Here is a 54,397-nt window from a genome sequence, read left to right as displayed (position 1 = left end):
CCGGGCGAACCGCACCTGTACGAGCGCAATGTCAAATTGGCGACGACCTATGTCGAGCTTGCCGAGCGCATCAATGGCCCGATCCCGCGAAACGTCGACGATACGTATGTCTGGGGCGATGCGCTCGCCGAGCTGGACCGTGAAGCACCCGATGCGCGGATCATCAATCTCGAGACCAGCATCACCACCAGCCGTTCCCTGGCGCCCAAGGGCATCAATTACAAGATGAACCCGGCCAACATCGGCTGCCTGGCGGCGGCGCGGCCAAGCTGCTGCGTACTCGCCAACAACCATGTGCTCGACTGGGATGAGCCTGGCCTCGTCGAAACCCTCGATACGCTCCGGCATGCCGGCCTCGCCCATGCCGGGGCCGGGCTTGATGCGGATGAGGCGGCCGCGCCGGCCGCTGTCGAACTGGCCGGCGGAGGCCGCGTGTTCGTCTTCGGCTTCGCGCTCGAGACGAGCGGCGTTCCGGCTTCATGGGCAGCCGGGGCCTACAAGCCAGGGGTGAACCTGCTCGCGGATGTCTCGGCCCGGTCGCTCGAGCAGATCGCCCGATCCGTGGCGGCGATGAAACAGCCTGGCGACCTCGCGGTGGCCTCGATCCACTGGGGCGGCAACTGGGGCTACGACGTCCCGGCGAAAGAACGCGCGCTTGCCCATGCCCTCATCGATGGCGCGGGTTTCGACGTCGTGCACGGGCACTCCTCCCACCATCCCAAGCCGATCGAAATTCATAACGGTCGGCTGATCCTCTATGGATGCGGCGACTTCCTCTCCGACTATGAGGGAATCAGGGGGTACGAAGCCTATCGCGGTGAGCTTGCGCTGATGTACCTGCCGCGGCTCGCTATCCCGGAGGGCAGGCTTGTCTCGCTCGAGCTGGTGCCGTTCCGGCTCGCCAAGTTCCGGCTAAACCGCGCCTCGTCCGAGGATGCCGCCTGGCTGGCGGCCTTGCTTGAGCGCAAGAGCTCGCCTTTCGGCACCCATGTGGCGCACAGGAGGGACGACCGTCTCACCGTCCTTTGGTGAGGCTGGCAGCCCGCGGTTCTAAGGTTCAAGCCTCCCGGGCCGCCCTCGGCCAAGCGCGCCGTCGGCGCGGGCCTGCAGGTAGGCGTAGATGTCGCACCGGCAAGCCAGCCTCGCCCTGCGCTATCGATAGCCGTCCTCCTGCGGCGTGTAATAGACGACACCGAGCCATACTGGCTGGAGCAACAGGCCAAACATATCCCCGAGATCCACGCCCGGCTGATCGAGGATCTCTCGACATGGCCTTCGCTCGAAATGCCGCATGTGGTCTCGCGCCATGTCCCTCAAAGCTATCTGGAGGCCTCCCGATACTTTCAGGAGTGCCTGAAGCCGCAGGGCCTGATCGACGTCATGTCGTTTTTCCTGATCCACACCCCCACCCGCCTTGCCGGCTTCGCCGTTGCCCGCCATGAGCGGCAAGGCATCATCACCGAGCGCGAGATCAAGCTGGGCGGACTTTTGCTGCCGCATGTGCGCCGTTCGGTAATGATCAGCAACATGCTCGACATCAGCACGATCGAGCGCGCCCGGATGGCCGAGGCCCTCGATGCGCTCACCTGCGCCGTGGTCCTCACGAATGAACGCGGCGCCATCCTGCACGCCAACCGCTCGGCCACGCAGATGCTGCGCAGCGGCGCGCCGATCCACGATGCCCATGGCATTCTGCAGGCGAATATCCCGTCGGCTTCCAAGGAGCTTCACATCGCCATCATGATTGCGGCTCAGGATGAGGCAAGCATCGGCAAGACCGGACTTGCCGTCCGCCTCAGCGAATCCGACTGGCTCACCGAACCCGACCGCCCGCCCGTCTTCGCCCGCGTGCTGCCGATGGCCGGCGGCGACCTGCGCCGGCATGGAACCCGCGGCGGTCGCTGCGGTGTTCATCGGCAATGCACCGGACGAGCATGACGCCGCCGACATGCTGGCGACAGCCTTCGGGCTGACGCTGGCCGAAACCCGCGTGCTCGCCAGCCTTCTCGCCGGGCACACCCTGGCCGAGACCGCCGCCAGCCTTCACATCGCCAGCACGACCACGAAGACCCATCTCGACAATATCTTCCAGAAGACCGGCGTCTCCCGCCAGGCCGATCTGACGCGCCTTGTCATGCGGATCGTTCCGCCCGCGGGGCAGCCTGGTCCCTGAGCCGCTGCCGGGCGCTGGCGGCGCCGCCATTCTCCTCCGACAGCCACCAGGATTCCGTCAGGCGATGGCGGCAAACTTTTCCACCAGCTTTGTCGGACCGGATACGATCAGCAGGTCGCCGTGCTGTATGACGGTTTCCGGGGTGGCGTAGGTGAAGTCGGTCCGCGGCCGTTTCACGCCGACGACGGTGACGCCGTATTTGGTCCTTACGCCGGACTCCGCCAGCGTCTTGCCGACAGCCTCTCGCGGCGTCCTCGTCTTCACGATGGCGAAGCCATCGTCGAATTCGATGAAGTCGATCATCTTGCCCGTTACGAGATGCGCCACACGCTCGCCCATGGCGGCCTCCGGATAGACGACATGGTGTGCGCCCGTCCGCTCCAGGATACGACCGTGGTTCGTGTTCACGGCCTTCGCCCAGATGTCGGGCACACCGAGTTCGGCGAGCGCCAGAACGGTCAGCACGCTGGCTTCGATGTCCGTTCCGATCCCGACCACGACATGGTGGAAATCCTGCACGCCGAGACGCCGCAGGACGTCGGCATTGGAGCTGTCGGCTTCCACCACATGGGTGAGCTGGCTTGCCCAGCTCTGGACGAGTTCAGCGCTCTCGTCGATGGCCAGAACATCGTGACCGAGACTGACGAGGGACTGGGCAACGGCGCCGCCGAAGCGGCCGAGGCCGATGACGACGACGCCGTCACCGTGGGATGTGCTGCTTTTAGCCAACGATTGGGCGCTCCTCTGGATAGCGGAAGGGTTCATTGCGTTCTCGCAGCGCGAGCGCGCTGGCGATGGTGATCGTGCCGACACGTCCGAGGAACATCAGCACAATGATGACCAATTGCCCGGCGGGGGGCAGATCCGCGGTGATCCCGGTGGAAAGGCCGACAGTTCCAAACGCCGATATCACCTCGAACAGCACGTCCTGAAGCGCGAAGCTCGTCACGCTGAGCAGGATAAGTACTCCCCCGCCGACCGCCCCTACCGCCAGCAGGACGATCGTCAGCGCCTGGCGCTGGACAGGCGAGCCGATGCGGCGACGGAATGCAGTCGAATCCGTATGGCCGCGGATCTCGGCCCAGACGACAAAGCCCAGCAGGAAGAAGGTGGTGACCTTGATCCCGCCCGCCGTGCTGGCACTGCCGCCCCCGATCAGCATCAGGGCGTAGGTGACCGCCAGCGTCTCGATCCGCATGCCCGCGATATCGACGCTGTTGAAGCCCGCGGTTCGCGCCATCACCGAGTGCGCGCCGGCGTTCAGCAGCTTTCCGGGCCATTCGAAGAGGCCGAGCGTCGCCGGATTGGTCCATTCGTAGGCAGCCGTCCCGACGAGACCGGCAACCAGCAAGAAAGCGGTCCCGAAAAGCGTGATCTTGGTGTGAATCGACCAACGTGCGGGGTGCCGCATCCCATATCGGAGTTCAAAAATCACGGGAAATCCCAAACCGCCGATCACGACGGCGGCCATGATTGGAATGAGCACGATCGGGTCGAGCGCGAAGCCGGAGAGGCTGTCGGAATAGGTCGAGAAGCCGGCATTGTTGAAGGCGGAAACCGCCTGGAAAAAGCCATGCCAGAGGGCGTCGCTCCACCCGTGGTCGTAAGCGTAGCGCAAGCGCCAGGCAAGCACGGCGGTGGTCAGCATCTCGATGGTCACCGTGACCAGCAGGATGAGCCGCAGGACTGCCGCGACGTCGCCGAGCATAAGGCTCTTTGTCTCGGCTTGAGCGACCAGGCGGCGCCTGAGTTTCAGCTTCCGGGTCACCAGGAGCCCGAGCAGCGTCGCGCCGGTCATGATGCCGAAGCCGCCGATCTGGAAAAGCGCAAGAATGATACCCTGGCCGAATCCGGACCAGTAGGTGGGTGTGTCCTGAACGATCAGCCCGGTCACGCAGACGGCCGAGGCGGCCGTGAACAGGGCCGTCAGCAGCGGAGCGCCTCCCGGGCCCGCACGCGAGATCGGCAGCATCAGCAATGCCGTGCCCGCAAGGATGACAAACAGGAAAGCCAATGGCACCAGTCGAACGGGATGCTGTATCGATCGTCGCAAACGCCACCCTTGTTGCTTGCCCTCCCCTGAATGAGGCGGACCCATCGCTCTACAGCACACCGCTCGGCGCCGGTCCACCCTCGAAGCGGCTCAGCCGCCCGGCGGCCGCTAAAACACCGGAGCAATGCGGCGTCAAAACCGACCTGCTCGCAACACCAGGGATAGAGTCAACGCCTCGGATACGAGCCGGCGGCGCAGCCGGGTGATGCGGCCGTCGATGCTGCGGGTCCGGGCCGAGCATGGATATTGACGCGATCGATGCTTAGAGACCGTTTGGAAACGCCACTCTGGCGGCCATCTGATAGCGTTTTCTGCACCTCCGGTGCCTTGGGGGACGCACGACCTATAAGATTTTTGCCGGCTCCTGGCCCAGGGAAACCGGAGACTTCGCCGAGCGGTTCAAACGCGCTGCCGAAATATGTCGCGTCGACGAGCTTGAGGGTGCTCGACCGGAAACCGGCCGAGCTGCTGAAGGGCGCATTGCCGGAAGCGGTCAGGAAATTGAAGCAGGGCAGCGGCGGTAGCGACATCTATGTGCATGGCGGCCTGAGCGTCGCGCAGGAATTGTTGCGCCATGGGCTTGTCGACCGCGTCAGGCTGCTGAGCTACCCCGGCGCCGTCGACCTAGGACAAGCCGCTGCACCCGCCCGGCGAGCAGGTGCCGCTCGCGCTGATTTCGGCCACGCAATTCGGCAACCGCTTCGATGCTTGGATCGCTTCGCAGCGGTTCAACTGGAGCAATGCGGAGGGCGTCGAGCCGAAGGCCTTCGCGCTTCATCCGCCCCCCTTCCCCCGCCTCCGCTTGACGGCAGCGCCATCCGCGCCTTCATCACCCTCTCCACCTGCCACTTCAGCTCTTCCTTGATCTCCCCGTCTCGCGCGCCTCGATCTTCCTGAAATCGAGCACCCCGGTATTTCGACGCCACCAGCCGGATCACAGAAGGCGACGTGCAGTCCGTTGCGCCTTTGCTATGACGTGGCGCGCAGATTCCGACGCCCGCGCCGCCTGGTGGCGCGCGCCGCCTCCGCCACCACGCCGTTGATTTCGACCACGACGCCTTCGCGCGGCTTGGCGTTGGTGACCCTGTGAAGGCGCTCATAGGGCAACAGTTCCTTGATCCGGGCATTGAGCGACGCGACTTCGGCGCGCAGGTCCTCGCATTCCTGCCTCTGGACATCGAGCTGCATCTGTTCGGACGCCTGCTGCAGGGAAAGCTGCGAAAAATTCGCGTTCACCGTCGAAAGGTTCGTCTTGTCGTTTTCGCTCTCCTTCACGAGAGCAGTCAATCTTTCATCCGCAACCTGCTTTTCGGCCACGGCGTCGCTCCATTGAGCCCTGAGCCCGGTGATCTCGGCGGAGGCTTCGCTGTTCTGGTTCGAGGCAAGCTCCAGTCGCGATTGGAGGTTCTGAATTTCAGAACGCAAGCCGCTCATCTCTGCGTGACTGCGTGCAAGCTCGGCTTCCCGGTCGCCTTCCACGATACGAGCCGCCTCGGTCATTTCCGACAGCTTCGTCTGCGCAACCTCGAGCGATCTCTGGAGCCGCATTTCCTCCTTCTCGCTCTTGCCAAGCGCAGTCAGCAGTTCCGAAAGCCGCGCCGCTTCGCTGGCATGAATCGTCGAGAGCTCGTCGAGCCTGTGCCGCGCCTCGGTTTCCCGCCTAAGCGCCTTGTCGAGATCAATCGACAGGCCGACATGCTTTTCGCGCAGCATCTTGTTCTCGCGCGAGCGTGTCTTGGCCTCGACCATTTTGGCCGCGAGCGTCTTGACGACCTCGCCGAGTTCCGCTTCCCGTTTAGCGCTCGCATTGGCTGCCTCCGCGAGTTCCAGCCTTACCGCGGCCAGCGCGCTGCGAAGTGCCTCCCTGTCCTGGACCAGGCTAGTCTCGCGCTGCTGCAAGACTTCGACGGCGCCTTCGCGTTCGCGCTGCTTTCTGACCGCGTCGTGGAGCTGTTCCGACAGCACTCCTTGGTGTGCGGCAAGGCCGGCATTCGCCAATTCCAGTTCGTTGGCACGAAGAACATCGGCATAAAGGATGTTCAGGAAATCGCGTGTCAGATGGTGCGAGGTCGCAATCTCCGACAGTTTCGCGTTGATCTCCTCCAGATGGTCCCGCGCATCGTAAAAGAGCCCCTCAACGGCAGCTAACGCAGCCAGCCTGGTCTGCGTATGCGAAGTCAGCCGCCGTGCGGTCTCGGCAGAGTCTGCGCCGTCCCCAGGCTGCGAGCCATCATTATTTGCCGCGAAATTCTCATCCGGGTCACTGCCCTCCTCTGGAGGCGACTGGTCGTCGAGGCTGAGGCACTCTTCGAATGCATCCGCCAAATCGGTTTCGAGCTCCTTAAATTCTCTGTCCACAGTCTCGGCACGCCTGATCAGATCCTTGAAGTTCATGACCGAACCCCCCTTACATACTGGCTCCAATTCATACTTAAGAAATTGCTAACTTACCCTTTTACATCGGTTGCTTCCATAGGGAAAGCGCCGACCACGTCGACGACGTCGGTTTCGGTCAGGCGATCAGCCAGCAGTACTAAGGTTCCAACCTCCCCGGCCGCCCTCGGCCAAGCGCGCCGTCGGCGCGGGCCTGCAGGTAGGCGTAGATGTCGTCGATGTAAGGCGCGACATTGGGGTCGTCGGCGAAGCCCTGCATGACAGAAGCGCCGCTGCGCACGCCGTCGCGAACGTTGCTGCGGAAGACCTCGATGCCGGGCAGCCGGTCGACAACGGCCGAGGCGAACGTCGAGCCCATGCCGTCGGGGCCGTGGCAGTGGTTGCAGCTGCCATGGTAGCGACGGAAGCCGTTGTAGGTTCGCGCATCGACCTTGCCGCCGACAACTTCGTAGAACCTGCCGGTGGCCACGTCGTCCTGGGAAGACGCACTGAGCCCGGCGGCGACGGTCAAGACGACGACAGACGGGACGAGCCATGGAGACATCGTCTGTCTCCCATATTGCAGGCTCATCCAACGTCGCCGCAACGCGCATGCCCCTGAAACACTCGACCTTGGATCACTCGACCTTGGATCACTCGGCGGCGGTCATCACTCGATGGCGGCCGTTGGAGAAGCAACCACGATCCCGTCCAATGGCTGCGGGCTGACGACGAGCTTGCCGCCGACACGCGATATCTCGATGATCTGGTCCGACTCTCCCAGCTTGCCCGGCACGGAGACCGCGACCATCTGGTTCTCGGTCAGTGTCGCCACGAAACGCACGGGCAAGCCGGCCTCGCCCTGCGCGATTGTGGTGACCACCCGATAACCGTTCTCCTCGGGCATGTAATAGACGACGCCAAGGAAGCCGCCGAGATCGATACTTTCCGCCTTCATGGCGCCAAGCTCGCCGGCATGCGCGGGGATTGTGGCCATGCAAAGTGCGGCAAGAGCAATGTACCTGTACATGATGCTGCTCCCTCGAATTGTCCGGGTCGAGCCCGGTTTATGGTTTCACCAATAGACAGCCGCGCGCTGTGACAGCCGACGCGCACAAAGGAAAATTCATGATGGGCCCCCCGGCTGCATTACATCGGCGAAGGCCTACGAGCCGGGAATGGCGCGAACCCCACCGGTCGTCACGATTGGTGTGACCTTTTCTTCTGGGCGCGAGCATTTCACCGCCCGGCTGCTTGCACATCCCCTGTTTGGGGGAGATAATCGAATTTAAGCGATCGCTAAAATTTGGAAAAGCGAGAGCACTTGTGAGAGCGCGGTGTCCGCATCGGACGCGCTGTCGACATGCGGGAGGCCGTCGATGGCCAAGGCATTGTCGCATCATGAGCTGTCGAAGCTGATCGGCTCGATCTACGATTGCGCGCTCGATCCCGAGCGATGGGAGGACGCGCTTGCCGGGATCAGGGATGCGCTCAACGCCCAGACCGCGGTCCTGCACCTTGACGACCTCAGCCACGACCGGCTGCTGATCTACAGGACCGTTGGAATAGAGCCATACTGGCTGGAGCAACAGGCGAAATATATCCCCGAGATCCATGCCCGGCTGATCGAGGATCTCTCGACATGGCCTTCGCTCGAAATGCCGCATGTGGTCTCGCGCCATGTCCCTCAAAGCTATCTGGAGGCCTCCCGATACTTTCAGGAGTGCCTGAAGCCGCAGGGCCTGATCGACGTCATGTCGTTTTTCCTGATCCACACCCCCACCCGCCTTGCCGGCTTCGCCGTTGCCCGCCATGAGCGGCAAGGCATCATCACCGAGCGCGAGATCAAGCTGGGCGGACTTTTGCTGCCGCATGTGCGCCGTTCGGTAATGATCAGCAACATGCTCGACATCAGCACGATCGAGCGCGCCCGGATGGCCGAGGCGCTCGATGCGCTCACCTGCGCCGTGGTCCTCACGAATGAACGCGGCGCCATCCTGCACGCCAACCGCTCGGCCACGCAGATGCTGCGCAGCGGCGCGCCGATCCACGATGCCCATGGCATTCTGCAGGCGAATATCCCGTCGGCTTCCAAGGAGCTTCACATCGCCATCATGATTGCGGCTCAGGATGAGGCAAGCATCGGCAAGACCGGACTTGCCGTCCGCCTCAGCGAATCCGACTGGCTCACCGAACCCGACCGCCCGCCCGTCTTCGCCCGCGTGCTGCCGATGGCCGGCGGCGACCTGCGCGCCGGCATGGAACCCGCGGCGGTGGCCGCTGTGTTCATCGGCAATGCACCGGACGAGCATGACGCCGCCGACATGCTGGCGACGGCCTGTGGGCTGACGCTCGCCGAAACCCGCGTGCTCGCCAGCCTTCTCGCCGGGCACACAATGGCGGAGACCGCCGCCAGCCTTCACATCGCCAGCACGACCACGAAGACCCATCTCGACAATATCTTCCAGAAGACCGGCGTCTCCCGCCAGGCCGATCTGATGCGCCTTGTCATGCGGATCGTTCCGCCCACAGGGCAGCCTGGCCCCTGAGCCCTCATTCACCGCCTTGGATACAAGTATCCAAGGCCGCGGATGGTCTTGATCAGCTCCGGCTTGGCCGGGTCCTTTTCCAGCCGGCGGCGCAGCCGGGTGATGCGGCTGTCGATGCTGCGGTCGAAGGGCTCGTCGCCCCTGGGGGCGCCAGATCGAGCAATTCGTCGCGACCGATGACCTGGCCTGGCCGCGCGGCGAAGGCCGCCACCAGATCGAGTTCCATCGGCGTCAGCGGAATGGCCACGCCGTCGGCGTCGATGAGGCTTCTCGCGCGGGCGTCGAACACATAGGTTCCGAAGGCGAAATGCCCGGCCGGCAAAGCGTCGGGAACGGCCTGACGCAGAATTCGCTGACCAGCAATGGCCTCGGCGTCCTTGCCTCAACGGCGTGCATGCCGACGGCATCGTTCTGGCGAGAAGTCTCGCTCAGGTCGGCAAATCCGTCATCGACCCGAACATCCGCTCAATCATTGACCCGAACATCCGCAGTCCTCCAGGCCGAGGCGTTAAGATCCGGCGCTCGTCATCAATTGAACGGGTGGCTTTGTGCTGTCCGGGGCGCTGATCCTGAACCGTTCGATCGACCCGCGAACGGTTCAAGCCGTGACGGAATAGTCAGGCCACGGAAGGTTTGCCCGCGTCGACCTTGGTTCTCCCCTCCACCGCCTTCTCGATCTCCCGCTTCAGTTCGTCCTTGATCGCCACCGTCTCGGCCATCAGGGCGTCGATCTTCATGAAATCGAGGACGCGGTATTTCGATACCGCCGGCCTGACCAGTATGTCCGGCTGGCATTGCCTCAGCTTGGCGGCAATGATCGACTGCATCATCAATTGCGTGGCGCCGAACATCAGGTCGACGGAGGTCGGGTATTTGCGCCGGGCCTCGGTCGGCACGCCGACCACGTCGACGGCTATGATGATGTCGGCGTCGTGCTCGATCAGGTCGAACGGCACTGGATTGTAGATGCCGCCGTCGATCAGCAGCCTGCCGTCGCGCATCACCGGGCGGAACACCGCGGGAATGGCTGCGGAGGCGGCAAGTGCCGAATGCAGGTCGCCTTCGCTGAACACGGCGAGCTTGTGGCCGAAGTAATCCGTCGCCGTCACCTTCAGCGGTATTCTCAGCCCGGCGAAGGTTTCGGGAATGGTGTCGGGCATGAACGCCCTGAGAATGCGCTCGACGTTGAACTGGGTGATACGCAGCCCGCCCTGCATCATCTCTGCGAAGGTGCCGGGCCGCGCCCGCCACATGCGCGCCGCCACCTCGGCGCGGTGGCCGAGGATCGAGCGCATATAGTCGTGAATCTCCTTGCCGGTCATGCCCGAGGCCATGCCGGCGCCCATGATGGCGCCGATCGACGAGCCTGATATGGCGACGGGCTTGATACCAAGCTCATCCAGCGCCTCGATGACATGGATATGCGCCAGGCCGCGGGCGCCGCCGCCGCCGAAGGCGATGCCGAAGGTGGGGCTCATTCCTTCCCGGCCTCGCCCTGCTTCGGCCCGACGACCATGATGGCCGGCTCGGCGGAGAGCAGTTTCTTCGCCGCCGCTTTCACCTGAGCAATCGTCACTCCGTCGATGAGGGCGGCGCGTCGCTGCATGTAGTCGATGCCGAGCTTGTCGAGTTGCAACTCGACCAGCGTCGCGGCGATGGCGCCGGAGGAATTCAGATTGTTGATGGCATAGGCGCCGATCATGTATTTCTTGGTCGCCGCCAGTTCCGCTTCGGTCGGCCCCTCTTCAGCCATGCGCCTCACCACCTCGCGCACGACAGCCAGCGTCTCGGCCGCCCGGTCCGAGCGGGTCGCCGTGGTGATGGCGAGCGCGTTGGCGTGCTGGTGATCGACGAGGTCGGAACTGATGTTATAGGCCAGGCCGCGCTTTTCGCGCACCTCGTCGAACAGGCGCGAGGTGAAGGCGCCGCCGCCGAGGATCTCATTCATCAGCACCGCGGCGAAGAAATCCGGCGCACTCCGCTTCACGCCGGGATAGGCCAGTTGCAACGAGGCCTGCGGCTGGTCGTAAATGACCTCGAGCTGCTGGTTGAGTTTCGGATCGGCATCGGCGACCGCGCTGAGCGCCTGGTGTTCCGGCAGGTCGCCGAAGACCATATCGAGCTTTTTCTTCAACGTCTCGGCATCGATGGCGCCGACCACCGCCACATGCAGGCCGTCGCGGGCGAAGTTCTTGTGAAAGGCGATGAGATCGTCCCGTGCGATCATGGCGACGCTTTGCCTGGTACCCTCGTCGGGTCGCGCATAGGGATGGCTGCCGTATAGTGCTTCCAGCCATTTGCGCTGGGCGACCGTATCGGGGTCAAGCTCGTTGGCGATTATGCCGGACAGCACCTGGGCGCGGATGCGGTCGATTGGCGCCTGGTCGAAGCGCGGCTTGGTGACCGCCAGCCGCAACAGGTCGAACGCGCCGTCCCGCTGCTCGGCCAACATGCGCATCGAGCCATAGGTGCCGTCACGTGCCGCATCGAAGCCCATCTCGGCGCCGAAATCGTCCAGCTTTATCTGGAAGGCCTCGCTGTCGAGATCGCCGGCGCCCTCGTCGAACAGGCCGCTCATCAGATTGGCAAGCCCTTCCTTCCCAGCGGGATCCTGCGTCGTGCCGCCGTCGAAGACGAAGCGGATGGCGACGATGGGCACGGAATAATCCTCCACCAGCCAGGCGGTGATGCCTTTCGACGACGTCACCTCCTGAATGTTCATGGCCGCGCGGGCGGTGAGTGGCGGCAGGATGAGGAAGAGGAGCGAGAGGAAGAGGGTGGCCAAAGGGACGGCTATGCGCGACCTTCCCTTCTCCCCTTGTGGGAGAAGGTGGCCGAGCGACGCTCGGTCGGATGAGGGGTGTTCCAGCTTGGCACCGATGGTGCTCCGGCCAGCACCCCTCAACCGTCTTGGCGCTGCGCGCCAATTCACCTTCTCCCACAAGGGGAGAAGGAAGAACGCGCCGCTGTGCTGGTTCGTCATCACATCAATTCCCTGCCTGTGTCTGCGGCAAGAGATAGCCGGTCGTCGAATGGTCGAGATTGAGATAGCGCGCGGCAACGGCCTTGACGTCGTCGGCGGTGACCTTGCGGATGCGGCCCGGCCATTCCTCGACATCCCTGACGTTGCCGCCGGTGGCGAGCGTTGCGCCGTAGATGTTAGCCATCGAATCCTGCTTGTCGCGGGCGAAGATCATCGAGCGGACGAAACGATCCTTGGCCTTCTCCAGCTCACCCGATGTAACGCCATCCCTGGCGATGCGGGCGACCTCGACCTCGACCGCCGCCTGGACATCGGCCAGCTTGGCGTCGCCGCGCGGCGCGCCATAGACGGTGAAGTTGCTGGCATCGAGCATGGTGCCCTGGAAGAAGGCGCCGGCCTCGGCGGCAATGCCTTGCTTGACGACAAGCTGCTGGTAGAGCCGGCTGCGGCTGCCGCCGCCGAGGATCTCAGCCAAAAGGTCCAGCGCTTCCGCTTCACCCGGCTTTGCGGTGCGATAGGATGGAACCACCCATTGCGTCGAAAAGTTCGGCACGCTGACGCGCGCGTCAGCGAGCGTCACCGTGCGCCTGGTGTTCTGCTCCGGTTCGACCGGGCGGATGCGCGGCGGCAGGTCTGGACCCCGCGCGACCTTGCCATAGGTCTTTTCGGCCAGCGCCTTGACCAGCTCAGGCTCGACATCGCCGGCCACCACCAGCACGGCGTTGTTGGGTGTGTAGTACTTGTCGTAGAAGGCCTTGGCGTCGGTGCGGTTCAGCTTCTCCATCTCCTGCATCCAGCCGATCACCGGAATGCGGTAGGGCTGGTTCTGCCAGAGCGTGGCGTCCACCTCCTCGCCGAGCACCGCCTGCGGATTGCTGTCGATGCGCGAGCGGCGTTCCTCGAGGATCACGTCGCGCTCGGTCTTGATGACGTCGTCGCTGAGGATGAGGTTGCGCATGCGATCAGCCTCGAAATCCATCATCTGCCCGAGCGCCTGCGGCGCCACCGTCTCGTAGAAGGCGGTGTAATCATAGGAGGTGAAGGCGTTGTTGGAGCCGCCAATGGCTGAGACGGCGCGGTCGAACGCGCCGGCCGCGTGATTGGTCGTTGCCTTGAACATCAGATGCTCGAAGAAATGGGCGATGCCGGATTTGCCCGGCGGCTCATCCGCGCTGCCGATCTTGTACCACACCATATGGGTGACGATCGGCGCGCGGTGATCGGGGATGACGACGACCTCCATGCCGTTGTCGAGCAGGAAATTTGTCGCCTTGCCGTCGTCAGGCTTGTTGTCGGCCATGGCCGGGCCGCTCATCACGAGAGACAGCCCCAGGAGCGTTCCGCGCAGCCATTCAGCCTGAAATGTCATCAATGGCTCCGGTTGTCATGGGGTGGGACGATAGGCGGGGATATTGATACAGGCAAAGTGATTTGTTCGTCATTTTCGCGCGCAAAGGAGGCCGAACTCAGGCGGCTTCGATGAAGCGGATGACGGTCTCGCCATAGCTGCGCTCATCGACAACCGAAAAGCCCGGCCCTGCCTCGAAGGGCGCCACCGCCGCCTCCTCGACGACGCAGAGCGCGCCGGGAGCAAGCCAGCCGCCGGCTTTGGCCGAGCGCAAGGCACGCTCGCCCAAGCCCTTGCCGTAGGGCGGATCGGCGAACACCAAGCCAAACGCGGCCATCGTGCCCGCCTCGCCCAGGGCGGTGGCGTCGCGGCGGAATATCTTGGTGCGCCCGGTGAGGCCGAAGGCCTCGACATTGGTGCGGATCAGGCCGCGCCCTTCCGACGATTCCTCGATGAAGACGCCGTAAGCAGCACCGCGCGACAGCGCTTCGAGGCCGAGCGCGCCGGTGCCGGCGAACAGGTCGAGCACGCGCGCGCCGTCCAGCCTGTCGGGGAAGCGATGCGCCAGCACGTTGAAGACAGCCTCGCGGGTGCGGTCGGTGGTCGGGCGGATGGCGCTTGAGCGGGGCGTCGCCAGCGGACGCCCGCGAAACTCACCGCCGACGATCCGCATGGCTTCCCCTTGATCCGCCAGGGCCGCTGCGTGGGCGGTCGCCGCCTTTGCCGCCGCCATCACTGCTGCCGGAATTTGGACGGTCGCCACGTGGCTTGCCGAACGGCTTTGCGCCTCCGGGTTTTCCACTGGCGGGCTTGCCATAAGACGGCTTGAACGAGGCCTTGCGTGCCTTGGTTTCAGCCGCCTTGGCGGCGTCGGCGTCCGCCCTGCCCTTGCCGATCGGCCGCGCACCCGGCGCCATCCAGACATTGGCCTTGCGCTGGCCAGGCGGCTCGATCGGCCGCTGCTCGCGCTCGGATTTTTTCCCGCCGAAACCACCACGAGGCTTGTCGCCAAAACCGCCACGGGGTTTGTCGGCGAAGCCTCCGCGCTCGGGCCCGCCACGTTCAGATTTGGGGCCACGCTCACCAAAGCTCTTTTCTGGACCAGAGCTTCTGCCGGGACTTGTCGAAAGCTTGCCCAGCGCCTCGTCGCGGCTGCCTTCGCGGCGCTTGCGGTTCTTGATTAGCCCGCCCTCGCCGATCGGTCGGCGTTCGCCGTCGCGTGTGAATTTCGGCCGCTCCGGCTCCGCTTCCCGCTCACGCCGCACGGGCCGGTTGGAGAACGGCTTGGTGATCTCGGCGTCGAAATTGGCGCCGGATTCCTCGACCAGGCGCTCGCCGAGCTGGTCGCGCAGCACGCGGCCCTTGATCTCCAGCACATGGCCTTCAGGCAGGTCGTCGAGCTGGAACGGCCCGTAGGAAATGCGGATCAGCCGCGTCACGTCGAGGCCAAGCGAGCCCAATATGTTCCTGACTTCGCGGTTCTTGCCCTCGCGCAGGCCGAGCGTCAGCCAGGCATTGGTGCCCTGCTCGCGGTCGAGCGTCGCCTCGATGGCACCGTAGAAGACGCCATCGACGGCGATGCCTTCGCGCAAGCCGGCAAGCGCACTTTCCTCGACCTTGCCGTGGACGCGCACGCGGTAGCGCCTGAGCCAGCCGGTGGCCGGCAGCTCGAGCACGCGCGACAGCCCGCCATCATTGGTGAGCAGCAGCAGGCCTTCGGTGTTGATGTCGAGACGGCCGATGGTCATCAGCCGCGGCAGGTCGGCCGGCAGCACGTCGAAGACGGTCTTGCGGCCCTCGGGATCACGGTTGGTGGTGACCACGCCGGCCGGCTTGTGGAACAGGAACAGCCGGGTCCGCTCGATCGGCGGGATCTCCATGCCGTCGAGATGGATGATGTCGCCGGGCATCACATTGAAGGCGGGCGTGGACAGCACCCTTCCATTGACCTTGACGCGGCCGGCCGCGATCAGCTCTTCGGCATCGCGGCGCGAGGCAAGGCCGGCGCGGGCCAGCCGCTTGGCGATGCGCTCGCCTGCCTCTTCCGTCACTTCCGCGGGACGCGGGCGCGGCTTGAAGCCGCCGCCCGATGCCCCTTGAGGCCTGTCACCAAAATCGCGCTTGGGCCGATCGCCGATGTCGCGCTTGGGCCGGTCGAAACGCCGTTCGCCGCCCTCCGCCGAGGCCGGCCGGTCGCCACGCGGCGCATAAGGTTTGCGTGGCGCCTCGCGTTTTTCATAGGCCTTGCCCTCGGGGGCTTGCCTTCGGGGCGCGGCCCCTTGCCGAATGGCCGGTCGCCACTCTTGAAGTCGCGCCTCGGCCGCTCGCCTTCGGCGGCCATCGGCCGGTCGCCGCGCGGCGCGTATGGCTTGCGCGGACCCTCGCGTTTCTCATAGGGCTTGGCTTCATGGCGCGGCCCCTTGCTGAACGGCCGGTCGCCGCCCTTGAAGTCACGCTTCGGCCGCTCGCCCTCTGCCGCCGCCGGCCGGTCGCCACGCGGCGCGTAAGGTTTTTTCGCGCCGAAGGACGGCTTACCGCCTTTGCCGGCAGCGGCATCACGACCACGCGGGCCCGACGGTTTCGGACCGTTCTTGCGCGGACCCTTTTGGCGCGGGAATTTCTTGTCTTTGTCGTCCATGTGGCCTTTGCTCGTTTGCACCGCTACGGCGCCGCGCGTCCTGTTGGACGCACATAGGACGCTGTAGCACTTTGATTTTGGCGCATGATCCTTTCCGAAACCGATTCCGGTTTTCGGGGTCATGCGCTAGATAACAGGATCACGCCTGAGTGGCGAGGAGATAATAGGAATGGAAACCGCTTGAAGCGGCCGGATTTCATGGCGCTGGCGTTGAAAGAGGCCGAAGCCGCCGCCTTGCGTGGCGAAGTGCCGGTCGGCGCGGTCATCGCCAGCGGCGATACGGTCGTTGCCAGCGCCGGCAACCGCACCCGCGAGCTTGCCGACCCCACCGCCCATGCCGAGATGCTGGCGATCCGCGAGGCCTGCCGCAGCCTGTCGAGCGAGCGGCTCACCGGCCACGACCTCTATGTAACGCTGGAGCCCTGCGCCATGTGCGCCGGCGCCATCTCCTTCGCCAGGTTGCGCCGGCTCTATTTCGGTGCCGCCGACGAGAAGGGCGGCGCCGTGGTCAACGGCGTGCGCTTCTTCGCCTCACCGACCTGCCACCATGTGCCAGACATCTATCCAGGCATGGCCGAGAGCGACGCAGCGCTGCTTCTGAAGGATTTTTTCCGGGAACGACGCGAACCGTAGCGTCGGCAGCTTTCTTCGTCGGCAGCTTACCAGGGCAGCCAGTCGAACATGCCGCCGCTCTTGTTCTTGGCGGCCGCTTCCTTCTTGAGGCGGCGTTCTTTCTTGTACTCGTCCTCGCCGAGGTCGTCCACCGGCGCGGTGGCGGCGGCGGCGCGGTATTGCACCGGCGGCTCGCTCAGATATCTGCGGGTGTTCGGGTCACCCTGCTTGCCTTCGGCGAGGCGGCGCTTGACCTCGGCGGCGCGGCCCTTGTCCGAATCCGCCGGAGACCAGGCCGGCGGATGACTGGATCCCGACTGCGCCATCGCGGCCTTGATCGCCGTTGGATCCGTCTGGACGTCATCGACGATCTGCGCCTGGTAGGACGGATCGTCCTGATGGAGCGTGGCCTCGGCGCGCAGGCGAGCGCGGCGTTGCTCGGGCGATTCCGGCCAATCGGCGCTCGCCGTCGCGATGCTGTCCTGTGGCGGCGGCAACACGCCCTTCTGCCCCGGCGCCGGCTTCACCAGTTCGGGACGCGGCTTGTAGTCGATCCTTTCCTTGTTCTTCGGCACAACCGAAAAAGCGCTGGTCAGATCGCCGGCAAGCTGGGCGGCGGCGGGCTTGTCGGTGCCGTAGGTAGGCGAGCCCATGCAGCCGGACAGGGCCAGGCCGGATACGACAAGCGGCGCCAGCAGCGCAACGCGCGCGCAAGTTCTTTCGGTCATGCCAAAAAGTCCCACTCTAGACAGCCTCTCGATCGCCACCGGCCAAAGGTCCGGTCCCCTATCGTCTATGCACTTGCGACGGAAATCCGGCGACAATTTGTCGTCCGGAGTTTCGCGTGTTTACCTCAACCACTCGTTAAGGGCAACGAGCGGAGGCCGATCAGCCGCCCGCCGTGGCATTTGTGCACCGATATGGCGACCTGGCCGTGCATGTCGTTATCCCAAAACCCCTGCACACTTTTGGGCGACATGCGTTAAAGCCGGCCAAGCGCCTTCAACTCATGCAGGACTGCCGCGTCCCGCGCCGAAACGTCGGGAAACTCCTTGTCCTGCCCGACATCGGACGTGTAGCGCCATGAGCGCGCGCATTTGACCAGACCCCTCGCCTCGGCCTTCTCGACCACCACGGCGACGCCCCTGACGTCGTCCAGCGTGAAGGCGCCGGAAGGCGCGCTGCCATGCGCAACGACCAGATCGCTGGTGATCGCCATCTCGGCCATGTCGACATCTGATATCGCCGCTTCGAGCGCCGCATCGTCGAGCGTGACGACCGGCACCGCTTCCAGCGACGAGCCGATGACCTTCTGGGCGCGCGCGATCTCCAGCGCGCCGGTGACGACACGGCGGACCTGCCTCACCTTGCGCCATTTTTCCGCCAGCGGCTCGTTCTTCCAGTCGGCCGGGATGTGCGGAAACTGGTCGAGATGCACCGAGACGGCGTCTGGGTGACGGTCGAGCCAGGCTTCCTCCATGGTGAAGGGCAGCATCGGCGCCAGCCATTTCACCAGGCAGTCGAACAGATGGCGCACCACCTGCACGGAAGCTTTTCGCTTCACGCTCGACGGCGCGTCGCAGTAGAGCGCGTCCTTGCGGACGTCGAAATAGAAGGCCGACAGCTCGACCACCATGAAGTCGAGCAGCGTGCGGGTGATGCGCTTGAACTCGAAGGCGTCGTAGCCCGTGCGTACGACTTCATCGAGCTCGGAGAGCCGATGCAGCATCAGCCGCTCCAGCTCCGGCATCCTGTCCAGCGGCACGTCCTCGCCATCGTCATGAGCAAGCGTGCCCAGCATCCAGCGGATGGTGTTGCGCAGCTTGCGGTAGGCGTCGATGTTGGTCTGCAGCACGTTCTTGCCGAGCCGCTGGTCTTCCCAATAATCGGTCGTCACCACCCATAGCCGCAGGATATCGGCGCCCGACTGCTTGATGACGTCCTGCGGCACCACGGTGTTGCCGAGCGACTTCGACATTTTCCGCCCCTCCTCGTCCATGGTGAAACCATGGGTGACGACGGTGTCGTAAGGCGCCCTGCCCCTGGTGCCGCAGCTTTCGAGCAGCGAGGAATGGAACCAGCCGCGATGCTGGTCGGATCCTTCCAGATAGACGTCGGCCGGCCACTTCAGGTCCGGACGATCCTCGAGGGTGAAGGCATGGGTCGAGCCGGAATCGAACCAGACATCGAGGATGTCCATCACCTGCTGCCATTTCGAGGCATCGTGATTGCCAAGGAAACGCTCCTTGGCGCCGGCCGCGAACCAGGCGTCGGCGCCTTCCTTCTCGAAGGCGTCCATGATGCGCTGGTTGACCGCCTCGTCGCGCAGAACATTGCCGTCGGCATCGGCGAAGACGGCGATCGGTACGCCCCAGGCGCGCTGGCGCGACAGCACCCAGTCGGGGCGCTCCTCGATCATGGCGCGGATGCGGTTCTGGCCGGCGGCCGGCACGAAGCGGGTGTCGTCGATCGCCTTCAAGGCACGGCTGCGCAGCGTCGTTCCGTCGCCCAGCTCCTTGTCCATGTAGACGAACCATTGCGGCGTGTTGCGGAAGATGATCGGCTTCTTCGACCGCCACGAATGCGGATAGGAATGCTTCAGCCGGCCGCGGGCAAACAGCGCGTTGCGCTTGATCAGCTCGTCGATGACCGCCTGGTTGGCGTTGCCCTTCTTGCCGTTGTCGTCGATGACGCGCGCAGCACCGCCCTCGCGATCCGGGCCAAAGCCCGGCGCATCCTTGGTGAAGAAGCCGGCATCGTCGACGGGGAATGGGATCGCCGTGTCGATGCCGCGCGCCTGCAGATCCGATACGGCATCCATCCAGGCATCGAAATCCTCACGGCCATGGCTTGGCGAGGTGTGGACGAAGCCGGTGCCGGCGTCGTCGGTGACGTGGTCGCCGGCGAGCATCGGCACCGGGAATTCATAACCACCGTTCAAACCTCTGAAGGGATGCGAAAGCGTAAGGCTTCCAAGCTCTTCGGCCGAAACGCTGCGGAGACGATTCATCGTCACTTTGGCCTTGGCCGCAGCCTCTTCCGCCAGCGCGTCGGCAAAAATCAGCTTTTCGCCAGGCTGCGGGCCGAAAGCGTTCTCGGCCGCCGTGACCTCGTAGAGGCCATAGTTGATGCGTGGCGAAAAGTTGACGGCGCGGTTACCGGGGATGGTCCACGGCGTGGTCGTCCAGATGACGACATGGGCCTCCAGCAAGTCCAGCGATGTCACAGTCAGCCTCGGATCCAGTGCCGGCTGCCCGTCTTCGACGTCAGTGACCTGGCGAGCGAGGCTCACCACGGGAAACTTCGCCCAGATCGTGTCGCTCTCATAATCCTGATACTCGACCTCGGCCTCAGCCAGCGCGGTGCGCTCGACCACGCTCCACATCACCGGCTTGGAGCCGCGATAGAGCTGGCCCGACATGGCGAATTTCAACAGTTCGCCGGCGATGCGCGCCTCGGCATGGAAGGCCATCGTCATATAGGGGTTGTCGAAATCGCCGACGACGCCCAGCCGCTGGAACTCCGCGCCCTGGACCTTGATCCAGTGCGCGGCGAATTCGCGGCATTCCTTGCGGAACTCGTTGACCGGGACCTCGTCCTTGTTCTTTCCCTTGGCGCGGTACTGCTCCTCGATCTTCCATTCGATCGGCAGGCCGTGGCAATCCCAGCCGGGCACGTAATTCGAATCGTAGCCGCGCATCTGGAACGAGCGGGTGACGACGTCCTTGAGGATCTTGTTCAGCGCATGACCGATATGGATGTTGCCGTTGGCGTAGGGCGGGCCGTCATGCAGCACGTATTTTTCGCGGCCGGCGGCGTCCTGGCGCAGCTTGCGGTAAAGGTCCATGTCCTGCCACCGCTTGACCAGCAGGGGTTCCTTCTCGGGCAGGCCGGCGCGCATCGGGAAATCCGTCTGCGGCAGATAAAGCGTCTTGGAATAGTCGATCGTTTCAGCAGCGTCGGTCATTGGGGTGTCGGTCATTGGTCTGCCATATGCATTGCCCGGCGGCAAAGAAGCTCGGGCGTTGAACTATCATGATCTGGAAAAAGCGCGAGAGGCCGCGCACAATATTCCCGGTGACTCCGGCGGCGGTCAGGCCGCCCGGAACACCGGGCTTGTAATTCGTATCGCAATCGCGAACCCGCGAGAAAACTGCGTCATGAGCGGGCTTTTAAACGAGGCCGGCTGCATTGGAAAGCCCGAACTCGCGGGCACCCCGCCTCCTTGCAGTATGTGCCAATTGCGCCTATGTCTTTGGGCAAATGGCAGCGGAGCTAAAACATGTCCAGCTTGCACATCAAGGTTCAGCCGAACCCAAATCCAAAGGCCGAGCGTATCGGCGCCGCGATCCCGGACACCGCAACGGAACGGTTTCTCGTTCACGTCACCAGGGTCGAAGGACTTCGCCAGCGTGGCTTCAGCAATGACGAAATCTATAAAATCGTCGGCCCGCGACGGACGTTGGCACGCCGCAGGGAGCGAAACGAGACGCTGACGATCGCCGAGTCAGACCGCGTCATGCGGCTTGAACGGATTTCGGCGATGGCGGATCGGGTTTTCGGCAATCACGAAAAGGCGCAGCGTTGGCTGCGCAAGCACAGCAGGGTGCTTAACGAGACGCCGATCAACCTCTTGCAATCAGAAACGGGTGCAGTGCTGGTGGAAGAAGAGCTCCATCGCATCGACCATGGCATCTTCGCCTGACATATGCGGCTCTGGCGCATTTCCGGCTACGCCGACCTTCTGGGTGTCGGCGGTTTGGTCTGCGGCGGCCGTTGGCATGTCAAGGGAACACCAATTGTCTACTGCGCCGATCACCTGGCCACGGCACTTCTCGAGATACTTGTGCATGTCGACGCGGAAGACATGCCCGAGACCTATCAGCTTCTGGAGATCGAAGTGCCGGATGGCGTTGCCATCACGTCTCCCGGCATGCCTGATGACTGGAAGGACGATCTGGCCATGACACAACGGCTCGGGACGAACTTTGTCGCAGCCGCCATCCACACGGTCATGGAAGTCCCTTGCGTAATCGTCCCGTTCACGAGGAACTATCTCCTCAACCCGGATTTGCTAGCCCGCGACGGCATCCGTATCGTTGGCGTCACGACGCATCCGGTCGATACGCGGTTGTTGGGATAGCTCACATCGAGAAGTCAAACCGGTAGGTCGTCGAGACGCCGATCGTGAACTGGTTGCGGTCGCCGCGCTCCTCGACCAGGCTGGAATCGGCGGCCGGACCCGTCAGGCGCGAATATTCGCCAAACAGGCTGGCCGTCATCGGCTCGGTCACTTTCCAGGTCACCGCGCCGCCAAGGCCCACCGATTTCACCCCGCCGCCCGGATGGTATTCGCTGAGGCCAGACGCCACGGCTTCCTCGGCATTGACGCCGTAATAGGCGTCAAAATAGTCCGATGAGGCGAACGAAACGCGCGGCCCGCCCGAAATCCTGACGGTGGGCGTCACATCGTAGAAGGCGTCGGCGGCGATATCGGCGACAAAGCCGTTATGGGCGCGAATGCCGTGCCGCAATTCGGCGCGGGCGCGCAACCAGTCCAAAGGATAGAATTCGAAGAAGCCGCCGGCCTCGCCGCCCCAGCGCACCGGGTCGAGGCCTTTCAGCTCGTCGGCGTCGCCGCCATCGCGCGAAAACAGGAATTTTCCGGTCAGGCCGGCGCGGAGGCCGCCGTCGTTGATCAGCGCCAGCGAGATGTTGTCGTTGCGCGAGGTGAAGCGGGCCGCGGGACCGACCTTGCCGAGCGAGATGATCGGCGAAGCGCTGAGCAGGTAGTTTTTGCTGCCCTCGAAATCCGGCGCGACCATGCCGGTGGCGCCAACCGTCAGATACCAGTCGCCGGACAGCCAGCCCAAGGCGCCCTCGCCGGCTTCGGCGGCACCGGGCGCACCCAGCATGAAGGCGGCCAAGACCACCGGAATCGCCTTGACAGAACGCATCGTTACTCCATACACACGAAACACCGGCAGGAACAACCGGCCTTGCCAAGAGCCATGGCGCCGGTTCGGTAAAATTTGATTTAAACTCGAAACGGTGCGCTCGCTTTTTTGGCGTGCAACCGGGCAAGCCGCTCGCTGGACGGGCAAAGCCATCGGCGCTAACCTTCCTATTCGCGACCCTTGATGGAGATGGCGACAATGTCTCTGCACGGCGATGCCTTGAACGAAGTGATCGGTCAGACGCGGGCGAAATGGGGATGGTTCGTCGGGCTCGGCGTGCTGCTGCTGATCCTCGGCGGCATCGCCTTCGGCAATCTGTTCATCGCCACCGTCGCCTCGGTCTATGTCGTCGGCTGGCTGATGCTGATGGCCGGCGTCATCGAGATCCTCCATGCCTTCGGAGTGAAGGCATGGAGCCGGTTCTTCTACTGGCTGCTCAGCGGGCTTCTCTATGCCATCGCCGGATTCTTCGCTTTCTACAATCCGTTGCTGGCCTCGGCGGTGCTGACCTTACTGCTGGCGGTCGCCCTCGTCGCTTCCGGCATACTCAGGGCCTGGGTCGGTTACCAGCACAGGCCGCAAAAAGGTTGGGGCTGGATCGTCGCGGCGGGCGTCATCAGCGCGCTAGCGGGCCTGGTCATCGCCATGGGCTGGCCAGTCAACAGCCTGTGGGTGCTGGGGCTGTTCCTCGCCATCGACCTGATCTTCCAGGGCTGGGCGTTCATTGCCGTCGGCCTGGCGCTGAAGAAATAGGTTCAAAAAGCAATACGGGCGTCAAGCTCGGAAAGCGGGCTGACGCCGGCAAGCAGCGCCCTCGCCTCGGCTTCGTCGCGTTTCATCTGCGCGACCAGCGCGTCGAGCCCATCGAACTTCACCTCGGCGCGCAGGAAACCGAAGAAGGACACCGCGCATATCTCGCCGTAGAGATCGCCGGAAAAGTCGAAAACGAAGGTTTCCAAAAGCGGCGCGCCGTTGTCGTCGACGGTTGGGCGGCGGCCAAAGCTGGCAACACCGTCATGAAGCGTGCCGTTGGCGCGACGGAAGCGGACGGCATAAATCCCTTCCTTCAGGGTGGCTTCCGGCGAAAGCCTCATATTGGCGGTTGGGAAGCCGAGGGTCCGGCCAAGCTGCTGACCGCCGATCACCTCGCTCTCGACCGTGAAGCGGTAGCCGAGCAGGCCGGCGGCCTCGGCCACCGCGCCCTCGCCGAGCTGCGCACGGATCCGGCTCGACGACACCACCTCGGCGCCCTCGTCACGAAAGGCGTCGACCAGCGTGACGCCGAAGCCGTGGCGTTCGCCGGCCGCCATCAGATAGGCCGGGCCGCCTTGCCTGTCCTTGCCGAAGTGGAAGTCGAAGCCGGTCACGGCGTGCATGATGCCGAGATTCCTGTCCAGCACGTCGGTCACGAAGGCTTCCGCCGACAGCGCGGCGAAGTCGCGCGTGAACGGCTGTTCGACGAGTGCGGCAAAGCCCAGATACGACAGAAACCGCGCCTTCATCGGCGGCGGCGTCAGCACGAACAGCGGCATATCAGGCCGGAACACCTTTTTGGGATGCGGCTCGAAGGTCAGCACCAGGGCCGGCACGCCGCGCTGGCGGGCCTCGGCAAGCGCGCGCTCGAGCACGGCCTGATGACCGCGGTGAACGCCGTCGAAATTACCGATCGCCACCACCCCGCCACGCAAATGGGCAGGCAGCGGCGAGATTGCAGAAACGCGTTCGAAGGCTTCCGTCATTTCAAGGCTTCCGTCATCGAGCGACCCTACCGCAGTGTCGCAATGACGGCGACCGGCCGGTAGCCGTGCTTTTCCAGAAAGGCCGTTAGCCTGACCGGATCCGGACCCAGAGCGTCGCCGTAGTCGCGTGCATGGATGCCGCCGGACACGTAGAGCACGTCGAAGCCGTTATCGGCGGCACCCTTGATGTCGGTCATCATGCCGTCGCCGATGGCCAGCACGCCCGAGCGCTCGACCGGGCGGCCGAGCAGGTCGGCGATCTCCTTCATCGCGACGTCATAGACCGGCGCGTAAGGCTTTCCAGCGATCAGCGTGCGCCCGCCGAGTTGGGCGTAGTCGCGAGCCAAGGCGCCCGCGCACCAGATCATCCGCTCGCCGCGCTCGACCACGATGTCGGGGTTGGCGCAGATGAAAGGCAGGTTCCTGGCGCGCAACCGCCGCAGAAGATCGGCGTAGTCTTCCGGCTTCTCCACCTCGTCGTCGAACAGCCCGGTGCAGACCACACCGGATGCCTCGAACTCCTCGACCAGCTCGACGTTAAGGCCGTCATAGAGCGTGAAATCGCGATCGGCGCCAATGTGGAAGATTTTTCGCGGCCCCTCGGCGATCAGGTCGCGGGTCACGTCGCCGGAGGTGACAACGCGGTCGTAGGCGGCCGGGGGAACGCCGATCGCGTTCATCTGCGCCACCACATCGGCGCTTCGGCGCGGCGAATTGGTGATCAGCACGACAGGTATCTTCGCTTCGCGCGCGGTTGCCAGCGCCAGAGCCGCGGCCGGAAAATGCCGTTCGCCATTGTGGACCACGCCCCAGACATCGCACAGGATGGCCGAATAGGCTCCCGACAAATCCGCGAGCGAGCCGATCATATCGGGCGAATCCGCCATACCGTTTTCCCAAATCATGATGGTTGCGAGCGCCGCCGCCGACGGTCCGCCGCGGCAGGCCCGCATTAACCGAAGCTCTTCACCCTGTCACCAGCTTTTCGCGATGTTCAGCATCGCCAATCGTGATGAAGGCCAATCGCGGGCGCCATAAGCCGCCATCGGCGGCGTGGTTAACGAGCTTTGAAAAAATGCGCCGATCTTGGACGTATTTTAGCAATACGAAATTTAACGATTGCTGGCATCCTCCGCCGATTGGGGTTCTGGCGGGGTTCTGAAGGCAATGATCCGAAAATTCGGTGGCGACCGGCGTGGCAACTACACGCTGATGACGGTTATCACCATGGTGCCGCTGATGGGCGGATTGGCGCTCAGCGTCGACTACTCGGAACTGCTCCGCCAGAAGCAGAATACCTTGAACGCCCTGGATGCCGCCGGCATCGCCACGGCTCGGCAGATCGTTGCCGGTGCAAGCGAAGCCGACATCAGGGCCTATGCCAAGGATTTCTTCGAAGCCAATCTCGGCCGCGTCGATCCGGCGAACACTTTGCTCACCGTCACCCTGCCCAACAACAATGCGGGTGGCGGCACGCTGAAACTGTGCAGCGACTTGACGTACCATCCCTATTTTCTGCCGGCCGCCGCCGTGCTGATGGGCGGGACCACCAGCGATACAACCTTCACGGCGTGCTCGGAAATCCGCCTCAAGAACACGCTGGAAGTAGCCCTTGCACTCGATAATTCCGGCTCGATGAACAATCTGGGCTCCGGCACCGGCCAGAAGCGGATAGATCTGCTGAAGGCAGCCGCCAAGCAGCTTGTCGATACGCTGGCACTGCAGGCGCAGCAGATGAAGCAGATCAGCAAACCGGTGCAGTTCTCTCTCGTGCCGTTCGCCGCGTCGGTCAATGTCGGCCCCACGCATGACCAGGACAGCTGGATGGACCAGTACGGCACCTCCCCGATCCAGCATGAGAATTTCGATTGGGCGGCGATGACCTCGGCCAACGACCCGAACAGATATGCAGAGAAGGTCAACGGCGTCTGGTACAAGCGCGGGACCGGCTGGGGAGACACCGAGGACCAGCCGCTGACCCGCTTCAGCCTCTATGCCGACATGACGGTCGAGTCCGGCCGCGAAGAGGTGCCCAACACCAAGCAATATATTTGCGACGAATACAGAAGAAACGGCACGTGTCGATACGGGCACTGGACCACCCCGGAATATATCTACACCACCAGCCGCTATGCGAGTTGGCAGGGTTGCGTGGAGGCGAGGCCGTACCCGTACAATAACGACGACACGACGCCGGACACCGCCACGCCGGCCACGCTGTTCGTGCCGATGTTCGCACCGGACGAGGCCGGCACCCTCTGGCTCGATTTCAACCGCGACGGCGTCAACGACGTCGACAGCACGTTGTATAATTACGGCAACAACTGGTGGGCCGACTGGCCATACACCGCAAATCCGACCGCTTCCGAGCGGCAGTCGGACATGCGCAAATATTTCCTGGTCAAGCCTTACGGCTCGAAGTCGGCCGGCTCGGGCGACGGTCCGAATTCGTCCTGCACGACCAACCCGATCACGACGCTCAAGGACGTGAGCCAGGATGCGCAAAAACAAGAGATCAAGAACGCCATCGACGCCATGGCGCCCAACGGCAACACCAACGTGCCGGAAGGCCTTGCCTGGGGCTGGCGCACGGTGTCGAGCAACGAACCTTTCGCGCAGGGCCGACCGAACACCGAAAGGGGCAACGACAAAGTGGTCATCGTGCTGACCGACGGCGCCAATACCTACAGCGCCGTCAGCGACAGCAGCTATGCCAACAACTGGTCGACCTACGCCGCCTACGGTTACACCGGCCTGACATATCCAGGGTCGGGAAGCGTGACGCGCCTGTTCATGAACACAAGCACCAGCATCGGCAAGACCACCTACACCAGCACCAATTACACGGCCGCGCTGGACGAGCAGATGCAGACCCTTTGCGCCAACGCGAAGAATGCGAACATTCTCGTCATGACCGTCGCGCTCGACCTGTCGACCAGCGATGCCGGCGACAAGAAAGCGCTCGACGCGCTGAAGGCCTGTTCCTCGGACTCGCGCTTCCGCAAGGATTCCACCGATCCGACCAAACCGGCCAAGCTGTTCTGGAACGCTACCGGAGCGACGCTGTCGGACAATTTCAAGGAAATCGCCGACGAATTGTCGAACCTGCGCATCGTCGGCTGAGCGGCGCTCCATCGCCTGGAAATGACAGGGCTGGCGGACAGAGCGGGCGCGAAGGATCGCTGACCTAACCGTTCTTCCGACTGACAGCCTGACAGCGGCGCTGGCGCAAAGGCTTCGGCCCTCATGCTCTTGCGGCTGATGAAAGCATGTGGTGGGTGTGTCCCCATCGCCATCCGGAGATACGCCCGTGCCCGAAGCCGCCAATCATCTCGCCTTCGCGCTGGTCTGCCTCGGCATGGTGCTGACGCCTGGCCCGAACATGATCTATTTGATCTCGCGGTCGCTGTCGCAAGGACCGAAGGCCGGCCTGATCTCGCTCGGTGGCGTGGCGCTCGGCTTTGTCTTCTACGTGTTGTCGGCGGCATTCGGCATCACCGCGCTGCTGCTTGCCGTGCCTTACGCCTATGACGCGCTGCGCTTTGCCGGCGCGCTCTACCTTTTGTGGCTTGCCTGGCAGGCAGTGAGGCCCGGCGGACGCTCGCCGTTCCAGGTGCGGGAACTGCCGAAGGACAAGCCGCGCAAGCTGTTCGTCATGGGCCTGATGACCAATCTGCTCAACCCGAAGGTGGCGGTGCTCTATCTGTCGCTGCTGCCGCAGTTCATCAGCCCCGGCAAGAGCGACGTGCTGTCCCAGCTTCTGGTGCTCGGCACCACGCAGATCGCGATCAGCCTCACCGTCAACGCGATCATCGCGGTGACGGCCGGCTCGATCGCCGTCTTCCTCGCCGGCCGGCCGCTGTGGCTGGTGATACAGCGCTGGATGATGGGCACGGTGCTGACCGCACTGGCGCTGAAGATGGCGACGGACGCCCAGCGCTGACGCTGCGCTCTCCTACATCGGCCGCCGGTCCCGCTGAGCCCGCTCCGGCTCGACCACCCGGCGGTAGAGATGCCACGTCGCATGGCCAAGCACGGGCATGACGACGGCGAGACCGGCAAACAGCGGGATCGAGCCGATGACCAGCAGCACGGCGACCGTCAGACCCCACAGCGCCATCTGCAGCGGGTTTGTCATCACCGCCCGCGCCGAGGTCTCGATTGCCGAGACAGCGCCGACATCGCGGTCGAGCAGCAGCGGAAAGGCGACGACCGTCGTCGCCAGCACGATCACGGCGAAGACGAAGCCGGCGGCGTTGCCGAGCAGGATCAGCGTCCAGCCGCGGGTCGTCGTCAGCACCTCACGCACAAAGCCGACAATCGAATCCGGCGGCTGATTGCCGAACAGGCTGGTGTAGATCGATTGCGCGGTGAACAGCCACAGCAGGAACAGTGCCAGCAGCATGATGCCTATGACCGCAATCGCCGGCAGCGCCGACGAGTGGCGCACGTCGAGCGCGTGCCGCCAGGAGCTGTCCATGCCGAGTTCGCGTCGCCGGCTGATCTCGTAAAGACCGATCGCGGCAAAAGGTCCGATCAGCGCGAAGCCGGACATCAGGGGATAGATGAGCTGGATGGCGTTGGAGCCGGAGCTCCATCGCGTCAGGATCAGGCCGACGACCGGATAGATCAGGCACAGGAACACGTAGTGCGAGGGCTTCGCCCAGAAATCCTCGTAGCCGAGCCGCAACGCATCCATCAGGTCCGCGGTGGTGATGCGGCGCACCGTGGGCTGCACGTGCATTCCACGCGCGTCCGACATGACATGAAAGCTGGCCATAACCTTCCTCCCGTGTGCCGGGGGCGGTCACCGCCAGGATAGCCGCCCGTAGCTGCCACTTCAAGAACAGGAGGCATCATAACCGATCTAGGCGCGCTTGTCGCCAAGTCCATGGTCCGGACATCCGACTACAGATTTCCCACGCCGCCATCAACGAGCAGTTCCGTGCCAACGACAAAGCTCGATTCATCAGATGCCAAAAACACCGCCGCCTTGGCGAGTTCCCAGGGTTTGCCCATGCGGCCGATCGGCACCAGTGCGCGTATCTGATCGCCCAATGCCTTCTCTTCCGCTTCGGGCAGACCCAGCTTGCCCAGGGCCGGCGTCTCGGTCGGCCCGGGGCTGAGGCCATTGACGCGAATACCGCGCCCGATCATCTCTCCCGAGAGGGTGCGCGCCAACGACAAAAGGCCGGCCTTGCTCGCGGCGTAGGCGCTGCTCTGTGGCAAGCCGATATGGGCGCTGACCGAGCCGCACAGGATGATCGACGACGGGTTGGAGAACATCGGCAACAGGGCTTGGATCAAAAAGAACGGCCCCTTGAGATTGGTCTGCATCAGACGGTCGTAGACCGCTTCGTCCCAATCCTGCAGCGGCTGGTGCATCACGTCGCCGGCATTGATGTTGAGTATATCGAGCCGAGGCCAGCGCTGCGCGAGCTCGGCGGCAAGCGCACGCTGGTCGACGAGATTGCCGGCATCATTCCTCATCACCTGCGCCGATCCGCCCAGTTCGCGCTGCGCGGCTTCCAGCCCGGACGGGCTCCTGCCGGTGATTGCCACCGTGGCGCCTTCGGCGAGAAACTGGCGTGCGGTTTCGAGACCGATGCCACTGGTTGCCCCGGTAATGAGGGCATATTTGCCTTTCAAACGACCCATGATCCGCCTTCCCAACGACAATGAGAACGGCATTGTCGACATGATAGTATGCTTTGTATAGTAGGCACCGAATGGGTACTAAAGGAAATAATTTCATGGCACAGGCAAAAACCATCGAGGTACCGCCAGTCGAGGGCGGAAATGGCGCGACCGATCGTTGCCCGATGATCGATTTCGTCAATCTGGTTTCGGGAAAATGGGCCATTCCCATTCTTTACCGCCTGATCGTCACCGGTTGTCCGATCCGCTTCGGCGACCTGCAGCGGGCCGTCGCACCGATTACGCAAAAGGAGCTCACGCGGCAGCTGCGCCTGTTCGAACGTCGTGGTCTGGTCTATCGGAAGGTTTATGCCGAGATGCCGCCGCGCGTGGAGTATGAGATAACGCCGCTGGGCAGAACCTTGCGTGGCACACTGGATTCGCTTGCCGACTGGATGCGCGTCAATGCATCCCACCTGATCACATGACCGATCGTGGACGGATTCACCGCCCTGCCCGGCCAAAGCAAAGCCGCGATCGCCACTATGCCAGGCAGGCACAATACTCACCAACGCCGCAACCATCCCACCCTTGGAAAATCGCTGCGGACGGTCACCGCGCGGCGCCAAGCACTTTGGCGCCGCGCGACTGAGATGCGTGACAAAAGCTAGGCGCCAAAGCGCTCGATCACCTCGGCCAGCGGGACATGGCCAAGGCAGGCGCCCGAGCCGGTGGGCTTTTCGCCATCCTCGATGGCCTGCGCATATTGCACGACCGGATCGCCTTCGATCCGGCGGCGCAACGCCGCCAGCCTAGGATAGGCTGCCCCGTCGACCGCCTTGTGGAACTCCGCCCAGCGCGCCACGCCGATCAGCGTGGTATCCGCCAGCGTCAGGCGATCGCCGACCAGAAAGTCCGTGCCGCCGATCATCGCCTCAAGCCGGTCATGGCGGTTGGTAACGGCCTTGCGGCCAAAGTCACGCAAGGTCGCCAGCAGGGTCGGTTCGGCCGATTCCATCTCATATGCGGCCCACAGCGGGGTGAAAGCGGCAGTGAAGCCGGTGTTCACGAAAGCCATCAACTGATGCATCCGGTCGGCTTCCGGCGAGCGGGGGTCGAAGCTGATACGACGTTGCGTGTCGCGGGCCTCGAGCCACGCGGCAATCGCCATGGTCTCGGTCAGCACCCTGCCCTGGTCCGTGATCAACACCGGCGTTTCCTGACGGCCGTTGATGCTGGCATAGGCATCATTCTTCATCTCGGCGAGCATGTCGACACGACACAGGCGGTAAGGCTGTCCGACGCGTTCAAAGGCAGCGACGAGCCCCATCGAACTTCCCAGCGGGAAGCCATAAAGGAGGATAGGTTCCATTTCTTTGTCTCTTCCATGTAGGGGATCACGCCGCGCAGCGAAGCTTGACCCTAAACGCTGGTCGCCCCATGTAAATTACGCACAATTCTGTAACCACGGTCCGCCCATGAAAGACGTCGTTTCAAGCTGCCCGATCGAAGAGGCTATGCGTGTGCTCAGCGGTCGCTGGCCTACCTTGCTGCTCTTACTATCTCAAGGACGGGACCAAGCGCTTCAGCGACCTGAGGCGCGACAACCCGACCGTATCGCACCGCATTCTGGCGCTGGAACTGCGCAAGCTGGAGGAAGCCGGGATCGTGCGGCGAACGGCGCATACCGGCTATCCGCTGCGCGTGGACTACGACCTCACAGCGCCCGGCCTCAGGCTTGTGCCGCTCATCGACGCGCTTGGCGACTGGTGGGAACATACCGAGGATGAACGAGTCGGCCGGGTTTCATCGACCCCGGAAACGACGCTCGTGGCGGCGGAATAGCCAGTGGTGAAGATCTGACGCATGATGCCCGAGGCCGGGCAACCGCTTTGGGTGGGATTTGCCGTCCGGGCCGATTATCGGAATGCGCGGGTAGCGCCAGAAGCCATCATTGCCGAGCAGAGACTCTAACGTCGCGTTCGGGCCGGCAGCCGACTGGCGGTTTCAGGAATAAGTAGAGCGTAGCTGCCGTTCACGCCTCAGAGTTGCGCGACGACAGCTTCCGACCTTAGTTCAGCTCTTCGAGCTGGCCGCGCCAGATCCATAAGCGGTCATTCACAGATTTAAGGTGATGGCTGCTACGCCCCTTGGCCGCCGATCGTCCGGAGCGCGCCGCTTCCCCAAGCCCTCCCATTTCGACAAGCCTAAATGCATGTCGCGCAAAAGTGTGCAGCGGTTTTGCGATAACGACATGCATAAAAACAAGAACTAAAAGCGCATCGCTTGAATCCGCCCAAACGCGACCCGCTTTTGGTCGACGGGAAAGAGCGGATCGATCGTCATTGTTTGCTCTCCGGCGCGTAATGGAGGATGACAACACCTGATTTGAGCGTCCTCGTCTCCAGATGCTTCAGGGGTATCCGGTTCGGGCCGCCCTTGAGGCGTGATCTGTGGTATTATAGGCCGGTAAGGCCGGAGGCGCCGGTCCTGCCTGCCTCTGACCTGCGGCTTGCGAGTCGTGAATCTTTACTGAGGCCCAACATGGAGCGGAAGCTCGCTGCAATCCTTGCCATCGATGTTGTCGGCTACTCGGCGCTCATGGAGGCGGATGAAGCGGGCACCTTCGACCGGCTGAAACGTGGCCGCAAAGAGCTGTTCGAGCCGGAAATCGCGACGCGACACGGGCGAATCTTCAAGCTGATGGGAGACGGCCTGCTGGCGGAGTTCGGCAGCGTGGTGGATGCGGTCGAATGCGCGGTCACGCTTCAGCGCGGCATGGCGGAGCGTAACGCGAGCGTCGCCGAAGACCAGCGCTTCGAAGTCCGGATCGGAATCAACCTTGGAGAAGTGATCGTCGAAGGGGACGATCGCTATGGCGAGGGCGTGAACGTGGCGTCGCGTCTCCAACAACTCGCCGAGCCCGGTGGCATCTGCGTTTCGGAGAAGGTGTCCAAGGAGGTCAGGCAGAAGCTGGCGTTTGCGTTCGAGCCCATGGGCGAGCAGCGGGTGAAGAACATAGCCGAGCCGATATACTGCTACCGGGTGAACCTGCACGTTCCGAGAGCCGCTCCGGTCGGCCGACCGGCATCGCTCGAATTGCCCGACAAGCCCTCGATCGCGGTCTTGCCTTTCACCAACATGAGCAATGATCCGGAGCAGGAAACCTTTGTCGACGGCTTGACCGAAGACCTGATCACCGACCTGTCTCGCTCAGCCGGCCTCTTCGTCATCGCGCGCAACTCAACCTTTGCTTACAAGGGGCGGTCGGTCGATGTGCGTTTGACCGCGCGTGATCTTGGGGTGCGCTATGTGGTTGAAGGCAGCGCCCGGCGCGCTGCGGCGCGCGTGCGCATCAATGCGCAGCTGATCGACGCGATCGGCGGCGATCATATCTGGGCCGAGCGCTACGACAGCAGCCTCAAGGACATCTTTGCAGTGCAGGACGAGGTTACGGCCAAGATCGTCGAAGCCCTTGTCGGCCGATTGGCCGGACAGCCGGCGCGCAAACGGCCGACGAGTCTCGAAGCCTATGACCTTTGCGTGCGAGCCCGCGGCGTCAGTTTTCAGACCGGGTTAGGCGCGCGGGAAGCTCGCATGCTCCTGGAAAAGGCGATCGGACTCGATCCCGACTATGCCGAGGCACATAGCTTGCTGGCCCTCAATCTTTGGCTCGGCTGGCTGTTCTGGAACGAGCCGAAGGAAACCAACCAGCCTCGCGCCCTGGCGGAAGCGCAGCGGGCTGTGGCGCTCGACCCTAACGATGCGGGGAACCGCTGGGGGCTGGGAATCATACTTGGTCACGAACGGCGTTACGCGGAATCGGATGCCGAGTTCGAGGCGACCTTCAAGCTCGATCCTAATCATGCCGATGCCTGGGCGATACGCTCGGATCTCATCACCCTGAGAGGCGACGCGGTCAAGGGCGTCGAATTCGTGAAGCGGGCGTTGCGGCTCAATCCGCGCCCACCGGGATGGTACTATTGGATGGCAGGCCAAGCTTATTATGCGCTCGGCGACTATCAATCCGCGGTCGAGGCTTTGCGCAAGCCGGAAACCTACCGCACCACGTCGCGGCGCTTGCTTGCGGCAGCCCTCGCGCAGCTCGGGCGCCTGGATGAAGCCCGTCAGGAGGCGGAATTCTTTATGATGAACGATCCCCATTTCAGCATCAGGCACTGGGCAACATCGCAGCCATTCGACAACGAGGAAGTGCTCCAGCGCTTCGTCGAAGGCTACCGCAAGGCTGGCCTTCCCGACTAAAGAGCGCATCGTTTGGATCGCCGGCTTGCTCTGGTCAGGACATAGGCTTGTCTTTTGCCGTGAGGGCAATGCCCGTGGATTTCATCGATCAATGTCCCTTGATGGCGCCCGAAGCGGCGCATCGCTGCCATTCGCAAAGAGGAGAATTAAAGGTCTCCGACGAGCCAAACTGGTATTCCGTCCCGGTACCACGCGTCGGATTTCACTGCTGGGAAGACGCCGCAGCGACCGCGATTTTTGAGCGCCTGCCCGGCAAAAGCCATGATCGCGCTTATGTCAGGCGGGCATGACCGTTGCGAAAATCGAAAATGACGAAGTCCGATCAAGCCTTAACAGGCGAATGCTGCTCAGGGTTGCCGGCCTTGCCACACTGGCCGCGCTCGCTGCCTGCGCCACCGTGCTGCCCACCGGCGAAGGCGCCGGTGTCTCGGCCTCGGCCGCCGGCAGGCTGGCGGGCATCCGCTCTTCCGCCGGTCTCGCACCGCTTGTCCCGGATCCCCGGCTCGAGCAGGCGGCCCTGCAGCAGGCCGGCTATATGGCGCGCGGCGGCCGCATGACCCACACCACCGGCTGGGGCAAGGGATTTGCCTCGCGCGTCCGGGGCAACGGCATCGCCGGTGCCGCCGCCGAAAACATCGCCGCGGGCCGCTTCGACGAGCCGAAACTGTTCGATATCTGGATGCATTCGCCGGCCATCGCCGCAACATGCTCGACCCGCGCTTCACGCGCTTTGGCCTGGCCTATGTCCGCGACGGCCGCGACAGCTCGCTGCGCTACTGGAGCCTGGTTCTGGGCAGATAGGAGGCATGACTGGCACGTCGACCAATCGGCAGCCGTCAGTCCATATGCGCGGCTGCTGCCCCCCCGGCGGACGGGCCGGCCCTTGGCTTGCGCAGCAGGAAAACAAACGGGACGGCAAGCAGCGTCATCATCATCAGCAGCTTGAAGTCATTGACGTAAGAGATCATCATTGCTTGGATATTCACCAGCCTGTCCACCTGGGAAAGCGCCGTTGGATCGCCGCCCGCCGCCGCTGGCGAGGCCGCCCAGATATTGGGATTGAACGGATTGACGTAGGCCGAGAGCTCGGCATGGTTGACCTGCGTGTTGCGGACCAGCAGAACCGTCACCACCGACACACCGATCGACGAGCCGAGATTGCGCACCAGGCTGAACAGCGCCGTGGCATCGGTGCGGAAGCGTGCGTCGAGCGTGGCGAAGGCCACGGTCGACAGAGGCACGAACACCATGCCCATTCCCAGCCCCTGGATGACGCCGGAACTGATGATGAGCCAATCGTCCATCTGCGGCGAGAAGCTGGACATCGTATGGAGCGACTGCGCGGTCAGCAGGAAGCCGATGACGACGAGGATTCTGGCATCGACCCTGTGCATGATGCGGCCGACCAAGAGCATCGAAATCATCGTGCCGACACCGCGCGGCCCCATGACGACACCGATGGTGACGGTCGGATAGCCGAAGATGGTGGAGAGCATTGGCGGCAGCAGCGACATGCTCGCGAGGATGAGCACACCCATGACGAAGATGAATGCCAGCCCGGTCACGAAATTGCGGTCGAGGAAGATCTTCGGGTCGATGAAGGGGTGCTCCGCCGTCATCGTGTGAATGATGAACACCCAGAAGCCGGTTATCGAAAGACCAAGCTCGATCCAAATCTCGACCGAGGAAAACCAGTCGACCTCGCCGCCGCGATCGAGCATCAGCTGAAGCGCGCCGACGCCGAGCGATATCATGGCGAAGCCGAAAAAATCGAAGCTCCGCACCCGCCTGGCAATGCTGGGAAGATATGCGGCCATGCCAAGGAAGGCGATGATGCCGACCGGCAGGTTGATGAAGAAGACCCAGCGCCAGTTGAAATTCTCGGTCAACCAGCCACCCAGGGTCGGGCCGAGGATCGGTCCCAGCATGATGCCGGCGCCCCAGATAGCCATCGCCTGGCCGTGGCGCTCCTTGGGGTTGATGTCGAGCAGGAAGGTCTGCGACAGTGGCACGATCGCCGCGCCGAACACGCCTTGCATGAGGCGGAAGAGCACCATGCTCTCCAGGCTCCATGCCAGACCGCACAGCATCGAGAAGACGGTGAAGCCGACCACCGCCGTCAGAAACAGTTCCTTGCGGCCAAGGCGGTCGGCAAGCCAGCCGGTGACCGGCGTCATGATGGCCGCGGCCACGATGTAGGAAGTCAGTACCCAGTTGATGTTGTCAGGGGAGGCGCCGAGATCGCCGGTCATGGTCGGCAGCGCGACGTTGGCAATCGTCGTATCGAGCGCCTGCATGATCGTCGCCAGCATGAGCGCAACGGTGATCAGGCCGCGATGCGGCACTTCGCGAAAGGGTTCTGGCGTGCTCATGATGCGGAACTTCCGGCAGGTAACAAAAACGTGTACATTAGAGCAACATGCGTCTACTTGGACGCACAAAGTGCGCTCTAAGACCTTGACCCTTCGCATCGTGCTTTCCGAAAATCGATTCGATTTTCGGGCCGATGCGAAAGGCTTCCGGGCGGCGAGGCCTTCCGTATGGAGAGACCCTCATCGCGGTGGGACGCGACTATCGATGTGGGGGTTACATCGACCGAGCGTCTCGATAGGACGGACACCTGCCGCCCGGAAACCTGAGGACCGAAGGGGCTGCGTCGCGTTGTTCAGGCTTCGGTCAGGCCGCAACGCAGCCCGGTCCAAACCCTAACCCTCACCGCACGTCCCACCGGACCAATCCTGTCATCTCCTCTCGTGCTTTTCCTATCGCTGTGAGGCGAGAATTCTACGTCCGACGTCTTATTGCGCCTGACCTGCCGTGGCGTGGCCGAAGATGCCCGGAAGCCCGCGAGAAACGCCGGTGTCCACCGTGACTGTCGCGCTCATGCCGGTGCGCAGCGCCATCCTGGCGTCGGCGTCGGCCAGTTCCAGGCGCACCGGAATGCGCTGGGTGACCTTGACCCAGTTGCCGGTGGCATTCTGGGCGGGCAACAGCGAGAACTCGGCCCCCGTGCCGGCGCCGATCGCCTTGACCGTGGCTTCGAAGGCCTTGCCCGGATAGGCGTCGACCACGATTTCGGCCTTCTGCCCCGGTTTCATATTGGTGAGCTGGGTTTCCTTGAAATTGGCATCGATCCAGGTGTCGCCGGTCTCGACCAACGAAAACAGCGGCGTACCGGAGCCGACATACTGGCCGACCCTGAACGAGGCAGCCTGGCTGATGATGCCGTCGGCGGGCGCCCTGACCGTGGTCCGCGCCAAATCGTAGGCAGTCTTGTCGCGCGCGGCGAGTGCCGCCATCACGGTCGGATGCTTGTCGGTCTCGATATCCGGATTGCCGCCAAGCGCCGACTTGGCGCTGAGGATGCCCTGCTGGGCCACGGCCAGTTGCATCTTGGCCTTGTCGAGATCGTTCCTGGCCTCGTCCAGCGAAGCCTTTGCATTGATGCCCTTGCGGGCAAGGTCGGCAGCCCGGTCGTATTGCGACTGCGCGTAGCCGACTTGGCTGGCGTCGGACTTCTCCTGCGCTACCGCCTGGCTGTAGGCGGCACGCAGCTGCTCGACATTGAGGCGCGCGCCGGCCACCGCTGCGTCGGCCTGGGCCAATGCGATCCGGTAGGGCTCGGGATCGATAGCGAACAGCACGTCGCCCTGCTTGACGGACTGGTTATCGAAAATATCGACATGAACGATGCGACCCGCCGTATCGGCGGCGATCGACACCTTGGCCTGCTGCAGATTGGCGTTCTCGGTTTCCTGATAGCGGCCGCCGGTCACCCAGACATAGCTGCCGCCGGCGATCAGCGCTGCAGGCAGCGCAAACATCAAAAGGAATCGGCCGGCACGGCGCTTCTTCTTCGGCGCCAGCGGAGCCGGTGCACCCTGCGGAGCGACCGCCACCGGAGCTGCCGCCGGCTGCACGGGAGCTTCCATCTCCAGCTTGGTCGCATTCTCATCTACCTTGGCTACCGCGTTCATGCTGCTGCGCCTTCTGCACCCTTGATTTTCTCGCAGGACGGCGTCTCGCCGTCCGCCAGGTTTTCGGCCATCGCCTCCAGTGCCTTGATCAGGACGCGGCGATCTTGCGACGACACGCCGGTCAGCGATTCTTCATAGACTTCGCCAGCAAGGCTCTTGATCTCCGCGTAGGCCTCGCTCGCCTTGACCGTCGGGAAGATCATGCGGACGCGGCGGTCGGCGGCGTCGGACCGGCGCTCGATCCAGCCGCCCTCCTCCATACGGTCGACCAGGCGCGACACGCTGATCGGCTCGATCTCGAGAAGCTCGGCGAGCCGCGCTTGCGTGATGCCTTCTTCCTTGGCGACGCGGACCATAAGCCGCCATTGCGCCGAGGAAAGGCCGAGCCCACTGGCCTTCGCCTCGAAGCGCCTGCGCATCAAGCGCTGCACGTCGTGGATCAAAAAGCCCAATCTGTCGATGCCGTCGGAGACCATGAGCGACATATATTATAAGCGTGCTTATCATTCAAGGCGCCGCATTGTGCCAGAGGCCGGCAAGTTGCATGGCAGCCGCAGGAAGAGCGCTACAGCTCCAGGTTCCAGTTCTGGCCGACCAGATCCTCGCCGAAGGCGTGGTGGCGTTCCTCGTCGGCCAGCTTGAAGCTTGATGCCTCGTAGATGCGGCGCGCTGAGGTGAGTATGTCGTTGGTCCACAGCGTCAGCGTCTTGTATCCCTTCGCACGGGCAAAGCCGATGCACTCCTCGACCAGTCGCGTGCCGATGCCGAGACCGCGCGCCGAGGGTTCGACATAGAGCAGGCGCAGCTTCGCCACCGTATCCGACTTGCGCACGACGAAGACCGAGCCGACGACCTCCCCTTCCCGCTCGGCGATCCAGCTGCGTTCCCATTTCGGATCGAAGGATTTGACGAAGGCGCCGAGGATTTCGGCGACCAGCGCCTCATAGGTTTCGTCCCAGCCATATTCCTGCGCGTAGAGCAGGCCCTGGCGATGGATGATCCAGCCGATATCGCCGACCTGCAAAGGCCGCAGCATGTAGGGGACCTTGGGCTCCGCAGTCTCGTCCAGCAGGCGTTGCACCGTCAGCATGGCCTTGACCAGCCTGTCCTGGTCCAGAGCGGGGAGCCGGCCGAGCAAGGCCGCGACCTGATCGTGGGAACCCTGGTTCAGCGGCGCGAAGGCCGTTCTTCCCGCCGGCGTCATCGTGATCGACGAGCGCCGCGCGTCGGCTTCCGTCGCTGTGCGCTCGACCAGACCGCGCTCCTCGAACTTCTTCAACAGCCGGCTGAGGTAGCCGGGATCGAGACCGAGATCGCGCGCCAGGTCAGTAGCGGTCAGGCCATCGCGATGCGCCAGTTCGTAGAGCACCCGAGCCTCGGTCAGCGAGAAGGCGCTTTTCAGCCATCCTTCGTCGAGCAGGCCGATCTGGCGGGTGTAGAAGCGGTTGAAGGCCCGCACCGCATCGATCCGCTCCTTGCTGGGTTGATGATGACTCGTCATGGCATCCTCCTGCCCGCACAGCGTCAACCATTTATTTGACATAGTCAAATATTTAGAAAATCGGCCGGGCCGGTTCGACAGCATTCGCATCACCTCCACCGGGCCTATGGCATGGCAAAACAGCGCCCGCTTCTGGTAGTTGAGTGGCCGCGGCGCCGGCAGCGTCATCATCCCGGAGCGGCACGGCTGAATTAGGCTCTCTCGCGCCTTGACTCTCGCAAGCCGCCGGCTTATCTCACCGCCACGTTAGCACTCGCCATTGGTGAGTGCTAATCGCAAGTCCGGCGTCGCCGGGCTTTACTGGTTGTCCGGCGCCGCCGGACGGAGGAACTGTTCTCACCATTCTCATCGAGGAATAAAAAATGGCAAAGTCGAAGTTCCGCCCGCTTCATGACCGCGTGGTCGTACGCCGGGTTGAATCCGAATCCAAGACCGCCGGCGGGATCATCATCCCGGATACGGCGAAGGAAAAGCCGCAGGAAGGCGAGATCATCGCCGTTGGTTCCGGCGCTCGCGACGAAGCCGGCAAGCTCGTCCCGCTGGACGTCAAGGCCGGCGACCGCATCCTGTTCGGCAAGTGGTCGGGCACCGAAGTCAAGCTCAATGGCGAAGACCTTCTGATCATGAAGGAATCCGACATCATGGGCATCATCGGCTGAATACCGGCCTCACCGTCACTTAAATCTTCGGGCTCAATCCAAGCCCCTGCCAGGAGCTAAAAATGGCTGCCAAAGACGTAAAATTCTCCCGCGACGCCCGTGAGCGCATGCTGCGCGGCGTCAACATCCTCGCCGACGCGGTGAAGGTCACGCTCGGCCCCAAGGGCCGCAACGTCGTCATCGACAAGTCGTTCGGCGCCCCGCGCATCACCAAGGACGGCGTCACCGTCGCCAAGGAAATCGAGCTTGAGGACAAGTTCGAGAACATGGGCGCGCAGATGGTCCGCGAAGTTGCTTCGAAGACCAACGACATCGCCGGCGACGGCACCACGACCGCGACCGTTCTGGCGCAGTCGATCGTCCAGGAAGGCCACAAGTCGGTTGCCGCCGGCATGAACCCGATGGACCTGAAGCGCGGCATCGATCTTGCGGTTGCCGACGTCGTCGCGACGCTGATCAAGAACGCCAAGAAGATCAAGACCTCGGAAGAGGTTGCCCAGGTCGGCACCATCGCCGGCAATGGTGATGCTTCGGTCGGCTCGATGATCGCCGAAGCGATGCAGAAGGTCGGCAATGAGGGCGTCATCACGGTCGAGGAAGCCAAGACCGCCGAGACCGAACTCGAAGTCGTCGAAGGCATGCAGTTCGACCGCGGCTATCTCTCGCCCTACTTCGTCACCAACGCCGACAAGATGGTCGCGGATCTGGAAGACGCCTACATCCTTCTCCACGAGAAGAAGCTCTCCAACCTGCAGGCCATGCTGCCGATCCTCGAGGCTGTCGTGCAGACCTCGAAGCCGCTGGTCATCATCTCGGAAGACGTCGAAGGCGAGGCTCTGGCCACGCTGGTCGTCAACAAGCTGCGCGGCGGCCTGAAGATCGCCGCCGTCAAGGCGCCGGGCTTCGGTGATCGCCGCAAGGCCATGCTGGAAGACATCGCCATCCTCACCGGTGGCCAGGTCATTTCCGAAGACCTCGGCATCAAGCTCGAGAATGTCGGCCTCAACATGCTCGGCCGCGCCAAGAAGGTGTCGATCTCCAAGGAGAACACCACCATCGTCGACGGCGCCGGCAAGAAGGCCGAGATCCAGGGCCGCGTCGCCCAGATCAAGCAGCAGATCGAGGAGACCACCTCGGACTACGACAAGGAGAAGCTGCAGGAACGTCTGGCCAAGCTGGCGGGCGGCGTTGCCGTCATCCGCGTCGGCGGTGCGACCGAGGTCGAGGTCAAGGAAAAGAAGGACCGCGTCGATGACGCCCTCAACGCGACCCGCGCGGCCGTCGAAGAAGGCATCGTTCCCGGCGGCGGCGTTGCGCTTCTGCGTGCTTCGCTGAGCATCAAGGCTGTCGGCGCCAACTCCGACCAGACCGCGGGCATCAGCATCGTGCGTCGCGCGCTGCAGGCTCCGGCCCGCCAGATCGCGTCCAACGCCGGTGCGGAAGCATCGATCGTTGCCGGCAAGATCCTCGAGAACAAGGGCGCGACCTTCGGCTTCAACGCCCAGACCGGCGAATATGGCGACATGATCGCCATGGGTATCGTCGATCCGGTCAAGGTCGTGCGCACGGCTCTCCAGGACGCGGCCTCGGTCGCCGGCCTGCTGGTCACCACCGAAGCCATGATCGCCGAGGCTCCGAAGAAGGAGTCGGCTGGCGGCGGCATGCCGGGCGGTATGCCTGGCGGTATGGGTGGCATGGGCGGCATGGATTTCTAGGAAATCCGTCTCGCAAAGCTTGAGGAAAGGGCGGCAGCGATGCCGCCCTTTTTCGTAGCGCATTTCGCGGCTTGCTCAGACTGCGGCGTCAGCCCGCCGAGACGGTGATATCTTGGCCGGCAAGGCACCTTCCACCAGCGCGGCGACCTCATCGGCCACCGCCAGCACCGGGGCACGGTCGCGGGTGGCGCGCGCGATCACCATCAGCCCTTCCAGCGATGATTCGACAAGCAGCGCCAGAGCGTGAGCGCGGCGCTCGGGCACCCCTGCCCTGACGAAGGCCGCCTGCAGCAGGCCTACCCATTGCTGGAAAGCCGACCGGCATAATTCGGCCAGCTCCGGCATGTCGGCCGGCGAGTCCAGCACCACGGGCGCGACCGGACAGCCAAGCGTGAACTGGTTGTCCTCCAGCATGCGTGCGACCGCCTGGTAGATGTGGTGGACGGCCACCGCCGGGTCCTGCTCGGCGGCGAGCGCCTCACCCATCCACTGCGTGACCTTTTCAACGCTGTCGCGCGTCACCTCGACGACCAATTGGTCCTTGCCGCCCGGAAAATGAAAATAGAGCGATCCTCTCGGCGCACCGGAGGCGCTCAAAATATCGTTGAGCGAGGTGCCGTGATAGCCGCGCTGCCTCAGCAGCAGTGCCGTCGCCTCGAGCATGCGGGTGCGGGTATCGTTCGCCATGTCAGCCTCTGTCAGGAGTGAGCATTATAGACCTTGCCTCGAATATGACAATCGGTCTACATAATATGTAGATCAGTCTACATATGCCAGTGGTATTATCGAGGAGAAAACGAATGACCATCCGTGAAGCAGAGGCCCAATGGCAGGGGTCGTTGAAAGAAGGTTCGGGCCGGCTGCGGCTCGGCAGCGGCGTCTTCGAAGGCGCCTATTCCTTTCCGTCGCGTTTCGAGAATGGCCCCGGCACCAACCCCGAAGAGCTGATCGCGGCGGCGCATGCCGGCTGCTTCTCGATGGCGCTGAGCGCCGTACTCGGCAGCGGCGGCCATGTCCCCGTACGGATCCACACCGTCGCCAAAGTGCATCTCGGCACCAGCACGGCCGGACCGACGATCACCCGCATCGACCTTGAAACAGAAGCAGAGGTCGCGGATCTCGCGGAAGACGAATTCGAGCGTCTTGCGCGATCCGCCAAGGCAGGCTGCCTCGTCTCGCGCGCGCTTGCCGGCGTGCCTCAGATCACGCTCAAGGCCGTGCTCGTCGAGGTCGCTAAAAGTCAATAAAACCAGGAGAATGGAGATGACACAGGAGCTTGTCATGGACCGGGCCGCGAACGACCTGTCCCAGCAGACGGCCGAGATCATGCGGCGCTACAACGACGTGTTCCAGCGCCACGATCCTGCGGCGCTTGCCGAACTGGTGGGCGAGGACTGCGTGATCGAAAACACCGTGCCGGCGCCGGATGGCGCGCGCCATGCGGGCAAGGAAGCATGCGTCGCGCTATGGTCGGCAATCGCCACCCAACCGGGCACGCGCTTCGATGTCGAGGAAACCTTCGTCGCCGGCGAGCGGGCGACGATCCGCTGGCGCTATTTCATGGCCGACGGCAACTCGCTGCGCGGCGTCAATCTGATGCGCGTCGCCGACGGCCGGATCGTCGAGGCGATGGGCTACGTCAAGGGGTAGCGCCGGCTGGCGCTACCGCTCCGCCAGCGCCAGCTTGGCGCCGAGCGCGACGAAGGCGCCGGCGAAGGTGCGCCGCATCCACGTCAGCACCATCGGCCGCGACACGACATGGCTGCGGATCGAAGCGGCGAAGATGCCGTAGCCGACGAAGACGATGAAGGTCAAAAGCATGAAGACGGTGCTGAGCTCCAGCATCTTCGACAGCGCATGCGGTTCGGTGGTGCTGACGAATTGCGGCAGGAAGGCGAAGAAGAAGATCGACAGTTTTGGGTTGAGGATGTTGATGAGGACGCCCGAGGCGATCATCTTGCCGGCCGAGCGCGGCGCGATATCCTGCGCGACGCTCAAACCGCCGCCCTCCTTCAGCGTGTTCCAGGCCATGTAGAGCAGGTAGGCGACACCCAGATATTTCAGCGTCTCGAAGGCGACAGCACTGGTGTGCAGCAGCGCTGCCAGGCCGGTGATGGCGGCCGCCATATGCGGGATGATGCCGAGCGTACAGCCGAAAGCAGCGATGATGCTGGCGCGCGCGCCGCGCGACAGGCCGGCGCTCAGCGTATAGAGAACGCCGGTGCCGGGCGAAGCCACGACAATCAGTGACGTCAACAGGAATTCGATGCTCACGGATGCTTCTCCCGGCGTTGGCCCTGCCTCCGGCAACGTAACCAGCGAAACGCGCAGGCACAAGCCAGCCTGAGTAGCCGCAGTATCTCATTTCGAATTTCGGCCCACGACCAGAGGCTGCCATCCGGATTTACTCTCCCAACGGCGCAAGTTGGCGCCTTAGGCCGCCGTTTACTGCACTCAGATCATACAGTTGGCATGCAGCTTACTATCCGCAACAGGCTGCCGAACTTCCCAATGTTCGATGAGCTTGCCGTCCTGCAGTCTGAAGAAGTCGACGATGGCCAAGCCCTCCTCTTCGGGCTCACGTTTTGCGTGCATGTGCACGATGACGAAATCTCCTTCAGCAAAAATCCGCTTCACCTCTCCTCTCACGAGCGGAAACGACTGTCTGAGCTGCCGCAGATAGGCTTTGAAACCGTCCGCGTCATCCGCAATGTTCGGATTGTGTTGGACATAGCGTTCGCCAAAATGCATCGAAGCAGCTTCGATGTTTCCCTGGTTTACTGCTTTGTCGATGAAATCCACGACGATCATCTTATTGGTCTCGAGGGCGTTGTGAATCTTGCCTGGAAATGGCCTTGATGGTTCGTCACGCATGTCTTGCTCCGTTAGGTGCCTGCTTCTGCCTGTTGTGGACAGGAGAGTCCGCTCGCCGACATTGCCAACATAGTCTATCGCGCTTGCGAGACAGTCGATACGCTATTTCCCTAGATTCTTATCCAATCGTCTAATATCGTCGTTTGGTTCATTATCGGGGATGGTGCTCATGGACGTCCTATCCGAAGTTCTCGTTTCGCTGAGATTTGGTAGCGCCATGATCGGCAGCGCGACCCTACATCGGCCATGGGGTATTTCAGTCGATCCGATGAGGAACGCCGCCATCCACGTCATACAGCACGGCGAATGCTGGTTGCGGCTGACCGGTGAAAAGGAACCGATCCGCTTAGGCGAGGGAGACGTCATTCTTGTCGCGAGCGGTGTCGGACATACCCTTTGCAATCCGGCGGATGCACAGACCGCATCCATATCTGCCGTCTTTTCCGCAAATCGGGACGGACCGGAACCGAAAAACGAGAGCGGCGCGACAACTCTTCTTTGTGCGAGATATCTACTCGACAGCGTGGGTCCATATCCGATGGTTTCGCTGCTTCCTCCGCTGATTCATTTGACCCGAAATCAGATCGACACCACCGAGCCGCTGCGGCTTGCCCTGGAACTTCTGCAGGTCGAAGCGAAAGGTAATCTCGGCGGCCACGATATTGTGGCCCCACGCCTTCTCGATAGCACTTTGGTGTTCTTGTTGCGTGCCTGGATAGAACATCAGCCTCTCGGAACAACGGGATGGTTTGGCGCCTTACGCGATAAAGGCATTGCGCAAGCTTTGCGCCTAATCCACGAGCGGCCGGGTAATCCCTGGACCATCGCTTCCCTTGCCAGCGGCGCGGCACAGTCCCGGGCCACTTTCGCGCGTCGCTTCACTCAACTCGTAGGACAGCCGCCGCTGTCCTATGTGACTCGATGGCGGATGAACCTTGCCGCCAAAGCTCTGCGGGAAACGAACCAGAACATTGGTGAGATCGGGCGCGCCGTCGGATATGAATCGGTGCCGTCGTTCTCGCAGGCATTCAAACGGTTGACCGGACGATCGCCCGGCCTCTACCGCAGCGCCTTTCGATCATCTGATTGAGAATGTCCGCTCTTTGACACAACGTGGAAATTTAAACTGAGACGCCAGCCCGAAGGCCGTCACTACCGCGTCGGCAGCCCATGGCCGCGACGCGCCATCAGGCAATCGCCGCCGCCGGGCATGCAGGCGCGGCAGACATCGGGGCGGATCTCGTAGATGCCGCAAGCGGTGGACTTGCCAACCTCGCCGGCAAGCGCTGAGCAGCGCGTCCCGTCACAGTGCATGCCGGCTTCGTCGGCGGACACATATTTTGCCGGAATCCGGTCGAGCTGCGCGTCGTCTTCTGTCGAGAAGCGCGGCCATTCGGCCGAATAGGAACAGCAGGCGCCACAGCTCTGGCAGTCGAAGAGAGGGGCGGCGCTCTCTTCCAGAGACGAAAAGTCCCCGGCGCTCGCCAAGGCAAGCAGCCCTGGCGCGACAGGATCAAGATCAGCGTTTCGCGGCAAGAGCGCTATTTCTTCTTCCTGGTCTTGCGCGGCGCCACCGGCGACTTGAACAGGTCGATCGCGGCCTCGGCGGATGCATCGGCTTTCGGCGCGGCGGCCGGCTTGGCCAGCTTTGCGGTGGCGGCTGATGCTGCCGGCTGGTCCTTGGCGGAAAATTTTATGGCCATATCAATCCTCGTCGGAGAAACGCGATGATGGCGCATTCGGGTTGCGAAGGCGACCGATCAGCGCCGAGACCGCCGTGATGTTCATTTCCTCGGGTGACCAGTTTCTGGCCTCCTCGATGTGCCGAGGCGCCAGCTCGCGATGCGTGCTGCCGCTATAGGCGGCATCCTGATGGGTGACGCGCTCGCGGGTCTTGGCATTTTCGCGGACATATTCGATCAGATAGTTCGGGCATTCTGAGCGGCCGCGCACGCCGAGCCTGACCTGGGCATCGCCATGGGCGCGCTTGCAGCGCTCGAGCTTTTCGAGCACGCGACGGACATATTCGACCGGCTTGTCGAGGGCTCCCACGACATCGGCGATGGTCGAATCGGCGGCGATCGCCTTTTGCGGGACGCGCTTGGTGGCCATCAGCGTCTGCCCGCGCGCTTCGGCGAGGCGGCGAGCGCGGCGGCCGCAGCCATATCGTCGGCTTCCTTTTCCAGGCGCAGTTCGCGCAGCCGCGCGGTCTTGGCTTCCCGGGCCTGGCTCACGGCATCCTGCTCGGAAATGATGCGGTTGAGCGACATGGACTGGGTCTGGGCCTTGCTGAAGATGGATTCGGCCTGGTCGCGGGATTTCTTTGAAGTGGCGGTCAAGGTTCTTTCTCCTGGTTCGGAGCATGATGCCGCAGAATGGCGAGTCTGGTTTTTCGACCAGGCCACGCACAGGGCAATACGGCAGTCGGATTCAAGTTTGCTTGAGCATCCTTAACACGTTCAGGCGAACGCGCGGTGCTCTTTATCGAACTTTTTGAAGCGTCCCAAACGCAAAAGGCCAGGCATTGCCTGACCTTTCGCTGGAGCGCCGCGCGTTTTAGCGCAAACTCATCTGCGCATGATCCTTTCTGGAAACTGATGTCTCCGGATCATGCGCTCGCCGTTCACCAGTGCCAGTACATCCGTGGTCACCGGCGAGGCTGAATTCCGTATTCCGTTTTAGGCCGCTTTCAGCTGATCGGCGGACATCTTGCCCGACTTGTTGTCGCGGACCATCTCGTAGCCGAGCTTCTGGCCCTCGACGATGTCGCGCATTCCGGCGCGTTCCACGGCCGAGATGTGGACGAAAACGTCGGCCGAGCCGTCGTCAGGCTGAATAAAACCAAAACCCTTGGTGGCGTTGAACCATTTAACTGTGCCTGTGTTCATAACGAACCCTTTCCGTGGCAAATATTCGCTCGCCGTCATGCGAATGCACAACAACGTTTGTCTCGATTTTGCTGGGGGAAGTTCGTCAAAGGTGCGCCTAGACACGCGGATAACAAAAGTCGGTCAAACAAATATCGATAAATTTCTTATAGACTTCTTTTGAAGTCGTGTCATTTTTTTTGCTTTCCCGACATTTTTTTGCTTTCTCCGCTGCTTTCGCCGCCCGGCGGACCGGTCGCCGTGAGCTTGGCTGCGCAGACAAACCGGTGGCAGATAAGGCGCCAAAACCGGGCCAGCGCCAGCTGTTAAAAAAAATCGCGCCATGCCGGGAACCATTCTGGCATCCGTGCATTTTGAATATCGTCAGCAGTTCATGAGAGCAATCTTAGGAAAGGCTGACACAAAGGACGCCTCCCGTGCAATAAAACGCGCGAGGGGCGTTCTTTTATGGCGCCCGTAGCGCCGGCTTCACATCACGGCGGTCATCATCGGCAGGATTTCGTGGCGGAAGCCCAGCCCCGAACGCGGCGTTCTACCGGGCCCTATTCGTCCGGGCCGGGCTCCGGCCACATCTCCCTCGCCGCTTCCGCATACCAGTGCCGCATTGCCGATGTTGAGAGCATAGCGTCGACATAGGCGCGGGTGTCCGGCGCCAGCGTGCCGCCATAGGTGTCGAAGCGGGTAACGACCGGCGCATACATGGCATCCGCCGCGGTGAAGTGGCCGAACAAGAACGGTCCACCCTTGCCATATTTTTCCCGGCATTCCCGCCACAGTGCCTCGATGCGCGCCCGCTGCGCCTCGCCTTCGGCGTCGAGCGGCTTGTGGCCCTTCGGCCTGCGCAGGTTCATCGGCCAGCCATAGCGGACCTCGCGAAAGCCGGAATGCATCTCGGTCGCCGCCGAACGGGCCAGCGAGCGAGCGCCGATATCGGCCGGCCACAGCTTCTTTTCCGGGAACAGGTCGGCAAGATATTCAAGGATGGCAAGGCTTTCCCAGACGATCCTGTCCCCACCATTCAACGGCTTGTGAATCAACACCGGCACCTGGCCGGTAGGTGACACTTTGGCCAGATTGGCTAACGTCTCGGGCGTGCGCAGGCGTACGAAGCCTTCCTCGAACGGGATCTCCAGATGCTTCATCGCCACCCATGGCCTGAGCGACCAGGACGAAAAGCATTTGTTGCCGATAAAGAGCGTGAATTCAGCCATTGTCCTTCCCAGCCTTGCTGGCGCTTTCGGGCGCACCCTATCCTGTCCGCCTCGCCACCGGAAGCTGTTCCGCTCGACCGACCGAGCCTGGAACCGACGCCGCGCCTGCCCCGTTTGTTTTGATGCCCGTTTTGGGCGAGTGAACCTACGCAGGAGATGCGGCTATGGTGAACAAGGATCAGATTGCGGGCGTGGCCAAGCAGGTCAAGGGCTCGGTCAAGAAAGCCGCCGGCAAGGCCACCGGCAACAGGCGCGTCCAGGCTGAAGGCTCGGCCGACAAGATCGCCGGCAAACTGCAGAAGGCCTATGGCGACGTGAAGGACAAGGTCAGGAAGGCGCTCTGATCCCAGCGACGCTGAATCAAAGTGCCAGAGCGCTGCCCGCCTGGACGCATAGTGCACCGTTATTCCTCACATGTTCAGGTTCTTCGAGAAAGCGTTGGTGAAGGCGACTTCGCCATGGTCGCCGATGGCTTCGCCGAGCACCACGTCCACGCGGTCACTGGTCACCCGCGCCAGTGCGAAGCCGCCCATGAAGGCGGCCTTCGGCTTGAACAGGTCGAGCCCGTCGCGGCGGTAGATCATCGGCGTCTCGTGCTGGTGGCCATGGAAGATGCCGATGACGTTGTAGTCCTCCAGCGCCGCCAGCAACGCCTGCCGGTCCGCCTCGCTCCACCAATGCGGCGCACCAGTGCCGTCATCGTCGAAGGTTCTTTTGGCGGCATTCCACCGTTCGATCGAAAAAATATCCCAGCCATAGTGCTGGAACAGGATGACGGGGCGGCCATCCGCCGCATGGGTCGCAAGGTCCTGTTTCAGCCACGGCAGGCTGGAGACCGCGCCGTGGCCGGTGTCGCCGGCAAAACGGTGCGTCTGAACGAGATGCAGGCCGCCCCAGTCCCATGAGTAGCAGTCGGTGTCGACATCGTAACTGGTCGCCGGCACCGGCGGCTTGAAGAACACGCCGGCACGATGGTTGACCTCGACATAGTCGCGCATTTCGCGGCGATACCAGTCGACATGCGGCGGCGGCCCATTCTGGTCGAGATCGTGGTTGCCGAGCCCGACATAGACCGGCACATGCACGCGATCGGGGCCGACGCCCTCCTGGTAACGCTGGCTGAACTGGAGAAGCTGCGTGCCTTCGCTGGGCTGGGTGACCTGGCCGCCGCCGTCGTCGGTCATGTCGCCGCCGACGACGAGGCCGAGCGGCGTGCCGATGCGGCTGCCGGCCGAGCGCAGGCCGGTGGCGACGCCGTTGATTTCGGCCGGCCACTCGTTCTCGCCAACGCCGTTCAACGCGGCGACGCTGCGCAGCAAGGCGGTATCGGTCTTGCCTTCCTGCTGGCAATTGGGACTCAGCCCGCTGGCCATGCGGCAGGCATGAACGTCGGCGATGAACAGGAAAGTGGCGTCGACAGGCGCAATGCGCTGCCCGGTCTGACCGAGCGCCGGCCGCGCAAGGGCGCCGGCGGCGGCAAATCCCGCCGCCTGCGCCAGAAAGCTGCGCCGTGAGAGTGGTCCTGCCGAGACGCGATCCATGGCCGGAAAATCAGCACAGCCGGTGCCTCTTCGTCCAGTAGGCTCGAACGGTATGTCGACACGGTGCCGCAAGTCTGGCATTCCTTTCAGCGTCGGAACTCAACTTACGCGAGCAGATGCTATGAAGACGATATCCATCGGCATGACACTCACCATCCTGGCGAGCGCCGCTCATGGTGCCGAGTGCATCGACGCCAAGGCCGCCAAGGCTGGCTTCATTCTCGAAAAGCCCGGGATCCGCAGCGAATTTCGACCGGCAGCGGGCGGAATAGTGTCCGTCGCCAACACATACCAGTCTCAATCGCCGCAGGCGCAATTTCTGTTCGGCGGTCTGATCGAGGTGCTTCGCGACAGCAAGACCGGTCAGCTTGCCATGATCCCGTTTTCCGATCTCAGAAAGCTGTTTCCGCTCAAGGCCGGGGCGAAAAGCAAGACCCTGTTCGTCCGCCTCGCGCCAAACAAACAACCCAAGGGCACCGAAACGCTCGAGATCAACGTCAAGGGCAAGGAGACGTTCAGCCTGGGCGACTGCAAGTACAACGTGCTCGCCGTCAAGCAGACGATCAAGAACGAATCCGGCAAGACACTGGATGAATTCACCGCGCTCTACGCGCCCGACCTGCAGGCGATTCTGGCCAGGCGCTATGACGAAGGCACCAACGCCGAAAGCGTGGTCGGCTACGAGGTCATCGAACCGTTGCAGTGATCAGGCCCAACACCTGCGAAGCGCCTTATATTAGAAATCACAGGCCTTGGGACGCTTGTCATCCGACCAGTCCGCGAGCTTCACGGGCGTGAATTTCCCTTCGATCGGTTTACCTTCCTCCAGTCCTTCCGACACGACGCCCTTTCCGGTGAGAAAGTTGATGTCACAACCGCCGATGGTTGTCTCCACATCCCACGTCCCGTCCGATTTGTGGACTTCGTTGCTCCATTCCCAGTCCCTGGTGTAGCCTGCGACCAGCAACTCACCGCCACGATGGACGATCGTGATGCCCTCGCCCCATGATTGCCGGGCTCCCCAGCCGTAAACGGACATGACGATCAGCGATCCCTTGCCATTGCTTTCCAGGGGCTGAACCCAGGGGGTTTCTTCCGGGTCGACGATGTCTTTCCTTAGAAATGCCGGCTTGCGCGAAAGGTCGAGCTTTTCATCACCGGCGGCCAAGTAGAGGTAGAGATCCACGCTCTCGCCAGCGCCCAACCCGTACCGCTCGTCGCTCAAAGGGCCAAAGTCCGTGCGCTCGGGACCGCCCACCAACACCAACACGGCCCGATCCGTTTTACCATCATCGTCGATATCGAGCGCGACCTCGTACAACGCCTTGATCGAAGGCTCGGCGACCGCGGACCCCGGACCTGCCGCAAGGGCGACAAGGCAAGGCAAGGCCGCATATTGGAATGCTTTTTTCATCAGCAACGTCCGATATCCCAGTCGTCCAAGATAACATCAGTCGGAGGAGCGGCAAAGTTGTCGGGCAGCGGCGGTGTCACAGCCTTGGGTAGCGAGGCGGAGGCAGGCTATCGATCGCTGACCACAGCCCTCTCGTCCAGCTCGCGTACACAGTCGCGCAGCACACCAGCATCCTGCGTCGTCTTGGCCATCGACATGGCGCCGGAATAGGTGGCGACCGCGAGCGCGGCGAAACGTTGCGGATCGGTCTCCTGCTCCCAGCCCGCTTGCTGGTCGGCCCTGATCTTATCGGCGATCGCCTGGCGCCATGCCGAAAAGATGCCGGCAAGGGCAGCGCGGAAATCCGGATCGGCGAGCGACAGTTCATGCGCCAAATTGTTGAGCGGACAGCCGCGCACGAAACCCTGCTGTTCCAGTTCCGTGGCTACGGCCACGAACACGCCGCGCACAGCCTCGCGCGCCGAGCCTGCCGCGCGCACCGGGGCGATCCACGTTTCCTCGACGGCCGCCGCCACCCGCTCCTCGATCACCGCCAGCGCCAGCGCCTTCTTGGTCGGGAAATGATGATGCAGGGCGCCGCCGGTGACGCCAGCCGCCGCCATCAGGTCGCCGAGGCTGGAAGCGTGGTAGCCGCGCGCCTGAAAGGCAGCTTCGGCAACATCAAGGACGCGGTTGCGCAACCCTTCGGGGTCGTTGGTGCGTTTCCCGGGCCGCACCTTCGGACGGGCGATCATCTCTGCTGACATTTCCACACGATACCAGATTGACAAAACAGGACAACCGGTCTGTTTTAAAAACAGGATGGACGCCCTGTTTTGGAGATTTCGCCATGAGCCTGCCCGTGAATGCCCCGCCGAAATCCGGCCTCACGCCGGTTGTCGAACTCAGGCAATACGTGTTGAAACCCGGCCAGCGCGACACGCTGATCGGCATCTTCGACGGTCACCTGATCGAAGCTCAGGAAGCGGCAGGGATGACCATCATCGGCCAGTTTCGCGATCTCGACCGGCCTGACATGTTCGTATGGCTGCGCGGCTTCGATGGGATGGTTGCGCGGAGGAACGCACTAACCAATTTCTACGAAGGACCGGTGTGGGCTGCCTGGCGTGATGCCGCCAACGCCACGATGATCTCCTCCGACGACGTGCTGTTGCTGAAACCGGCTTGGCCAGGCGCGGGTTTCGACCTGACGGGGTTACAACGAGCGGACTTGTCGGATTACGAAAAGTCAAGCAGCGACAACCGCTTGTCGGGTGTTGTTGTCATCCGGATTCATCATTTGCGGCCCAGCGCCGAAGCCGACTTCGCCAGCCGCTTCGAAACCGACGTCATTCCGGTGCTAGCAGCATTTGGCGCGCGGCCGCTTGCTGCCTTCGTCAGCGAGCATGCCGAAAACAGCTTTCCCCGCCTGCCGGTACGTTCAGGCGAAAACGTCTTCATCAGCATCACCGGCTTTGACAGCGCCGACGCCCATGCAAGCCTTGAAGAAGCGCTTGTCAAGTCCCCCGAGTGGCAGGCGTTCCGGCAAGCGGCGGACATGGTCAGACCGGCGGAAATGCTGCGGCTGTCACCGACCTCACAATCGCTGCTGGGGCGATGACGGCACTCCATCCAACACTCCTCAACCGTCTTGGCGCAACGCGCCAATCCACCACCCGGGGCGAGTCAGAGCCTCGCCCGCCCTTCGGGCCGCACAAGGAGAAGGAAGAGGCGCTGCTTCAACCGATTTGCATCCTTGCTGCTCGCAATCTTCGCTTGAAGCGATTTGTGCAACGCGATACGCCGGTGCCGAATTCGACGGACCGGAGAGACCAAGTGAGCGCGCCAGAGACCAGAACCGAAACCGACACGTTCGGTCCCATCGAGGTCGCCGCCGACCGTTACTGGGGCGCGCAGGCGCAGCGCTCGCTGGGCAATTTCAAGATCGGCTGGGAAAAGCAGCCGGCGTCGATCGTTCGCGCGCTCGGCATCGTCAAGCGGGCGGCGGCCGAGGCCAATATGGAGCTGAAGCGGCTCGACCCGGCAATCGGCAAGGCGATCATCGAAGCCTCTCAGGAAGTCATCGACGGCAAGCTCAACGATCATTTCCCGTTGGTCGTCTGGCAGACCGGCTCGGGCACCCAATCCAACATGAACGCCAACGAGGTGATCTCCAACCGGGCGATCGAGATCCTGGGCGGCGTCATGGGCTCGAAGAAACCGGTGCACCCCAACGACCACGTCAATATGAGCCAGTCGTCGAACGACACCTATCCGACGGCCATGCACATCGCCTGCGCCGAGCGCATCGTC

58 protein-coding genes and 3 pseudogenes (2 of these 61 running past the window's edge) are annotated in these 54,397 nt (G+C 63.0%); 25 read left to right on the top strand and 36 right to left on the bottom strand.

The window, feature by feature from the left end:
• On the top strand, positions 1-1,032 hold the 3' portion of the coding sequence (locus tag EJ066_RS19855) for a CapA family protein (RefSeq protein WP_126040873.1). Its footprint begins 108 nt before the window's first position; only the last 1,032 of its 1,140 coding nucleotides appear in the window; its start codon lies off the left edge, out of view; it ends in the stop codon at positions 1,030-1,032.
• Between the two features lie 120 nt (positions 1,033-1,152).
• On the opposite strand, the gene EJ066_RS19845 is transcribed toward EJ066_RS19855, so the two are convergent.
• Positions 1,153-1,500, bottom strand: a complete 348-nt coding sequence (locus EJ066_RS19845) for a hypothetical protein (RefSeq protein ID WP_189644323.1) — start codon at positions 1,498-1,500, stop codon at positions 1,153-1,155.
• A 27-nt stretch (positions 1,501-1,527) separates the two neighbouring features.
• On the opposite strand from EJ066_RS19845, the gene EJ066_RS31475 reads away from it, so the two are divergent.
• Complete coding sequence (locus EJ066_RS31475) at positions 1,528-1,938, top strand: PAS domain-containing protein (RefSeq protein WP_189644322.1); 411 nt, start codon at positions 1,528-1,530, stop codon at positions 1,936-1,938.
• Complete coding sequence (locus EJ066_RS19840) at positions 1,883-2,173, top strand: helix-turn-helix transcriptional regulator (protein WP_189644321.1); 291 nt, start codon at positions 1,883-1,885, stop codon at positions 2,171-2,173. Before EJ066_RS31475 ends, EJ066_RS19840 begins: the two co-directional genes overlap by 56 nt.
• A 57-nt stretch (positions 2,174-2,230) precedes the next feature.
• On the opposite strand, the gene EJ066_RS19835 is transcribed toward EJ066_RS19840, so the two are convergent.
• Positions 2,231-2,902, bottom strand: coding sequence for a TrkA family potassium uptake protein (locus EJ066_RS19835; RefSeq protein ID WP_210211033.1), 672 nt, complete (start codon positions 2,900-2,902; stop codon positions 2,231-2,233).
• Entirely contained in the window at positions 2,895-4,304 is a 1,410-nt protein-coding gene (locus tag EJ066_RS19830) for a potassium transporter TrkG (protein ID WP_245454947.1), read from the bottom strand. The genes EJ066_RS19835 and EJ066_RS19830 overlap by 8 nt, the downstream gene beginning before the upstream one ends.
• A 180-nt stretch (positions 4,305-4,484) precedes the next feature.
• On the opposite strand from EJ066_RS19830, the gene EJ066_RS19825 reads away from it, so the two are divergent.
• Entirely contained in the window at positions 4,485-5,123 is a 639-nt protein-coding gene (locus EJ066_RS19825) for a dihydrofolate reductase family protein (RefSeq protein WP_245454946.1), read from the top strand.
• A gap of 72 nt (positions 5,124-5,195) precedes the next feature.
• Here EJ066_RS19825 and EJ066_RS19820 read toward each other — a convergent pair whose 3' ends face one another.
• The 3 genes from EJ066_RS19820 to EJ066_RS19810 all read right to left on the bottom strand — a co-directional run bounded on the left by EJ066_RS19820 (position 5,196) and on the right by EJ066_RS19810 (position 7,629).
• A complete protein-coding gene (locus EJ066_RS19820) occupies positions 5,196-6,620 on the bottom strand; it encodes a hypothetical protein (protein WP_126040864.1) in 1,425 nt (474 codons plus the stop codon).
• Positions 6,621-6,759: 139 nt separating this feature from the next.
• On the bottom strand, positions 6,760-7,164 hold the full coding sequence (locus tag EJ066_RS19815; protein ID WP_126040862.1) for a c-type cytochrome: 405 nt from the start codon (positions 7,162-7,164) through the stop codon (positions 6,760-6,762).
• A 105-nt stretch (positions 7,165-7,269) separates the two neighbouring features.
• Positions 7,270-7,629 carry a hypothetical protein gene (locus tag EJ066_RS19810; protein ID WP_126040860.1) on the bottom strand — a complete coding sequence of 120 codons (360 nt, stop codon included), beginning with the start codon at positions 7,627-7,629 and terminating at the stop codon, positions 7,270-7,272.
• Between the two features lie 349 nt (positions 7,630-7,978).
• Between EJ066_RS19810 and EJ066_RS19805 the strand changes: the two genes are divergently transcribed.
• Positions 7,979-9,148, top strand: coding sequence for a LuxR C-terminal-related transcriptional regulator (locus tag EJ066_RS19805; protein ID WP_126040859.1), 1,170 nt, complete (start codon positions 7,979-7,981; stop codon positions 9,146-9,148).
• Between the two features lie 52 nt (positions 9,149-9,200).
• Here EJ066_RS19805 and EJ066_RS32140 read toward each other — a convergent pair whose 3' ends face one another.
• The 6 genes and pseudogenes from EJ066_RS32140 to EJ066_RS19775 all read right to left on the bottom strand — a co-directional run bounded on the left by EJ066_RS32140 (position 9,201) and on the right by EJ066_RS19775 (position 16,117).
• The gene (locus EJ066_RS32140) at positions 9,201-9,437 is read right to left on the bottom strand and encodes a hypothetical protein (RefSeq protein WP_245454945.1); all 237 of its coding nucleotides are present in this window, start codon (positions 9,435-9,437) and stop codon (positions 9,201-9,203) included.
• Positions 9,438-9,765: 328 nt separating this feature from the next.
• Positions 9,766-10,626 carry a patatin-like phospholipase family protein gene (locus EJ066_RS19795; RefSeq protein ID WP_126040857.1) on the bottom strand — a complete coding sequence of 287 codons (861 nt, stop codon included), beginning with the start codon at positions 10,624-10,626 and terminating at the stop codon, positions 9,766-9,768.
• Positions 10,623-11,945: a pitrilysin family protein gene (locus EJ066_RS19790; protein ID WP_245455221.1), complete on the bottom strand. Its 1,323-nt coding sequence runs from the start codon at positions 11,943-11,945 to the stop codon at positions 10,623-10,625. Before EJ066_RS19790 ends, EJ066_RS19795 begins: the two co-directional genes overlap by 4 nt.
• A 190-nt stretch (positions 11,946-12,135) precedes the next feature.
• Positions 12,136-13,500 (bottom strand): pitrilysin family protein, encoded by a 1,365-nt coding sequence (locus tag EJ066_RS19785; protein ID WP_126040855.1) that lies wholly within the window; start codon positions 13,498-13,500, stop codon positions 12,136-12,138.
• Between the two features lie 97 nt (positions 13,501-13,597).
• A complete protein-coding gene (rsmD, locus tag EJ066_RS19780) occupies positions 13,598-14,152 on the bottom strand; it encodes a 16S rRNA (guanine(966)-N(2))-methyltransferase RsmD (RefSeq protein ID WP_126040853.1) in 555 nt (184 codons plus the stop codon).
• Positions 14,133-16,117 (bottom strand): annotated as a pseudogene (locus tag EJ066_RS19775) (pseudouridine synthase). Before EJ066_RS19775 ends, rsmD begins: the two are co-directional and overlap by 20 nt.
• Before the next feature lie 180 nt (positions 16,118-16,297).
• Here EJ066_RS19775 and EJ066_RS19770 point away from each other — a divergent pair.
• On the top strand, positions 16,298-16,750 hold the full coding sequence (locus tag EJ066_RS19770; RefSeq protein ID WP_126040851.1) for a nucleoside deaminase: 453 nt from the start codon (positions 16,298-16,300) through the stop codon (positions 16,748-16,750).
• Positions 16,751-16,776: 26 nt separating this feature from the next.
• On the opposite strand, the gene EJ066_RS19765 is transcribed toward EJ066_RS19770, so the two are convergent.
• Positions 16,777-17,457 carry a hypothetical protein gene (locus EJ066_RS19765; RefSeq protein WP_126040849.1) on the bottom strand — a complete coding sequence of 227 codons (681 nt, stop codon included), beginning with the start codon at positions 17,455-17,457 and terminating at the stop codon, positions 16,777-16,779.
• A 254-nt stretch (positions 17,458-17,711) separates the two neighbouring features.
• Positions 17,712-20,696 carry an isoleucine--tRNA ligase gene (ileS, locus tag EJ066_RS19760; protein WP_126043977.1) on the bottom strand — a complete coding sequence of 995 codons (2,985 nt, stop codon included), beginning with the start codon at positions 20,694-20,696 and terminating at the stop codon, positions 17,712-17,714.
• Positions 20,697-21,011: 315 nt separating this feature from the next.
• On the opposite strand from ileS, the gene EJ066_RS19755 reads away from it, so the two are divergent.
• Both EJ066_RS19755 and EJ066_RS19750 read left to right on the top strand, forming a co-directional pair.
• Complete coding sequence (locus tag EJ066_RS19755) at positions 21,012-21,434, top strand: MbcA/ParS/Xre antitoxin family protein (RefSeq protein ID WP_126040847.1); 423 nt, start codon at positions 21,012-21,014, stop codon at positions 21,432-21,434.
• A 3-nt stretch (positions 21,435-21,437) separates the two neighbouring features.
• Positions 21,438-21,872 carry an RES family NAD+ phosphorylase gene (locus EJ066_RS19750; protein WP_126040845.1) on the top strand — a complete coding sequence of 145 codons (435 nt, stop codon included), beginning with the start codon at positions 21,438-21,440 and terminating at the stop codon, positions 21,870-21,872.
• Position 21,873: 1 nt separating this feature from the next.
• Here the strand turns inward: EJ066_RS19750 and EJ066_RS19745 are convergent, their stop codons facing one another.
• On the bottom strand, positions 21,874-22,686 hold the full coding sequence (locus EJ066_RS19745; protein ID WP_126040843.1) for a MipA/OmpV family protein: 813 nt from the start codon (positions 22,684-22,686) through the stop codon (positions 21,874-21,876).
• 198 nt (positions 22,687-22,884) lie between these two features.
• On the opposite strand from EJ066_RS19745, the gene EJ066_RS19740 reads away from it, so the two are divergent.
• Positions 22,885-23,439: an HdeD family acid-resistance protein gene (locus EJ066_RS19740; RefSeq protein ID WP_126040841.1), complete on the top strand. Its 555-nt coding sequence runs from the start codon at positions 22,885-22,887 to the stop codon at positions 23,437-23,439.
• Positions 23,440-23,441: 2 nt separating this feature from the next.
• Here the strand turns inward: EJ066_RS19740 and EJ066_RS19735 are convergent, their stop codons facing one another.
• A complete protein-coding gene (locus EJ066_RS19735) occupies positions 23,442-24,425 on the bottom strand; it encodes a bifunctional riboflavin kinase/FAD synthetase (protein ID WP_126040839.1) in 984 nt (327 codons plus the stop codon).
• 26 nt (positions 24,426-24,451) lie between these two features.
• Positions 24,452-25,312 carry a TIGR01459 family HAD-type hydrolase gene (locus EJ066_RS19730; RefSeq protein ID WP_189644319.1) on the bottom strand — a complete coding sequence of 287 codons (861 nt, stop codon included), beginning with the start codon at positions 25,310-25,312 and terminating at the stop codon, positions 24,452-24,454.
• A 280-nt stretch (positions 25,313-25,592) separates the two neighbouring features.
• On the opposite strand from EJ066_RS19730, the gene EJ066_RS19725 reads away from it, so the two are divergent.
• Positions 25,593-27,548, top strand: a complete 1,956-nt coding sequence (locus EJ066_RS19725; protein ID WP_126040835.1) for a pilus assembly protein — start codon at positions 25,593-25,595, stop codon at positions 27,546-27,548.
• A gap of 187 nt (positions 27,549-27,735) precedes the next feature.
• Entirely contained in the window at positions 27,736-28,368 is a 633-nt protein-coding gene (locus EJ066_RS19720) for a LysE family translocator (RefSeq protein ID WP_126040833.1), read from the top strand.
• Between the two features lie 12 nt (positions 28,369-28,380).
• Here EJ066_RS19720 and EJ066_RS19715 read toward each other — a convergent pair whose 3' ends face one another.
• Positions 28,381-29,205, bottom strand: coding sequence for a DUF2189 domain-containing protein (locus EJ066_RS19715; protein WP_126040831.1), 825 nt, complete (start codon positions 29,203-29,205; stop codon positions 28,381-28,383).
• 128 nt (positions 29,206-29,333) lie between these two features.
• The gene (locus tag EJ066_RS19710) at positions 29,334-30,083 is read right to left on the bottom strand and encodes an SDR family oxidoreductase (RefSeq protein WP_126040829.1); all 750 of its coding nucleotides are present in this window, start codon (positions 30,081-30,083) and stop codon (positions 29,334-29,336) included.
• A 95-nt stretch (positions 30,084-30,178) separates the two neighbouring features.
• Between EJ066_RS19710 and EJ066_RS19705 the strand changes: the two genes are divergently transcribed.
• Positions 30,179-30,550: a helix-turn-helix domain-containing protein gene (locus EJ066_RS19705; protein ID WP_126040827.1), complete on the top strand. Its 372-nt coding sequence runs from the start codon at positions 30,179-30,181 to the stop codon at positions 30,548-30,550.
• 179 nt (positions 30,551-30,729) lie between these two features.
• Here the strand turns inward: EJ066_RS19705 and EJ066_RS19700 are convergent, their stop codons facing one another.
• Positions 30,730-31,434, bottom strand: coding sequence for a glutathione S-transferase family protein (locus EJ066_RS19700; protein ID WP_126040825.1), 705 nt, complete (start codon positions 31,432-31,434; stop codon positions 30,730-30,732).
• A 106-nt stretch (positions 31,435-31,540) separates the two neighbouring features.
• Between EJ066_RS19700 and EJ066_RS19695 the strand changes: the two are divergent.
• The 4 genes and pseudogenes from EJ066_RS19695 to EJ066_RS19675 all read left to right on the top strand — a co-directional run bounded on the left by EJ066_RS19695 (position 31,541) and on the right by EJ066_RS19675 (position 35,126).
• Positions 31,541-31,907: pseudogene (locus EJ066_RS19695) on the top strand (helix-turn-helix domain-containing protein).
• A gap of 699 nt (positions 31,908-32,606) precedes the next feature.
• Positions 32,607-34,325, top strand: coding sequence for an adenylate/guanylate cyclase domain-containing protein (locus tag EJ066_RS19685; protein ID WP_126040823.1), 1,719 nt, complete (start codon positions 32,607-32,609; stop codon positions 34,323-34,325).
• A gap of 47 nt (positions 34,326-34,372) precedes the next feature.
• Positions 34,373-34,615, top strand: a complete 243-nt coding sequence (locus EJ066_RS19680; RefSeq protein WP_145964712.1) for a hypothetical protein — start codon at positions 34,373-34,375, stop codon at positions 34,613-34,615.
• Positions 34,612-35,126 (top strand): annotated as a pseudogene (locus EJ066_RS19675) (CAP domain-containing protein). The gene EJ066_RS19680 and the pseudogene EJ066_RS19675 overlap by 4 nt, the downstream one beginning before the upstream one ends.
• A 35-nt stretch (positions 35,127-35,161) precedes the next feature.
• Here the strand turns inward: EJ066_RS19675 and EJ066_RS19670 are convergent.
• The 4 genes from EJ066_RS19670 to EJ066_RS19655 all read right to left on the bottom strand — a co-directional run bounded on the left by EJ066_RS19670 (position 35,162) and on the right by EJ066_RS19655 (position 39,803).
• A complete protein-coding gene (locus EJ066_RS19670) occupies positions 35,162-36,697 on the bottom strand; it encodes a DHA2 family efflux MFS transporter permease subunit (RefSeq protein WP_126040819.1) in 1,536 nt (511 codons plus the stop codon).
• Between the two features lie 426 nt (positions 36,698-37,123).
• On the bottom strand, positions 37,124-38,302 hold the full coding sequence (locus tag EJ066_RS19665; protein WP_126040817.1) for an HlyD family secretion protein: 1,179 nt from the start codon (positions 38,300-38,302) through the stop codon (positions 37,124-37,126).
• Complete coding sequence (locus tag EJ066_RS19660) at positions 38,299-38,778, bottom strand: MarR family transcriptional regulator (RefSeq protein WP_126043976.1); 480 nt, start codon at positions 38,776-38,778, stop codon at positions 38,299-38,301. Before EJ066_RS19660 ends, EJ066_RS19665 begins: the two co-directional genes overlap by 4 nt.
• 89 nt (positions 38,779-38,867) lie before the next feature.
• Positions 38,868-39,803 carry a helix-turn-helix domain-containing GNAT family N-acetyltransferase gene (locus EJ066_RS19655; protein ID WP_126040814.1) on the bottom strand — a complete coding sequence of 312 codons (936 nt, stop codon included), beginning with the start codon at positions 39,801-39,803 and terminating at the stop codon, positions 38,868-38,870.
• Positions 39,804-40,165: 362 nt separating this feature from the next.
• Here EJ066_RS19655 and groES point away from each other — a divergent pair, with 362 nt between their 5' ends.
• Both groES and groL read left to right on the top strand, forming a co-directional pair.
• Positions 40,166-40,462, top strand: coding sequence for a co-chaperone GroES (gene groES / locus EJ066_RS19650; protein ID WP_006203049.1), 297 nt, complete (start codon positions 40,166-40,168; stop codon positions 40,460-40,462).
• A 62-nt stretch (positions 40,463-40,524) separates the two neighbouring features.
• Positions 40,525-42,177, top strand: coding sequence for a chaperonin GroEL (gene groL / locus EJ066_RS19645; RefSeq protein ID WP_126040811.1), 1,653 nt, complete (start codon positions 40,525-40,527; stop codon positions 42,175-42,177).
• A gap of 75 nt (positions 42,178-42,252) precedes the next feature.
• On the opposite strand, the gene EJ066_RS19640 is transcribed toward groL, so the two are convergent.
• Complete coding sequence (locus tag EJ066_RS19640; protein WP_126040809.1) at positions 42,253-42,864, bottom strand: TetR/AcrR family transcriptional regulator; 612 nt, start codon at positions 42,862-42,864, stop codon at positions 42,253-42,255.
• A gap of 113 nt (positions 42,865-42,977) precedes the next feature.
• On the opposite strand from EJ066_RS19640, the gene EJ066_RS19635 reads away from it, so the two are divergent.
• Together EJ066_RS19635 and EJ066_RS19630 are read left to right on the top strand one after the other, a co-directional pair.
• Complete coding sequence (locus EJ066_RS19635; RefSeq protein WP_126040807.1) at positions 42,978-43,424, top strand: OsmC family protein; 447 nt, start codon at positions 42,978-42,980, stop codon at positions 43,422-43,424.
• A 16-nt stretch (positions 43,425-43,440) separates the two neighbouring features.
• Positions 43,441-43,827 (top strand): nuclear transport factor 2 family protein, encoded by a 387-nt coding sequence (locus EJ066_RS19630; protein WP_126040805.1) that lies wholly within the window; start codon positions 43,441-43,443, stop codon positions 43,825-43,827.
• Between the two features lie 12 nt (positions 43,828-43,839).
• Here the strand turns inward: EJ066_RS19630 and EJ066_RS19625 are convergent, their stop codons facing one another.
• Positions 43,840-44,451 (bottom strand): LysE family translocator, encoded by a 612-nt coding sequence (locus EJ066_RS19625; RefSeq protein WP_126040803.1) that lies wholly within the window; start codon positions 44,449-44,451, stop codon positions 43,840-43,842.
• A gap of 180 nt (positions 44,452-44,631) precedes the next feature.
• On the bottom strand, positions 44,632-45,051 hold the full coding sequence (locus tag EJ066_RS19620; protein WP_126040800.1) for a nuclear transport factor 2 family protein: 420 nt from the start codon (positions 45,049-45,051) through the stop codon (positions 44,632-44,634).
• Positions 45,052-45,220: 169 nt separating this feature from the next.
• Here EJ066_RS19620 and EJ066_RS19615 point away from each other — a divergent pair, with 169 nt between their 5' ends.
• Positions 45,221-46,141 carry an AraC family transcriptional regulator gene (locus EJ066_RS19615; RefSeq protein ID WP_189644318.1) on the top strand — a complete coding sequence of 307 codons (921 nt, stop codon included), beginning with the start codon at positions 45,221-45,223 and terminating at the stop codon, positions 46,139-46,141.
• 62 nt (positions 46,142-46,203) lie between these two features.
• Here EJ066_RS19615 and EJ066_RS19610 read toward each other — a convergent pair whose 3' ends face one another.
• The 6 genes from EJ066_RS19610 to EJ066_RS19590 form a co-directional block, all read right to left on the bottom strand.
• Complete coding sequence (locus EJ066_RS19610; RefSeq protein WP_245455220.1) at positions 46,204-46,539, bottom strand: YkgJ family cysteine cluster protein; 336 nt, start codon at positions 46,537-46,539, stop codon at positions 46,204-46,206.
• A gap of 53 nt (positions 46,540-46,592) precedes the next feature.
• On the bottom strand, positions 46,593-46,754 hold the full coding sequence (locus EJ066_RS31470) for a hypothetical protein (protein ID WP_189644317.1): 162 nt from the start codon (positions 46,752-46,754) through the stop codon (positions 46,593-46,595).
• Between the two features lies 1 nt (position 46,755).
• Positions 46,756-47,163 (bottom strand): hypothetical protein, encoded by a 408-nt coding sequence (locus tag EJ066_RS19605; protein ID WP_126040785.1) that lies wholly within the window; start codon positions 47,161-47,163, stop codon positions 46,756-46,758.
• Positions 47,163-47,390 (bottom strand): hypothetical protein, encoded by a 228-nt coding sequence (locus EJ066_RS19600; protein WP_126040783.1) that lies wholly within the window; start codon positions 47,388-47,390, stop codon positions 47,163-47,165. The genes EJ066_RS19605 and EJ066_RS19600 overlap by 1 nt, the downstream gene beginning before the upstream one ends.
• A gap of 339 nt (positions 47,391-47,729) precedes the next feature.
• A complete protein-coding gene (locus tag EJ066_RS19595) occupies positions 47,730-47,939 on the bottom strand; it encodes a cold-shock protein (protein ID WP_126040781.1) in 210 nt (69 codons plus the stop codon).
• Positions 47,940-48,481: 542 nt separating this feature from the next.
• Entirely contained in the window at positions 48,482-49,150 is a 669-nt protein-coding gene (locus EJ066_RS19590) for a glutathione S-transferase family protein (protein WP_126040779.1), read from the bottom strand.
• Positions 49,151-49,314: 164 nt separating this feature from the next.
• On the opposite strand from EJ066_RS19590, the gene EJ066_RS19585 reads away from it, so the two are divergent.
• Complete coding sequence (locus EJ066_RS19585) at positions 49,315-49,494, top strand: CsbD family protein (protein WP_126040776.1); 180 nt, start codon at positions 49,315-49,317, stop codon at positions 49,492-49,494.
• A gap of 66 nt (positions 49,495-49,560) precedes the next feature.
• Here EJ066_RS19585 and EJ066_RS19580 read toward each other — a convergent pair whose 3' ends face one another.
• Positions 49,561-50,691 (bottom strand): metallophosphoesterase, encoded by a 1,131-nt coding sequence (locus tag EJ066_RS19580; RefSeq protein ID WP_189644316.1) that lies wholly within the window; start codon positions 50,689-50,691, stop codon positions 49,561-49,563.
• Between the two features lie 121 nt (positions 50,692-50,812).
• On the opposite strand from EJ066_RS19580, the gene EJ066_RS19575 reads away from it, so the two are divergent.
• Positions 50,813-51,397 (top strand): hypothetical protein, encoded by a 585-nt coding sequence (locus EJ066_RS19575; RefSeq protein ID WP_126040772.1) that lies wholly within the window; start codon positions 50,813-50,815, stop codon positions 51,395-51,397.
• 30 nt (positions 51,398-51,427) lie between these two features.
• Here EJ066_RS19575 and EJ066_RS19570 read toward each other — a convergent pair whose 3' ends face one another.
• Positions 51,428-52,105 carry a hypothetical protein gene (locus EJ066_RS19570; protein ID WP_126040770.1) on the bottom strand — a complete coding sequence of 226 codons (678 nt, stop codon included), beginning with the start codon at positions 52,103-52,105 and terminating at the stop codon, positions 51,428-51,430.
• A 107-nt stretch (positions 52,106-52,212) separates the two neighbouring features.
• A complete protein-coding gene (locus EJ066_RS19565) occupies positions 52,213-52,839 on the bottom strand; it encodes a TetR/AcrR family transcriptional regulator (protein ID WP_126040768.1) in 627 nt (208 codons plus the stop codon).
• Positions 52,840-52,868: 29 nt separating this feature from the next.
• On the opposite strand from EJ066_RS19565, the gene EJ066_RS19560 reads away from it, so the two are divergent.
• Together EJ066_RS19560 and fumC are read left to right on the top strand one after the other, a co-directional pair.
• Positions 52,869-53,705, top strand: a complete 837-nt coding sequence (locus EJ066_RS19560) for an NIPSNAP family protein (protein ID WP_348629260.1) — start codon at positions 52,869-52,871, stop codon at positions 53,703-53,705.
• 215 nt (positions 53,706-53,920) lie between these two features.
• On the top strand, positions 53,921-54,397 hold the beginning of the coding sequence (gene fumC / locus EJ066_RS19555; protein ID WP_126040766.1) for a class II fumarate hydratase. 921 nt of this gene lie beyond the right edge of the window; only the first 477 of its 1,398 coding nucleotides appear in the window; its start codon is at positions 53,921-53,923; its stop codon lies off the right edge, out of view.

This window comes from Mesorhizobium sp. M9A.F.Ca.ET.002.03.1.2, from assembly GCF_003952365.1.
Taxonomy (GTDB): domain Bacteria; phylum Pseudomonadota; class Alphaproteobacteria; order Rhizobiales; family Rhizobiaceae; genus Mesorhizobium.
Note: the sequence above shows the minus strand (reverse complement) of the source record. Positions and strands in the feature narration are given on the sequence as shown.

What these genes read in the sequence shown, in the direction of transcription:
- EJ066_RS19740 (WP_126040841.1), top strand. Translation starts at nt 22,885, where the DNA reads ATGTCTCTGCACGGCGATGCCTTGAACGAAGTGATCGGTCAGACGCGG.
- EJ066_RS19825 (WP_245454946.1), top strand. Translation starts at nt 4,485, where the DNA reads ATGCTTAGAGACCGTTTGGAAACGCCACTCTGGCGGCCATCTGATAGC.
- EJ066_RS19665 (WP_126040817.1), bottom strand. Translation starts at nt 38,302, where the DNA reads ATGAACGCGGTAGCCAAGGTAGATGAGAATGCGACCAAGCTGGAGATG.
- EJ066_RS19840 (WP_189644321.1), top strand. Translation starts at nt 1,883, where the DNA reads ATGGAACCCGCGGCGGTCGCTGCGGTGTTCATCGGCAATGCACCGGAC.
- EJ066_RS19595 (WP_126040781.1), bottom strand. Translation starts at nt 47,939, where the DNA reads ATGAACACAGGCACAGTTAAATGGTTCAACGCCACCAAGGGTTTTGGT.
- EJ066_RS19630 (WP_126040805.1), top strand. Translation starts at nt 43,441, where the DNA reads ATGACACAGGAGCTTGTCATGGACCGGGCCGCGAACGACCTGTCCCAG.
- EJ066_RS19565 (WP_126040768.1), bottom strand. Translation starts at nt 52,839, where the DNA reads ATGATCGCCCGTCCGAAGGTGCGGCCCGGGAAACGCACCAACGACCCC.
- EJ066_RS19580 (WP_189644316.1), bottom strand. Translation starts at nt 50,691, where the DNA reads ATGGATCGCGTCTCGGCAGGACCACTCTCACGGCGCAGCTTTCTGGCG.
- EJ066_RS19620 (WP_126040800.1), bottom strand. Translation starts at nt 45,051, where the DNA reads ATGCGTGACGAACCATCAAGGCCATTTCCAGGCAAGATTCACAACGCC.
- groES (WP_006203049.1), top strand. Translation starts at nt 40,166, where the DNA reads ATGGCAAAGTCGAAGTTCCGCCCGCTTCATGACCGCGTGGTCGTACGC.
- EJ066_RS19575 (WP_126040772.1), top strand. Translation starts at nt 50,813, where the DNA reads ATGAAGACGATATCCATCGGCATGACACTCACCATCCTGGCGAGCGCC.
- EJ066_RS19795 (WP_126040857.1), bottom strand. Translation starts at nt 10,626, where the DNA reads ATGAGCCCCACCTTCGGCATCGCCTTCGGCGGCGGCGGCGCCCGCGGC.
- EJ066_RS19585 (WP_126040776.1), top strand. Translation starts at nt 49,315, where the DNA reads ATGGTGAACAAGGATCAGATTGCGGGCGTGGCCAAGCAGGTCAAGGGC.
- EJ066_RS19660 (WP_126043976.1), bottom strand. Translation starts at nt 38,778, where the DNA reads ATGGTCTCCGACGGCATCGACAGATTGGGCTTTTTGATCCACGACGTG.
- EJ066_RS19810 (WP_126040860.1), bottom strand. Translation starts at nt 7,629, where the DNA reads ATGTACAGGTACATTGCTCTTGCCGCACTTTGCATGGCCACAATCCCC.
- EJ066_RS19715 (WP_126040831.1), bottom strand. Translation starts at nt 29,205, where the DNA reads ATGGCCAGCTTTCATGTCATGTCGGACGCGCGTGGAATGCACGTGCAG.
- EJ066_RS31475 (WP_189644322.1), top strand. Translation starts at nt 1,528, where the DNA reads ATGCTCGACATCAGCACGATCGAGCGCGCCCGGATGGCCGAGGCCCTC.
- EJ066_RS19845 (WP_189644323.1), bottom strand. Translation starts at nt 1,500, where the DNA reads ATGCGGCAGCAAAAGTCCGCCCAGCTTGATCTCGCGCTCGGTGATGAT.
- EJ066_RS19815 (WP_126040862.1), bottom strand. Translation starts at nt 7,164, where the DNA reads ATGTCTCCATGGCTCGTCCCGTCTGTCGTCGTCTTGACCGTCGCCGCC.
- EJ066_RS19605 (WP_126040785.1), bottom strand. Translation starts at nt 47,163, where the DNA reads ATGGCCACCAAGCGCGTCCCGCAAAAGGCGATCGCCGCCGATTCGACC.
- EJ066_RS19685 (WP_126040823.1), top strand. Translation starts at nt 32,607, where the DNA reads ATGGAGCGGAAGCTCGCTGCAATCCTTGCCATCGATGTTGTCGGCTAC.
- EJ066_RS19635 (WP_126040807.1), top strand. Translation starts at nt 42,978, where the DNA reads ATGACCATCCGTGAAGCAGAGGCCCAATGGCAGGGGTCGTTGAAAGAA.
- EJ066_RS19710 (WP_126040829.1), bottom strand. Translation starts at nt 30,083, where the DNA reads ATGGGTCGTTTGAAAGGCAAATATGCCCTCATTACCGGGGCAACCAGT.
- ileS (WP_126043977.1), bottom strand. Translation starts at nt 20,696, where the DNA reads ATGACCGACGCTGCTGAAACGATCGACTATTCCAAGACGCTTTATCTG.
- EJ066_RS19670 (WP_126040819.1), bottom strand. Translation starts at nt 36,697, where the DNA reads ATGAGCACGCCAGAACCCTTTCGCGAAGTGCCGCATCGCGGCCTGATC.
- EJ066_RS19785 (WP_126040855.1), bottom strand. Translation starts at nt 13,500, where the DNA reads ATGACATTTCAGGCTGAATGGCTGCGCGGAACGCTCCTGGGGCTGTCT.
- EJ066_RS19655 (WP_126040814.1), bottom strand. Translation starts at nt 39,803, where the DNA reads ATGACGAGTCATCATCAACCCAGCAAGGAGCGGATCGATGCGGTGCGG.
- EJ066_RS19805 (WP_126040859.1), top strand. Translation starts at nt 7,979, where the DNA reads ATGGCCAAGGCATTGTCGCATCATGAGCTGTCGAAGCTGATCGGCTCG.
- rsmD (WP_126040853.1), bottom strand. Translation starts at nt 14,152, where the DNA reads ATGCGGATCGTCGGCGGTGAGTTTCGCGGGCGTCCGCTGGCGACGCCC.
- EJ066_RS19765 (WP_126040849.1), bottom strand. Translation starts at nt 17,457, where the DNA reads ATGACCGAAAGAACTTGCGCGCGCGTTGCGCTGCTGGCGCCGCTTGTC.
- EJ066_RS19570 (WP_126040770.1), bottom strand. Translation starts at nt 52,105, where the DNA reads ATGAAAAAAGCATTCCAATATGCGGCCTTGCCTTGCCTTGTCGCCCTT.
- EJ066_RS19735 (WP_126040839.1), bottom strand. Translation starts at nt 24,425, where the DNA reads ATGACGGAAGCCTTCGAACGCGTTTCTGCAATCTCGCCGCTGCCTGCC.
- EJ066_RS19745 (WP_126040843.1), bottom strand. Translation starts at nt 22,686, where the DNA reads ATGCGTTCTGTCAAGGCGATTCCGGTGGTCTTGGCCGCCTTCATGCTG.
- EJ066_RS19640 (WP_126040809.1), bottom strand. Translation starts at nt 42,864, where the DNA reads ATGGCGAACGATACCCGCACCCGCATGCTCGAGGCGACGGCACTGCTG.
- EJ066_RS19750 (WP_126040845.1), top strand. Translation starts at nt 21,438, where the DNA reads ATGCGGCTCTGGCGCATTTCCGGCTACGCCGACCTTCTGGGTGTCGGC.
- EJ066_RS19705 (WP_126040827.1), top strand. Translation starts at nt 30,179, where the DNA reads ATGGCACAGGCAAAAACCATCGAGGTACCGCCAGTCGAGGGCGGAAAT.
- EJ066_RS19700 (WP_126040825.1), bottom strand. Translation starts at nt 31,434, where the DNA reads ATGGAACCTATCCTCCTTTATGGCTTCCCGCTGGGAAGTTCGATGGGG.
- groL (WP_126040811.1), top strand. Translation starts at nt 40,525, where the DNA reads ATGGCTGCCAAAGACGTAAAATTCTCCCGCGACGCCCGTGAGCGCATG.
- EJ066_RS19820 (WP_126040864.1), bottom strand. Translation starts at nt 6,620, where the DNA reads ATGAACTTCAAGGATCTGATCAGGCGTGCCGAGACTGTGGACAGAGAA.
- EJ066_RS19730 (WP_189644319.1), bottom strand. Translation starts at nt 25,312, where the DNA reads ATGGCGGATTCGCCCGATATGATCGGCTCGCTCGCGGATTTGTCGGGA.
- EJ066_RS19725 (WP_126040835.1), top strand. Translation starts at nt 25,593, where the DNA reads ATGATCCGAAAATTCGGTGGCGACCGGCGTGGCAACTACACGCTGATG.
- EJ066_RS19755 (WP_126040847.1), top strand. Translation starts at nt 21,012, where the DNA reads ATGTCCAGCTTGCACATCAAGGTTCAGCCGAACCCAAATCCAAAGGCC.
- EJ066_RS31470 (WP_189644317.1), bottom strand. Translation starts at nt 46,754, where the DNA reads ATGGCCATAAAATTTTCCGCCAAGGACCAGCCGGCAGCATCAGCCGCC.
- EJ066_RS19615 (WP_189644318.1), top strand. Translation starts at nt 45,221, where the DNA reads ATGGACGTCCTATCCGAAGTTCTCGTTTCGCTGAGATTTGGTAGCGCC.
- EJ066_RS19590 (WP_126040779.1), bottom strand. Translation starts at nt 49,150, where the DNA reads ATGGCTGAATTCACGCTCTTTATCGGCAACAAATGCTTTTCGTCCTGG.